The sequence below is a fragment of the Enterococcus sp. AZ167 genome, from assembly GCF_051714025.1.
GTDB classification, from domain to species: domain Bacteria; phylum Bacillota; class Bacilli; order Lactobacillales; family Enterococcaceae; genus Enterococcus_D; species Enterococcus_D casseliflavus.
In genome coordinates this window covers 595,172-652,842 of record NZ_JBIORB010000001.1, presented here as the reverse complement: position 1 = coordinate 652,842, position 57,671 = coordinate 595,172, and the positions used below count along the sequence as shown (strand labels likewise).

At 42.6% G+C, this 57,671-nt stretch carries 59 protein-coding genes, 1 other RNA gene and 1 pseudogene (2 of these 61 running past the window's edge); 11 read left to right on the top strand and 50 right to left on the bottom strand.

What is annotated here, in order from left to right:
• A protein-coding gene (locus IGJ05_RS03050; RefSeq protein ID WP_010748377.1) for a formate--tetrahydrofolate ligase crosses the window boundary here: on the bottom strand, positions 1 to 1,362 show its 5' portion. It extends 309 nt beyond the left edge of the window; 1,362 of the gene's 1,671 nt are visible here — the first part of the coding sequence; it begins with the start codon at positions 1,360 to 1,362; its stop codon lies off the left edge, out of view.
• Between the two features lie 209 nt (positions 1,363 to 1,571).
• Positions 1,572 to 1,982 carry an EbsA family protein gene (locus tag IGJ05_RS03045; protein ID WP_010748378.1) on the bottom strand — a complete coding sequence of 137 codons (411 nt, stop codon included), beginning with the start codon at positions 1,980 to 1,982 and terminating at the stop codon, positions 1,572 to 1,574.
• Positions 1,983 to 2,047: 65 nt separating this feature from the next.
• Here IGJ05_RS03045 and IGJ05_RS03040 point away from each other — a divergent pair, with 65 nt between their 5' ends.
• Complete coding sequence (locus tag IGJ05_RS03040; RefSeq protein WP_005226128.1) at positions 2,048 to 2,464, top strand: ribonuclease HI family protein; 417 nt, start codon at positions 2,048 to 2,050, stop codon at positions 2,462 to 2,464.
• On the opposite strand, the gene cls is transcribed toward IGJ05_RS03040, so the two are convergent.
• The 4 genes from cls to IGJ05_RS03020 form a co-directional block, all read right to left on the bottom strand.
• Positions 2,444 to 3,910, bottom strand: a complete 1,467-nt coding sequence (gene cls, locus IGJ05_RS03035) for a cardiolipin synthase (protein WP_015509734.1) — start codon at positions 3,908 to 3,910, stop codon at positions 2,444 to 2,446. The genes IGJ05_RS03040 and cls overlap by 21 nt on opposite strands.
• 24 nt (positions 3,911 to 3,934) lie before the next feature.
• Positions 3,935 to 5,077 (bottom strand): cation diffusion facilitator family transporter, encoded by a 1,143-nt coding sequence (locus tag IGJ05_RS03030; protein WP_081116312.1) that lies wholly within the window; start codon positions 5,075 to 5,077, stop codon positions 3,935 to 3,937.
• Between the two features lie 276 nt (positions 5,078 to 5,353).
• Complete coding sequence (alaS, locus tag IGJ05_RS03025; RefSeq protein WP_010748381.1) at positions 5,354 to 7,996, bottom strand: alanine--tRNA ligase; 2,643 nt, start codon at positions 7,994 to 7,996, stop codon at positions 5,354 to 5,356.
• Positions 7,997 to 8,347: 351 nt separating this feature from the next.
• The gene (locus IGJ05_RS03020; protein ID WP_005226132.1) at positions 8,348 to 9,400 is read right to left on the bottom strand and encodes a DUF7278 family profilin-like fold-containing protein; all 1,053 of its coding nucleotides are present in this window, start codon (positions 9,398 to 9,400) and stop codon (positions 8,348 to 8,350) included.
• A gap of 70 nt (positions 9,401 to 9,470) precedes the next feature.
• Here IGJ05_RS03020 and IGJ05_RS03015 point away from each other — a divergent pair, with 70 nt between their 5' ends.
• Positions 9,471 to 9,914, top strand: coding sequence for a GNAT family N-acetyltransferase (locus IGJ05_RS03015; RefSeq protein ID WP_317719800.1), 444 nt, complete (start codon positions 9,471 to 9,473; stop codon positions 9,912 to 9,914).
• Between the two features lie 31 nt (positions 9,915 to 9,945).
• On the opposite strand, the gene IGJ05_RS03010 is transcribed toward IGJ05_RS03015, so the two are convergent.
• Positions 9,946 to 11,292, bottom strand: a complete 1,347-nt coding sequence (locus tag IGJ05_RS03010) for a DEAD/DEAH box helicase (RefSeq protein WP_005226134.1) — start codon at positions 11,290 to 11,292, stop codon at positions 9,946 to 9,948.
• A 58-nt stretch (positions 11,293 to 11,350) separates the two neighbouring features.
• The gene (locus IGJ05_RS03005) at positions 11,351 to 12,514 is read right to left on the bottom strand and encodes a VanZ family protein (protein ID WP_225000864.1); all 1,164 of its coding nucleotides are present in this window, start codon (positions 12,512 to 12,514) and stop codon (positions 11,351 to 11,353) included.
• Between the two features lie 93 nt (positions 12,515 to 12,607).
• Between IGJ05_RS03005 and IGJ05_RS03000 the strand changes: the two genes are divergently transcribed.
• On the top strand, positions 12,608 to 12,934 hold the full coding sequence (locus tag IGJ05_RS03000; RefSeq protein WP_010748384.1) for a hypothetical protein: 327 nt from the start codon (positions 12,608 to 12,610) through the stop codon (positions 12,932 to 12,934).
• Positions 12,935 to 13,090: 156 nt separating this feature from the next.
• Here IGJ05_RS03000 and IGJ05_RS02995 read toward each other — a convergent pair whose 3' ends face one another.
• The 8 genes from IGJ05_RS02995 to IGJ05_RS02960 form a co-directional block, all read right to left on the bottom strand.
• Complete coding sequence (locus tag IGJ05_RS02995; protein WP_010748385.1) at positions 13,091 to 13,324, bottom strand: hypothetical protein; 234 nt, start codon at positions 13,322 to 13,324, stop codon at positions 13,091 to 13,093.
• The gene (locus tag IGJ05_RS02990) at positions 13,321 to 13,701 is read right to left on the bottom strand and encodes a hypothetical protein (RefSeq protein ID WP_005226138.1); all 381 of its coding nucleotides are present in this window, start codon (positions 13,699 to 13,701) and stop codon (positions 13,321 to 13,323) included. Before IGJ05_RS02990 ends, IGJ05_RS02995 begins: the two co-directional genes overlap by 4 nt.
• An 83-nt stretch (positions 13,702 to 13,784) precedes the next feature.
• The gene (locus IGJ05_RS02985) at positions 13,785 to 14,444 is read right to left on the bottom strand and encodes an HD domain-containing protein (RefSeq protein ID WP_010748387.1); all 660 of its coding nucleotides are present in this window, start codon (positions 14,442 to 14,444) and stop codon (positions 13,785 to 13,787) included.
• Between the two features lie 146 nt (positions 14,445 to 14,590).
• Positions 14,591 to 16,105: a carboxypeptidase M32 gene (locus IGJ05_RS02980; protein ID WP_010748388.1), complete on the bottom strand. Its 1,515-nt coding sequence runs from the start codon at positions 16,103 to 16,105 to the stop codon at positions 14,591 to 14,593.
• The gene (locus tag IGJ05_RS02975; protein ID WP_010748389.1) at positions 16,102 to 17,265 is read right to left on the bottom strand and encodes a THUMP domain-containing class I SAM-dependent RNA methyltransferase; all 1,164 of its coding nucleotides are present in this window, start codon (positions 17,263 to 17,265) and stop codon (positions 16,102 to 16,104) included. Before IGJ05_RS02975 ends, IGJ05_RS02980 begins: the two co-directional genes overlap by 4 nt.
• Before the next feature lie 66 nt (positions 17,266 to 17,331).
• Positions 17,332 to 17,697: RNase P RNA component class B (rnpB, locus tag IGJ05_RS02970), an RNA gene on the bottom strand.
• A gap of 24 nt (positions 17,698 to 17,721) precedes the next feature.
• Positions 17,722 to 18,132: a cell division regulator GpsB gene (gene gpsB, locus IGJ05_RS02965; protein ID WP_005226142.1), complete on the bottom strand. Its 411-nt coding sequence runs from the start codon at positions 18,130 to 18,132 to the stop codon at positions 17,722 to 17,724.
• A gap of 71 nt (positions 18,133 to 18,203) precedes the next feature.
• Positions 18,204 to 18,749: a DUF1273 domain-containing protein gene (locus IGJ05_RS02960; RefSeq protein ID WP_010748390.1), complete on the bottom strand. Its 546-nt coding sequence runs from the start codon at positions 18,747 to 18,749 to the stop codon at positions 18,204 to 18,206.
• Between the two features lie 70 nt (positions 18,750 to 18,819).
• Here IGJ05_RS02960 and recU point away from each other — a divergent pair, with 70 nt between their 5' ends.
• Together recU and IGJ05_RS02950 are read left to right on the top strand one after the other, a co-directional pair.
• Complete coding sequence (gene recU / locus IGJ05_RS02955; protein WP_010748391.1) at positions 18,820 to 19,446, top strand: Holliday junction resolvase RecU; 627 nt, start codon at positions 18,820 to 18,822, stop codon at positions 19,444 to 19,446.
• Position 19,447: 1 nt separating this feature from the next.
• The gene (locus IGJ05_RS02950; protein ID WP_010748392.1) at positions 19,448 to 21,769 is read left to right on the top strand and encodes a PBP1A family penicillin-binding protein; all 2,322 of its coding nucleotides are present in this window, start codon (positions 19,448 to 19,450) and stop codon (positions 21,767 to 21,769) included.
• A 78-nt stretch (positions 21,770 to 21,847) separates the two neighbouring features.
• On the opposite strand, the gene IGJ05_RS02945 is transcribed toward IGJ05_RS02950, so the two are convergent.
• From IGJ05_RS02945 to IGJ05_RS02870, 16 genes and pseudogenes are all read right to left on the bottom strand, one after another.
• Positions 21,848 to 22,453, bottom strand: a complete 606-nt coding sequence (locus tag IGJ05_RS02945) for a hypothetical protein (RefSeq protein ID WP_225000867.1) — start codon at positions 22,451 to 22,453, stop codon at positions 21,848 to 21,850.
• Positions 22,389 to 22,826: a signal peptidase I gene (lepB, locus tag IGJ05_RS02940; protein ID WP_317719799.1), complete on the bottom strand. Its 438-nt coding sequence runs from the start codon at positions 22,824 to 22,826 to the stop codon at positions 22,389 to 22,391. Before lepB ends, IGJ05_RS02945 begins: the two co-directional genes overlap by 65 nt.
• Positions 22,827 to 22,844: 18 nt before the next feature.
• Positions 22,845 to 23,393, bottom strand: a pseudogene (locus IGJ05_RS02935) (CHAP domain-containing protein); the annotation flags it as partial.
• Complete coding sequence (locus IGJ05_RS02930) at positions 23,387 to 24,202, bottom strand: pectate lyase-like adhesive domain-containing protein (RefSeq protein ID WP_317719930.1); 816 nt, start codon at positions 24,200 to 24,202, stop codon at positions 23,387 to 23,389. The gene IGJ05_RS02930 and the pseudogene IGJ05_RS02935, both read right to left, overlap by 7 nt.
• Before the next feature lie 751 nt (positions 24,203 to 24,953).
• The gene (locus IGJ05_RS02925) at positions 24,954 to 26,081 is read right to left on the bottom strand and encodes a DUF916 and DUF3324 domain-containing protein (RefSeq protein ID WP_324638058.1); all 1,128 of its coding nucleotides are present in this window, start codon (positions 26,079 to 26,081) and stop codon (positions 24,954 to 24,956) included.
• 13 nt (positions 26,082 to 26,094) lie between these two features.
• Positions 26,095 to 26,907, bottom strand: coding sequence for a WxL domain-containing protein (locus IGJ05_RS02920; protein WP_010748398.1), 813 nt, complete (start codon positions 26,905 to 26,907; stop codon positions 26,095 to 26,097).
• Between the two features lie 40 nt (positions 26,908 to 26,947).
• On the bottom strand, positions 26,948 to 27,751 hold the full coding sequence (locus IGJ05_RS02915) for a WxL domain-containing protein (RefSeq protein WP_010748399.1): 804 nt from the start codon (positions 27,749 to 27,751) through the stop codon (positions 26,948 to 26,950).
• Between the two features lie 14 nt (positions 27,752 to 27,765).
• Complete coding sequence (locus tag IGJ05_RS02910; RefSeq protein WP_010748400.1) at positions 27,766 to 28,140, bottom strand: LPXTG cell wall anchor domain-containing protein; 375 nt, start codon at positions 28,138 to 28,140, stop codon at positions 27,766 to 27,768.
• Positions 28,141 to 28,737: 597 nt separating this feature from the next.
• Positions 28,738 to 29,394 (bottom strand): endonuclease III, encoded by a 657-nt coding sequence (gene nth / locus IGJ05_RS02905; RefSeq protein ID WP_005226155.1) that lies wholly within the window; start codon positions 29,392 to 29,394, stop codon positions 28,738 to 28,740.
• 24 nt (positions 29,395 to 29,418) lie between these two features.
• Positions 29,419 to 30,120: a DnaD domain protein gene (locus IGJ05_RS02900; RefSeq protein WP_010748401.1), complete on the bottom strand. Its 702-nt coding sequence runs from the start codon at positions 30,118 to 30,120 to the stop codon at positions 29,419 to 29,421.
• Positions 30,121 to 30,231: 111 nt separating this feature from the next.
• Positions 30,232 to 30,618, bottom strand: a complete 387-nt coding sequence (locus IGJ05_RS02895; protein ID WP_015509753.1) for a RidA family protein — start codon at positions 30,616 to 30,618, stop codon at positions 30,232 to 30,234.
• Complete coding sequence (locus IGJ05_RS02890; RefSeq protein WP_005226158.1) at positions 30,615 to 31,055, bottom strand: Fur family transcriptional regulator; 441 nt, start codon at positions 31,053 to 31,055, stop codon at positions 30,615 to 30,617. Before IGJ05_RS02890 ends, IGJ05_RS02895 begins: the two co-directional genes overlap by 4 nt.
• Positions 31,056 to 31,224: 169 nt before the next feature.
• Positions 31,225 to 32,154 (bottom strand): cysteine synthase A, encoded by a 930-nt coding sequence (gene cysK / locus IGJ05_RS02885; protein ID WP_005226159.1) that lies wholly within the window; start codon positions 32,152 to 32,154, stop codon positions 31,225 to 31,227.
• Positions 32,155 to 32,352: 198 nt separating this feature from the next.
• Positions 32,353 to 33,231, bottom strand: coding sequence for a glucosaminidase domain-containing protein (locus tag IGJ05_RS02880; RefSeq protein ID WP_016609285.1), 879 nt, complete (start codon positions 33,229 to 33,231; stop codon positions 32,353 to 32,355).
• Between the two features lie 375 nt (positions 33,232 to 33,606).
• Positions 33,607 to 35,604, bottom strand: a complete 1,998-nt coding sequence (tkt, locus tag IGJ05_RS02875; protein WP_016609281.1) for a transketolase — start codon at positions 35,602 to 35,604, stop codon at positions 33,607 to 33,609.
• Between the two features lie 100 nt (positions 35,605 to 35,704).
• Complete coding sequence (locus IGJ05_RS02870; RefSeq protein ID WP_005226164.1) at positions 35,705 to 35,944, bottom strand: DUF896 family protein; 240 nt, start codon at positions 35,942 to 35,944, stop codon at positions 35,705 to 35,707.
• Positions 35,945 to 36,080: 136 nt separating this feature from the next.
• Here IGJ05_RS02870 and lexA point away from each other — a divergent pair, with 136 nt between their 5' ends.
• Both lexA and IGJ05_RS02860 read left to right on the top strand, forming a co-directional pair.
• A complete protein-coding gene (gene lexA / locus IGJ05_RS02865) occupies positions 36,081 to 36,701 on the top strand; it encodes a transcriptional repressor LexA (protein ID WP_005226165.1) in 621 nt (206 codons plus the stop codon).
• A gap of 129 nt (positions 36,702 to 36,830) precedes the next feature.
• Positions 36,831 to 37,043 carry a hypothetical protein gene (locus IGJ05_RS02860; RefSeq protein WP_005236082.1) on the top strand — a complete coding sequence of 71 codons (213 nt, stop codon included), beginning with the start codon at positions 36,831 to 36,833 and terminating at the stop codon, positions 37,041 to 37,043.
• Between the two features lie 76 nt (positions 37,044 to 37,119).
• Here IGJ05_RS02860 and IGJ05_RS02855 read toward each other — a convergent pair whose 3' ends face one another.
• The 7 genes from IGJ05_RS02855 to obgE form a co-directional block, all read right to left on the bottom strand.
• Positions 37,120 to 37,632, bottom strand: a complete 513-nt coding sequence (locus IGJ05_RS02855) for an adenine phosphoribosyltransferase (RefSeq protein WP_005226167.1) — start codon at positions 37,630 to 37,632, stop codon at positions 37,120 to 37,122.
• Between the two features lie 11 nt (positions 37,633 to 37,643).
• Positions 37,644 to 39,944 carry a single-stranded-DNA-specific exonuclease RecJ gene (gene recJ, locus IGJ05_RS02850; RefSeq protein ID WP_324638062.1) on the bottom strand — a complete coding sequence of 767 codons (2,301 nt, stop codon included), beginning with the start codon at positions 39,942 to 39,944 and terminating at the stop codon, positions 37,644 to 37,646.
• Positions 39,945 to 40,090: 146 nt separating this feature from the next.
• Positions 40,091 to 40,528, bottom strand: a complete 438-nt coding sequence (locus tag IGJ05_RS02845) for a lipopolysaccharide assembly protein LapA domain-containing protein (protein ID WP_005226169.1) — start codon at positions 40,526 to 40,528, stop codon at positions 40,091 to 40,093.
• Between the two features lie 12 nt (positions 40,529 to 40,540).
• Positions 40,541 to 41,329, bottom strand: coding sequence for an SDR family NAD(P)-dependent oxidoreductase (locus IGJ05_RS02840; protein WP_010748407.1), 789 nt, complete (start codon positions 41,327 to 41,329; stop codon positions 40,541 to 40,543).
• Positions 41,313 to 42,269 carry a ribonuclease Z gene (rnz, locus tag IGJ05_RS02835; RefSeq protein WP_034857404.1) on the bottom strand — a complete coding sequence of 319 codons (957 nt, stop codon included), beginning with the start codon at positions 42,267 to 42,269 and terminating at the stop codon, positions 41,313 to 41,315. Before rnz ends, IGJ05_RS02840 begins: the two co-directional genes overlap by 17 nt.
• Before the next feature lie 72 nt (positions 42,270 to 42,341).
• Positions 42,342 to 42,917: a DUF456 domain-containing protein gene (locus IGJ05_RS02830; RefSeq protein ID WP_010748409.1), complete on the bottom strand. Its 576-nt coding sequence runs from the start codon at positions 42,915 to 42,917 to the stop codon at positions 42,342 to 42,344.
• Between the two features lie 180 nt (positions 42,918 to 43,097).
• A complete protein-coding gene (gene obgE / locus IGJ05_RS02825; RefSeq protein WP_010748410.1) occupies positions 43,098 to 44,411 on the bottom strand; it encodes a GTPase ObgE in 1,314 nt (437 codons plus the stop codon).
• A gap of 248 nt (positions 44,412 to 44,659) precedes the next feature.
• On the opposite strand from obgE, the gene gap reads away from it, so the two are divergent.
• Complete coding sequence (gene gap / locus IGJ05_RS02820; RefSeq protein ID WP_005226174.1) at positions 44,660 to 45,670, top strand: type I glyceraldehyde-3-phosphate dehydrogenase; 1,011 nt, start codon at positions 44,660 to 44,662, stop codon at positions 45,668 to 45,670.
• 50 nt (positions 45,671 to 45,720) lie between these two features.
• On the opposite strand, the gene IGJ05_RS02815 is transcribed toward gap, so the two are convergent.
• Both IGJ05_RS02815 and IGJ05_RS02810 read right to left on the bottom strand, forming a co-directional pair.
• Positions 45,721 to 46,671, bottom strand: a complete 951-nt coding sequence (locus tag IGJ05_RS02815; protein WP_010748411.1) for an alpha/beta hydrolase — start codon at positions 46,669 to 46,671, stop codon at positions 45,721 to 45,723.
• A gap of 178 nt (positions 46,672 to 46,849) precedes the next feature.
• The gene (locus IGJ05_RS02810; RefSeq protein WP_060791964.1) at positions 46,850 to 47,941 is read right to left on the bottom strand and encodes a DUF871 domain-containing protein; all 1,092 of its coding nucleotides are present in this window, start codon (positions 47,939 to 47,941) and stop codon (positions 46,850 to 46,852) included.
• A 182-nt stretch (positions 47,942 to 48,123) separates the two neighbouring features.
• Here IGJ05_RS02810 and IGJ05_RS02805 point away from each other — a divergent pair, with 182 nt between their 5' ends.
• Complete coding sequence (locus IGJ05_RS02805) at positions 48,124 to 48,873, top strand: peptidylprolyl isomerase (RefSeq protein ID WP_010748413.1); 750 nt, start codon at positions 48,124 to 48,126, stop codon at positions 48,871 to 48,873.
• 50 nt (positions 48,874 to 48,923) lie between these two features.
• Here IGJ05_RS02805 and fabZ read toward each other — a convergent pair whose 3' ends face one another.
• Positions 48,924 to 49,364: a 3-hydroxyacyl-ACP dehydratase FabZ gene (fabZ, locus tag IGJ05_RS02800; RefSeq protein ID WP_005226178.1), complete on the bottom strand. Its 441-nt coding sequence runs from the start codon at positions 49,362 to 49,364 to the stop codon at positions 48,924 to 48,926.
• 206 nt (positions 49,365 to 49,570) lie between these two features.
• On the opposite strand from fabZ, the gene fabI reads away from it, so the two are divergent.
• Positions 49,571 to 50,326, top strand: coding sequence for an enoyl-ACP reductase FabI (fabI, locus tag IGJ05_RS02795; RefSeq protein ID WP_005226179.1), 756 nt, complete (start codon positions 49,571 to 49,573; stop codon positions 50,324 to 50,326).
• A 147-nt stretch (positions 50,327 to 50,473) separates the two neighbouring features.
• Positions 50,474 to 51,391 carry a mechanosensitive ion channel family protein gene (locus IGJ05_RS02790; RefSeq protein ID WP_010748414.1) on the top strand — a complete coding sequence of 306 codons (918 nt, stop codon included), beginning with the start codon at positions 50,474 to 50,476 and terminating at the stop codon, positions 51,389 to 51,391.
• 35 nt (positions 51,392 to 51,426) lie between these two features.
• Here IGJ05_RS02790 and cbpB read toward each other — a convergent pair whose 3' ends face one another.
• From cbpB to IGJ05_RS02750, 8 genes are all read right to left on the bottom strand, one after another.
• Positions 51,427 to 51,930, bottom strand: a complete 504-nt coding sequence (cbpB, locus tag IGJ05_RS02785; RefSeq protein WP_010748415.1) for a cyclic-di-AMP-binding protein CbpB — start codon at positions 51,928 to 51,930, stop codon at positions 51,427 to 51,429.
• A gap of 109 nt (positions 51,931 to 52,039) precedes the next feature.
• Positions 52,040 to 52,552, bottom strand: coding sequence for a metallophosphoesterase (locus tag IGJ05_RS02780; RefSeq protein ID WP_005226182.1), 513 nt, complete (start codon positions 52,550 to 52,552; stop codon positions 52,040 to 52,042).
• Positions 52,549 to 53,901 (bottom strand): ribonuclease PH, encoded by a 1,353-nt coding sequence (gene rph, locus IGJ05_RS02775; protein ID WP_010748416.1) that lies wholly within the window; start codon positions 53,899 to 53,901, stop codon positions 52,549 to 52,551. Before rph ends, IGJ05_RS02780 begins: the two co-directional genes overlap by 4 nt.
• Complete coding sequence (gene racE, locus IGJ05_RS02770; RefSeq protein ID WP_010748417.1) at positions 53,902 to 54,717, bottom strand: glutamate racemase; 816 nt, start codon at positions 54,715 to 54,717, stop codon at positions 53,902 to 53,904.
• A gap of 230 nt (positions 54,718 to 54,947) precedes the next feature.
• Positions 54,948 to 55,604: an amino acid ABC transporter permease gene (locus tag IGJ05_RS02765; protein ID WP_005226185.1), complete on the bottom strand. Its 657-nt coding sequence runs from the start codon at positions 55,602 to 55,604 to the stop codon at positions 54,948 to 54,950.
• Positions 55,605 to 55,621: 17 nt separating this feature from the next.
• Entirely contained in the window at positions 55,622 to 56,269 is a 648-nt protein-coding gene (locus IGJ05_RS02760) for an amino acid ABC transporter permease (RefSeq protein WP_005226186.1), read from the bottom strand.
• An 11-nt stretch (positions 56,270 to 56,280) separates the two neighbouring features.
• Positions 56,281 to 57,090, bottom strand: a complete 810-nt coding sequence (locus IGJ05_RS02755) for a transporter substrate-binding domain-containing protein (RefSeq protein ID WP_005226187.1) — start codon at positions 57,088 to 57,090, stop codon at positions 56,281 to 56,283.
• Positions 57,091 to 57,108: 18 nt separating this feature from the next.
• Positions 57,109 to 57,671, bottom strand: the 3' portion of a protein-coding gene (locus tag IGJ05_RS02750) for an amino acid ABC transporter ATP-binding protein (RefSeq protein ID WP_005226188.1). 175 nt of this gene lie beyond the right edge of the window; only the last 563 of its 738 coding nucleotides appear in the window; the start codon falls outside the window, past its right edge; its stop codon occupies positions 57,109 to 57,111.

Sequence of the window (57,671 nt, the reverse complement as noted above, 5' to 3'; positions counted from 1 at the left end):
TTCACGCACGATCAAAGAAGCTTTATCCGCTAAAGGCAAATCGTCGGTATACAAGCGTTGATAGTTGGCAGGTTTTTCCTCGATTACTTGAACCACTGCTTTTGCTAGATCCGTTCCACCTGCACCACCGTCTGCCCAAACGGCTGTCCGTGCGATGGTGACGTCGATTTGCTGGCACATGGTTTCGACTAGTGTTCGCTCCGCTTCGGTGTCTTGTGAGAACTCATTAAGCGCAACGACAACTGGAATCCCGTATTTACGCATGTTTTCAACATGTCGCTTTAAATTACTGAAGCCTAACTCTAATGCTTTTAAGTTTTCTGTCCCTAAATCAGCCACAGCGACCCCACCATGCATCTTCAGTGCTCTGATCGTCGCTACTACTACGATCGCATCTGGTGCCTTTGATAAGTTCGGTGTTTTGATATCAAGAAATTTCTCTGCCCCTAAGTCAGCACCAAACCCAGCTTCGGTCACCGTGTATTCGCCTAAGTGCAAAGCCGTCTCGGTTGCGATGACACTATTACACCCATGGGCGATATTTGCAAAAGGTCCGCCATGGATCAGCGCAGGGGTTCCTTCAATCGTTTGAACAAGATTCGGTTTGAGGGCATCTTTTAAAAGTAAGGCTAAAGCACCTTGGACCGCCAGATCTTTTACGTAAATCGGTTGTTTCTCAAAAGAATAACCAATTAAAATCTTTCCTAATCGCTCTTTTAAATTATCAATGCTTGTTGCCAAGCACAAAATCGCCATGATTTCACTAGCAACGGTGATGTCAAAACCGTCTTCTCGGGGAACGCCTTGTAACGGTCCCCCTAGACCGACAATCACTTGTCGTAACGCTCGATCATTCAAATCGACAACCCGTTTCCATGTGACCCGACGTCCGTCGATCCCCAACTCATTGCCTTGCTGGATATGATTGTCGATCAATGCAGACAAGGCATTGTTTGTTGCTGTGATCGCATGCATATCGCCAGTGAAGTGTAAGTTGATGTCCTCCATCGGCAACACTTGTGCTTTGCCGCCGCCGGTGGCGCCGCCTTTGATGCCCATTACTGGTCCTAAAGATGGCTCACGTAAAGCGATGACGGTTTGCTTGCCGATTTGATTTAACGCATCTGCAAGTCCAATGGTCACGGTTGACTTGCCTTCTCCAGCGGGTGTCGGACTGATCGCTGTGACTAAAATGAGTTTACCCAGCGGATTGTTTGCTTTTTCGGTGATTGCCGACCATTCGATTTTTGCTTTATACTTGCCATAAAGTTCCAGGTCATCGCCTGTTAAACCAAGTGGTTCAGCAATTTCAATAATCGGTTTAGGCATTGATTCTTGTGCAATTTCGATATCTGATTTCATTTTTACCCTCAATTCACGAACTATTTAGCACTTTAAAATGTATTTTGTTTGCTATGCTCTTATTATACTTGATTTTATTCAGAAAGAAAGAGAGATTTTTCACACTTTTACAAGAAGTTTCACGAATCCTTTATGTAAACAAAAAACAACGTCCCTCCTAAGGCTGTAACGCCAAAAGGAGTGATCGCTGCTTTCTAGATTCCAATGAATTACTCGTTGGTTTTGACCTGCACCCTTTTTTCAGGGATTTTTTCTTGAAAAAAAGTTTCTAACCATGCCACATCTTTTTTACGCAACGTGAAGGTATACGTTTTTTGATGATCGGTAATGCTTATTAAACGGTTTATAATTTGCCATTTTTCTATCTCAGGTAAAGAAATAAGGCTTTTCTTCCATAAGCGCGCATAGCGAATCAGGACCAAATCATTCCTGATGAGCATGCTTCGGTGAATCCCTAACCATACAAAAAAGAAAAAGACGGCTAAAACGAGGTTGCTTTTCCAATAAGGTCTGGTATTTTCTAACGAAAGAATCAAACTGATAAATAATATCATCATAGTAAACGACCAATAAATGATCGCTGTAGCAGCTTCCGGTTGCCAATACAATTTACGCTTCATAAAAGTTCCTCACAACATAAAATTTCTAGTATACTATCTTTATCATATCAAAAAAGGGTGAGACAATGTTAAAAGTTTATCTTGATGCTTCCACGAAAGGCAACCCCGGCCCTAGTGGCGGTGGAATCGTCATTGTCGGTACTGATCTGCATGAACAAATTGCGTTTCCGCTACCTGATTCAACCAACCACCAAGCAGAGTTCGCTGTGATGGTCAACGCGTTGCAGCTGCTGATTGACAAAGGTTTACAGGAACAGACAATTATGCTCTATACCGACAGCAAAGTCGTTGCGCAGACCATCGACAAGAATTATACCAAAAACCCTGCTTTTTCTGATTATTTAACAGAAATTCAATACTTGTTGAAACAGTTCGCTTTAGCAATCATCCAATGGGTCCCTGAGAGTCAAAACAAAGGTGCCGACCATTTGGCACGCCAAGGATTAGCAAAAGCGATGAAATTAAAGGATCGGAGACAATAACCGAGAGAAGTTTTGTTTGAAGCGCAACCAGTAAGATTGCTTCGCCAAAATTTCATCCGTCAGTAATGTTGATTGTGCCATATCCTCTTCAAAGAAGCCTTTCAACGTTTGCGTGACATCGTGATCGTAGGCGAAGGCATTGACTTCAAAATTCAAGGCATAACTCCGAATGTCTTGATTCGTCGTCCCAAAGGAACTAATGGTATCATCCATCATGACCGTCTTCGCATGGAGGAAACCATTGTTATAGATGTAGATTTTTGCACCACGGCGATGCAAGTAATTGGCATAATGCTGTGTTGCCCGATAAATGAATGGGTGGTCAGGCATACATGGAATCATGATTCGGACGTCTACACCTGAGTGGATGGCAATTTCCAATGCGTTCATCATACTGTCATCAGGAATCAAATAAGGCGTTTGGATCCAAATCGATTCTTTGGCAGCTAAGATCATTTTTACAAAACCGCCTTTGAGAATTTGGGTCTCACTTTCAGGCCCATCAGCGACGATCTGCAAATCAACATTTCCAGAGCGCTCTTTCGGCGGTAGAATAAAGTAGCGATCCTCGTATTCCAGCTGATCCTCTTCTCTTTTTACAGATGCGTTCCAGTCACGAATAAAAATCTCTTGTAGTGTAAAACTGGCAGTACCTACGATTCTCGCATGGGTGTCTCGCCAATAGCCAAATTTGGCCTTTTTTCCTAAATATTGATCGCCGACATTAAAGCCGCCAGTCCAACCGATTTGACCGTCGATCACAACGATTTTTCGATGTAGATGGTAGTTCAATCGTGTGTTGCGGATCAGGTTCTTCGAAGTGATAAAAGGCACGACTTTTCCACCGGCATCAATCAACGGTTGAAAGAATTTCCGATTGGCCTTCGGTGACCCCCATGGATCATAGACCAAACGCACTTCAACACCTTCACGGGCTTTATCGATCAAGATTGACAAGAATTGGCCACCGATCTCATCATTAAAAAACGAATAATACTCCACATGCAGATTATCTTCTGCTTGCTTCATGTCCTCAAACAATGCGGCAAATTTTTCTTTTCCATCTGTATAAAATTCTACTTTGTTTCCTTTCGTCAAGGGCGATTCATCAAGGTTCTTAAAATAGCGCTCTAATAGATGATTGTCATCTGAGTAAGGATGTTCAGGAAAAGAATAATTGTGCACTTTGATGATTTGATTCAACTCATTGATCCTACTTTGGTGGTGCTCACTAAATTTATAAATAATTTCTCCGTCGATCCCCCGACCACAAAACAAGTACAACAAGAACCCGATGCCGGGGATGAATACCAACGTCATCATCCAAGCAAAGACACTTGCAATCGAGCGTGGTTTCCGAAAAACAGTAATAAAGGCAGCGATCGTATTAATAAACAAAAGTGCCAATAATACCGTGGAAATCATGCTCATATCCATTTTTATCATAGTTTCCTCCTATATCCTGTAACCCTATAATAGGTAACTGTGATCGAAAGCAAGCTTCAATTCATAGTCCCCTAGTGTTTCTTTGATTTTTTGTTTCAGCATTTCTTCGATTTCTTGATCACTATACGCCGGTTTTGCGGGAATCACTAAATCAAAAGCCAACAGATCTCCTTTGACCTGAAAATCATGCATCCGTAACTGTGCGTCAACGAAGCGAATGATCTTTGACACTTCTTTTTTTAGATGCCGATACTGCTGATCTTGAATTGGTACGGGATCAAGATGACAGACCAGGTCGACCTTTAAAGATTGGCGAAAATCTTGTTCAATCGCATCAATCACCTCATGCGCTTCTCGTAAAGACCACGTTTCATCCACTTCGATATGCACACTGGCAAAGCGATTTTTCGGTCCATAATTATGAACCAGTAAATCATGGTAACCGAGAATCGTCGGATAGTGATCCAAGCGTTGCTCCATGGCAGCTACTTCTTCTTGCGTTGGGCGTGCCCCTAATAATTCGTTGATAAAGGAACGAATCATTTTGATTCCGCTAATCAAAATATACAAGGCAATCAGACAGCCGACAAAGCCATCGATACGTAGGCCAGTCAGCCACTCGATCGTCGCTGAAAACAAAACTGCCCCCGTTGTATACACATCGTTGAGACTGTCTTGTCCGCTGGCTTTAAGTGTTTGAGAGCCGATCAGGTTCGCCAGTTTGCGGTACATCGCTCCCTGCCAGATTTTGATCAAAATCGATAAGACCAAAACGATAAACAATAGTGGGGAAAGACGGATACTCGTCGGTTCCATGATGCGTTGCACAGAGCTAATGAGAAATTGGCCGCCAACAAACGTGATGATCAAAGATACTACAAACCCACTGATGGCTTCAAATCGCTCATGACCATATGGATGTTCACTGTCGGCTGGTTTCGCAGAGATCCGAAAACCGATCAATGTTAAAATAGACGAAGCGGTATCTGAAAGACTGTTGATGGCATCTGCCATAATCGAAACAGACTGGGCAGATAAGCCAATGATAAATTTCCCAGCAAATAATAGTAGGTTGGAAAGCAACCCGAGGCTACCTGCTAATTTCCCGATGGCTGTACGTTCGTAGACACCATTTTTTTTGCTACGATCTAAAAAAAAGTTTAGCAAATCATCACCCTCTCAAAAAACCATCTTTCTTATTTTACCCCGAAGGAATTCAATTAAACAACTATTCGTATCGTTTTTTCGAAAAAAAAGCGAATTCCCTTCAATTATCAAACGCATTTTCAGATAACACGTAGGAAAAAAGGAAAAAGATAACGGAAGGGTCTCCCCCTCCGTCATCTTCGTTCAAAAAAGGAATGTGTTAAAGACCTACGCTCCTCTTTCACCTATCTTCTTAAAGGAAAGGAACTCGCGGGTACAGATTCAACCATAGTGTGCTTACTTGGCAGCTAACCACGCTGCTGCTGTCTCAAGTGCTGCTGCGATTCCTTCTGGATTCTTCCCGCCGGCTTGTGCCATATCAGGACGGCCGCCACCGCCGCCGCCAACTTTAGGTGCGATCTCTTTGATCAAATCGCCCGCTTTCAATCCTTTTTCGTTGGATGCTTTGTTCATGGCAGCTAAAAGATTCACTTTGCCATCATTCGCGGTAGCTAACACTAAAATATCAGAATGGTCTTTTTGTTTCCATTGGTCAGCTAGTTGACGTAATTGGTTCATGTCCTTTACAGTCACTTTTGCTGTGATCAGACGCAGACCATTTACTTCTTTGACATCTTTGAAAACATCCCCTGCTTGCTGGTTTGCTAACTTGCTGGCAAGAGCTTCGTTTTCTTTTTGCAATTCACGCAGCTGCGCTTGCAGTTGTTCTGTTTTGGCAACGACTTCTTTTAATTGGGCGGATTTAACGATCCCTGCAATTGCTTTTAATTGCGCTTCTTCTTCATGCAATAACGTATAAGCTTCTTGACTAGTCACTGCTTCGATCCGACGAACACCAGCACCGATCCCTGATTCAGAAACGATTTTGAAAATACCGATATCCTCCGTATTTGCTACATGGGTTCCCCCACATAATTCGATCGACCAATCGGCAACATTGACGACGCGAACGTCATGCCCATATTTTTCACCAAAGAGTGCCATCGCTCCCATGCCTTTTGCGGTATCGATATCCGTTTCGATCGTCACAACAGGAAGAGCTTCCCAAATTTTCTGGTTGACGATTTGTTCCATTTGGCTCAGCTCTTCGCTGGTCACTTGCCCAAAATGACTAAAGTCAAAGCGCAAATGTCCTGGAGCAACTAATGAACCTGCTTGGTTCGCATGGCTGCCTAATACTTCTTTTAAGGCTTTATGCAATAAGTGAGTCGCCGTATGATTTTTAATGATCTTATTGCGACGATGCTGATCCACTTGTAAGAAATAGTTCACGCCTTCTTTTAGTGGCGCTTTGATTGTAGCAGTATGCAAGAACTGACCGTTCGGTGCTTTTTTGACATCCGTCACTTCCGCTACGATCGTACCATCTTCTGCTACGATCGTGCCTGTGTCCGCAACTTGTCCACCCATTTCTGCGTAGAATGGTGTTTCGGCAAAAATCAGTTTTGCTTCACCTGTCGAAACAGAATCATGTAACGCTTCGTCTTGGATGATCACTAATAATTCGCTGTTTGCTTCAAGTGAATCATAGCCAACGAAACGGCTGTCTACTTTGATATCTGTCAATAAAGCGGATTGTACGCCCATCGAAAGCTCTGTTTGTCGAGCCGCACGAGCGCGGGCACGTTGTGCATCCATTTCTTGTTCAAACCCTTGGTGGTCCACTTTCAACCCTTCGTCTTCCGCCACTTCTTCTGTCAATTCAACTGGGAAGCCGTAAGTGTCATACAATTTGAAAATATCTTGACCAGCTAACGTATCTTGACCGTCTGCTTTTACTTGGGCGATCACTTGATTTAAAATATCTAACCCTTCATTGATCGTTTCATGGAAACGTTCTTCCTCGTTGCGGATCACTTTCTCAATAAATTCTTGCTGCTCTAGTACTTCAGGATAGTAGCTTTCCATGATCTCGCCAACGATCGGTACTAATTTGTATAAGAAGGCAGTATCGATCCCTAATTTTTTCCCATGCATGACTGCACGACGTAATAAACGACGTAAAACATAGCCACGGCCTTCATTTGAAGGAAGTGCCCCATCGCCGATCGCAAAAGAAAGCGCGCGGATATGGTCTGCAATCACTTTAAAGGAGATATCTGTCGTTTTGCTGTCGCCGTAGTTCACACGACCGCTTAAATCTGCCACTGCATTGATGATCGGCAGAAACAAGTCTGTTTCAAAATTGGTAGGTGCATTTTGAACGATGGAAACCATTCGTTCCAGCCCCATCCCCGTATCAATGTTTTTATGTGGTAATGGTTCATAGGAGCCATCTGGTTGATGATTGAATTCTGAAAAGACCAGATTCCAGATTTCCAAATAGCGTTCATTTTCGCCACCAGGATAGTTTTCGGGATCATCTTCCGCTACGTCATTAAACTCAGGACCACGGTCATAGAAAATCTCTGAATCCGGTCCACAAGGTCCTGCACCGATGTCCCAAAAGTTGTCTTCAATCTCAACGATATGCTCTGGTGGTAAGCCGACTTCTTCTGCCCAAATCCGTTTTGCTTCTGTGTCTTTTGGATAAACCGTGACATATAATTTGTCTGGATCAAAAGCCATCCATTCTGGTGAGGTCAAAAACTCCCATGCCCAATGGATCGCCTCATTTTTGAAGTAATCGCCGATTGAAAAGTTGCCTAGCATTTCAAACATCGTATGATGTCTTGCTGTTTTCCCAACGTTTTCAATGTCGTTAGTCCGAATCGATTTTTGCGCATTGGTAATTCTTGGGTTTTCAGGAACAACACTGCCATCAAAATATTTTTTTAGCGTTGCTACCCCTGAATTGATCCATAATAGGGTTGGATCGTTGACTGGAACAAGGGACGCACTCGGCTCGATGGAATGACCTTTTGATTGAAAGAAGTCCAAAAACATTTGGCGTACTTCTGCACTGGATAATTGTTTCACGTTATTCTCCTACTTTCTTCTGTGTTCGCTTAAGATACAGGGGCTGACAAAATTGCTGGTAAGGCGCTCTTATGCCTGTAAAGTCATTTTGACGATAAAAAAACACCATTGCAGAGCAAGGACGTCGATACGCGGTACCACCTTGCTTGCAATGATGTGACTCATTACCTCTTAGACTCGTTAACGCGGAGTGGACGGCAACATTTCTGCTGCAGTTGAGCACCAAAGGGAGCAATCCGTCCGAATTCATGTTTTTCTCTCAGCAGTGAAAAACTTTCTGTAATGAATCATCAAACCGACCATATCCTTCGTCATTCAAAGTATAAGGAAATGTTTCGAAAAAGTCAATCCTCAAATCCGTTCTTTGTTGATCAGAATCGCTTTGCGGTAACGATAGCTCTGGGGAGAAAGCTTTTGATCTGGCTGCAGCATTTTCCGTGAACGGTAATAACTGGCATATGGCAAGGCATCGAATAAAGGATGCCCACAAATCTGCCAGTTTTCCATTTTTAAAGACAAGCCATCTGTCAGCTCCCACGCATCCGCAAGCCCATAGGTGCAGCCAAATAAATTCGGTTCAAGCAATTCAGCGGTTGACAAAGAGACACCATCGTCGCAGGACTTTTCATTGCCCCAGCGAAAAAGTCGCCGAGTCGCAGCACCGCAAACGTATTCCCATTGATCCTCTGATAGCAGCTGAAAGCCTTGTTTGTCTAACTGCTGTTTCAATTCTGTTTGACTGACGGATTCGTGGGTAAATAACTGATAGGTTTCCGATAACGGCTCGAGTGCAGCAAAATAGCGATTCTCTTCGTGATAAAAAGCGGGTAATTCCCAACGCAAGCTTTCCTCAAAGGACGCTGGTGCTGTGAATTGTGCCTTTAGCTCTTTTTCGAAAACACTGAATTGATCGACTAACCCGTGAAACTCCCCAGTGATCGTATTTAACTGCCCGATATACCTTGCGCCAGCAGGCAGAGAACTTTTTTGGACTAGCATAGGATCAATCACAGCTTTGCGCAAAGGGCTCGTAGACTCATTGACAAAAATCCCCCAATCCTGGCTGGTTTCTAACTCATAGATTGTTTCCAGCTGGCGAATGATCTCGTTGGGTGGTGACTGCCAATTTTTACTCCAGCAAGTAGCTGGTAATCCTTGCACACCGAGATCCCAACCTAAGATCGCCTCAGAGTTCCCTGGTATAAAGACAAAGTCTTCGCCATCGATCGTTAATTCAAAGGTAGCACATTTCAACCCTGCATACGTCAACTGACTAAAATGGACATCGGTGATCTCCTTTAAAGGACTGACAAAATACATTAAAATTTGCTGGATCAGCTGTTCTTTGATTTCAAAGGACAGTGTCTTCCAATTTGACCATTGTAACGCCTCAAAAAAATCCACGTCATTTCTCCTCTCATCTGCTACAATTACTATATAACGAGTATACCACGAAAAAGGAGGAAAACGACTGATGCTTTATTTTGGACGCAGTCCGTTGATGCTACAAGCGGTTTTCGCCCTGCGGCAAGCCGTTTTTGTGGAAGAACAGCACATTCCTATAGATTGGGAATTTGATGAAAAAGACCAAACTTGCCCATACTATCTTTGGCTAGATGGAAACGCACCGATCGCTACCAGCAGATATCAATTCTCTACGCCAAACACCCTGCAACCTGATCGCTTTTGCGTAGCCAAGGCCTATCGGCACCAAGGATACGGCACCAAATTATTGCATTATCTCGAAATGCGTGGTATCCAAGAGGGTGCCCTCCAATCAGTGTTATCCGCAGAGATCGACGCTTGTGCGTTTTATGAATCCTGTGGGTATCAAAAAACATCTGAACCCTATGCTGAAGATGGCGTATTGTGTGTAGAAATGACCAAACAATTAAAAACAGCAGTCAAGGAAGAGTAGTTCTCTTCCTTGACTGCTGTTTTGGTAAGCATTAGCTATTCGAATTTTTCTTGTTTTTGCGGGCGGTTCGAGTCGTTTGACGACGTTCGATCTTCCGTTTTTCTTTGTTCTTCTTATCAACGGCCCATTGAATTTTTTTCTTGTAGCCAGGCTTGATTTTTTTCTTCTTTTTCTTGACTAAGCCAATCAAGGTTGGGTCTAATTCGTCACGAGATTTTTCCCGCTTTTGCCGACGATTCCGATCGTAAGTCGCAACGATCTCGCCATTTTTGATTTCCTTCGGTTGGAAAACAACCCCTAGATCTTCGATGGCTTGGATTGCCCCTTCATCGCTTGGATCATATAAAGTGATCGCGGTCCCATCCATTTGGTTTCGACCGGTCCGACCAACACGGTGGATAAAGAAGTCTAAATCAGCTGGAATCTCAGCATTGATGACATGAGAAACCCCTTCAATATCAATTCCTCGCGCAGCTAAATCTGTTGCGACAACATATTGGTAGTCCAAATTTTGCACTTGGCGCATGATCCGTTTTCTTTCACGAGGACTGATGTCACCGTGGATCTTCGCTACTTTTAAGCCTTGTTCCTTTAAGTAATCCGTAATTTCATCCACACGGCTCTTCGTGTTGGCAAAAACGATGGCAAGATAGGGATGGCCTGTAGTCAATAATTGGTAGATCAATTTATTGGTATTTTTTCCTTTGGTAGAAATCAACCAATTCTCGATCGTATCAGAGATGACTGCTTTCGATTTGATTTCTTCGATCAATGGATTGGCCATGTATTTTTTCAAGAATGGGCGCAATTTCTCTGGAATCGTTGCGGAGAAAACCAGCATTTGTAGTTTCTCAGGCAAACGCCCCGCAATTTGATCGACTTCTTCTAAAAAGCCCATATCCAAGGTCATGTCTGCTTCATCCACGACAAATACATTGGCAGTGTGAACCCCTAACGCTTGTTCGTTGATCATATCCAAGATACGACCAGGTGTCCCAATCACGACATGGGGCTGTTGGTTTTGCAGACGGCTTAATTGACGTTGCTTATCCGTTCCTCCGACGAAATTTGACACTCGAATTTCAGGATCATGAAATCCGCCGATTTGTTTTGCGGCGTGATAGATTTGCGTGGCTAATTCACGACTCGGTGCAGTGATCACTACTTGCACTTCATCTTTTTCGGCATCGATTTTATCCATCAACGGCAGTAAAAATGTGTGGGTCTTACCACTTCCGGTCTGTGATTGCCCTACAACACTGCGTCCTTTTTGGATAACAGGTATCAGTTTTTCTTGCACTTCTGTTGGTTTAGAGAACTTTTTATCAGCAAGTGCTTCATAAATAAATGGTTGAAATTTAAATGACTCAAAAGACATTCAAACACCTTCTTTCTTTTAGCATCCTTTGGATTATAGCATATGTTGCCTTGTTTTCCTAACTTTCTTTTGTAATCGATTGAGGATCGATCGTACTGATAGTATACGTTGCACTGCGGCGCTCATAGAAAAAGCGACTTTCTTTTTTTATTGCTGCGCACAAGAGATTCAAGTAAAAACCAAACTGGATCAACCCAAAAATAACTACCATCAACAAACTAACGACTAAAAGCAGCATATTATCCGACTCAAGAAACGGAGCGAAGAAGATATTGACCCGACTGATGCTGGCATAAATCAGATAAAACAAGCCATAGCGTTTCAATAACGCCCCCAAGCTGACACGCTCACGGCCTTCTTGCATGATTTTGATTCGTACGAGTTTTTTTCCAATCGTTTGTCCTTTGGCAAGGTAAGCCAACAACACAAAGTACAGCAACACTTCAAGAGCAAAGTACCAATAGTCCCCACTAAAGTCCCGTACCGTCTGTTGAGTGAGCAAACGAACAGCGATCACCACAAGGAAACTGATCACATTCAGTATTCCCCAGTCGATCAACCAAGCAAACACCCTTCGTGTCACAGTCACCCGAGTGCCTTTGGCGTAAGAATCGGCATCCATCTCTTCCCTTGATGGCAATAAGAACGTAAAAAGTGGGGCGATCGTCCAGCCCACAAGCCCTCCAACTGTATTGACAAAGAGATCATTGACATCGAATAAGCGATACGGACGAGGATAAATAAAATATAGGCCCGTCAACTGCGTTAATTCAAAAAACAACGTCAGGCAAAACGTAATAACGAGTGTTTTTAAAAAGGAACATTTGAAGTAATAACGCAAATAGACCCCAAATGGTAAGGTCAACAATAAATTAAAGAGTGGCTCAAGAAAGACCCCCTGCTTCATAGCGGGAAGATAGGTTTGCGGATCGTGAATGTTTAAGACGGTCTGTTGGACAAAATGTTGCCACGATGAACCTAACTGCAATTCCATCTTAGGACCAGTCATCTGTGCTACCTCTTCGATCGAGGGCAATGGTAGGATAACTAAGAAATAGGCGCACAATAAATAGAAGACAAATGAATACAGAACCAGTGCGCGTGACAAGATAAAACGACCGTATTTTCGATATTGGATAACAAAAAAAATCATTGATATCGCCAATGCTAGGAAAGGAAAAACCAGCAAGGCAACCTTTATTGGGGTAATATAAGCGGACATAAAGAACTCCTTCACGTTTTCTTTTTATCTTACACGCTATTTCCCAAAACGTAAATTTTGGAGTATCATAAAAGAAAAGGAGGTTAAAAAACCATGTTAAATCCCTATTTTGCCTTTGGCGTACCGGCATTCCTTTTGGTTTTATATGCAGCTTTTGCTCTTTTTCGCCGGTCTTCCGATATTCCCTATCTAGGCTTCGTCCTTTTCATCATTGCTGGTTTTCTGACAGGATTTAGTTTACAAGTCATTCAACAAGCCATCAATGAAGTGGAGAAAACATCTCTTGAACACGTGCAAGAAACCCACCTTTACTCGCCTTATTTATTAGCGATTCCATTGATTGTGGGCATTCTTTTACTGATTGTCAACTTGATTCGCGGCTATTTAAAAGTCAAAAACGTTCGTCTGCGGACAAAATAAAAACAACTTACCTAGAAATACGAATTGATCCTGCTCCTCTTGACGGGAAATGAGATCGCTTCGTATTTTTTTGGTAAGCTGCCTAGATTGCTAGACCCGTTCTAAAGATCCATCCGCCACTTTCGTAGTAAAACAGTTTATCAACTAAAAAAAGGTTTATTCGTCGGCTAGTTCTTCATCCAGGTCTGTCTCTGAGGTATCAGCAAAAGACTCTTTCACATCATCATTGACTTGCTCCAATAAATATTGCCAGTCACTATTCGACACAACCACCACATCGATATTCTTTTCTTCATCGATCAGCTCGAGATTTGAAACATCCTCTCCTAACTGCTGGAATAGGTCGATCAATGTTTGGTCTTGTAGCGTTACGTATTCAGTCCGTTTCATCCTTCTTCCCCCCATGAGTCAAAAAATTCATAAAACAAGATATCGAAACTAGTAAGATCGGTCATCTTTTGTAAAGTAGATAGATCTAAACGAATAAACGCTTTTTCCACTAATAAATAATGGTTTTCTTCCAGCGCTTCTTCGATAAATGGTAAAATCTCTTCTTCATCCCCTAATGTTTCACTAGAGATTTGGTCGATTTGATCAAACAAGCGATCATCTTGCAACAAAAAGAATTGATCGTCGTAAAGATAGACTGCGATTTGATATTGCCGGATGGGTAGCTCAGCCCGAATGACAAAAAAGCATTCCCCTGAATTGGAAATCGCTGGCAATAGTTCATTCGGTTGTAATGCCTGTTGGTAGTACATTTCCATCCCTCCTTTGTACTTATTATTATAAAGAACAATGGAGGAAAAAGGAAATAATCGAATTTCAGTTTAAAAAACTCTAAACAAAGTTAAACATCCCATTCTGCATAGAATTCTTCTAAAAAATCCTTCATGAAAGCCACACGTCGTTGGGCTTCTTTTTTGCCATACGCCGTGGTCATCTTTTCAGGAAGTAAAAATAGTTTCTCATAAAAATGATTGATCACCGTCGTCCCTTTTCGGTAATCTTCATGATTTTGAAACGTCTTTGGGGCTAAGTCACTGACATGGATCGGGTGTTGATGACTGCCACCAAAATAACTCGTCCGTAAAATACCGATCGCACCTAAAGCATCGAGACGATCTGCATCACGAACGACGCGGCCTTCTACTGAGACAACTTGCGCGCCTTGCAAAAGTTCTTTTGAAAAAGACAGATTCTCGATAATAGAAAAAATTTCTTTCGTTTGTGCTTCACTGGCTCCCGCTGTGGTCAAACAAGCTCGCACTTCATTAGACGCCGCTGTGACATCCGCCACAACTTTGTCATCCACCGTATCATGGAGATAGGCTGCCGCCTGTACGACAAAGCAATCAACTGCCAATTCGTCGGCATCAATGATGGCTTGACTTAACCCAGCCACTCGTTTGACATGATCAAACCCATGTCCTGTGTAATCATTCCCCAGAATACTTTCGGCATAAGCAATTACTTTGCTAAGATCGGCAACATTGTTTTCTTCCTTCATTTTTTTCCTTCTTTCGATATGAAAGCAGCTAGCCTTCTTTTTTCGATGGTGATTGATACAAAAGGAAAAGAAGTTCAACAAGACGAGCACCCCATGAAATAATTGGGGCGGTAACGTCTTGCGAAGCTTCTTTCCACTCGTTACTTTTAAGCGAAATCTTGCGTCTCGCTGATTTTATAGACACTAAAATAGATCTTGCGTAAATAGTCTAATAGATATTGAGGATTCAATAATTCATCCGTTGCATCTAAAATCAATTCATTTGGTTTCTTGGATGCGCCATATTGATGAATATTTTCAGTCAGCCATTTACGAATCGGTGAATAATCATCCGAAGCCAACACTTCATCGACATTGATTTCTTTTTCCATAGCGTGGAGTAATTGCGCTGCATACATATATCCTAGAGCATAGGATGGGAAATACCCGAAGCTTGAACCAGACCAATGAACGTCTTGTAAGATCCCTTCCAGGTCATTTTCTGGACGAATCCCTAAATATTCCTCGTATTTGTCATTCCAGATTTTTGGCAGTTCATCGATCGATACGGTTTCGTTAAAGATCATTTTTTCGATCTCGTAACGAATAATGATATGGATGACATATGTCAGACTATCGGCTTCAATACGGATCAAGCTAGCTTTTGAATGCTTCAAGGAGTCATAGAAAGTGTCAAAAGACACATCATCGAACGTGCCTTCCGCACATTCTTGGAAAAATGGGTATTGCTTTGCCCAGAAATTGCGGTTGCTGCCGATAATGATTTCATTAAACAGCGATTGGGATTCGTGGATTCCCATGGACGCCCCTTCATGAACAGGCGTGCCTTCGTATTTCTCATCGATGTTTTGCTCGTACATCCCGTGACCAGCTTCATGAATCACACCGAACAGTCCCATCGAAAAGTCAGTTTCGCTCCAGCGTGTGGTCAACCGTACATCATTGTGGTTGATCCCCGTAGCAAATGGGTGGACCGTATTATCCAAACGGCCGCGAGAAAAGTCATAGCCTAAGTCGGCGATCACTTTTGAGATAAATTTACGTTGTTGCGCTTCGGTCATCTTACGTGAAAGGATCGAAGTATCTGGCGCTGTTCCTTTTTCAGCCAATTGACGACGAATATCCATGATACCGTCTCTCACTTGTGAGAATACGTTATCCAAGATCTCAACCGTCATATTCGGCTCGTATTGGTTTAACAAGACGTCATAGTTCGTCAGCTCATTTTTCTTCCAATAAGGAATCAATTCTTTCGTCAAGCGAATGTTTTCAGAAAGAGCGTCTTTAAATAAAGAAAAATCTTTTTCTTTACGGGCTTTGAGCCAAGCAGTATGTGCTTTTGACGTAGCTGCGGAAGCCGCCATCGCCAACTCATTGGGTACATCTTTTTGCAATTCATATTCTTCTTTGACTAATTGATACGCAGCTTTCCCTACTTCTGATAATTCATCTGGGTGTTTCCTGAAATAGCTGATCGCTTCTTGGATTGGTTCCCCCACTTTTTTATCAAAGTATAGACCATATAAATAGCTGTCAACTTCCGCACGGTAATCACTGGCTTTTTCTGGCATCCCTGTTTGATTATCCCAGCCTAAGATCCCCATTGCTTGTTGTAATAGATCGATTTCTTTTAATTCTTTCAGAAATTCTTGTTCTTTCATTCAGCAGACTCCTTTTTGCGTGGCGGACGTTGTCCCCAGTATTGGAAGAGATCGGTACGAATCGCACCGTTGTATAATTTGCGTTTTTTTGTCGCTTTTTCGCCGTAATGGGTCTCAAAAGTCAAGTCACTGGTCAAAAAGTACTTGCTCCAGGTTTTAAGCGGCCGAAACACTTGGCCCATTTCCTGATACAGTCGCTGAACGGACGCTTCTTCTCCTAAGCGTTCGCCATAAGGAGGGTTAGCCACAACGACACCATACTCTTTTTCTGTTTTAAAGTCTTTAACGGCTTGTTGTTTGAAGGTGATCGAGTCTCCTAGACCGATTTCTTCCGCATTTCTGCGGGCGATCTCAATCATTCGACCATTGATATCCGAACCGGTAATATCTAATTCGACATCATAATCTGCTGCTTCATCTGCTTCTTTCCGTACTTTTTCAAATACTTCTGCTGGGAACCAATCCCACGTTTCGCAAACAAATTCCCGATTAAAGCCAGGGGCGATATTGTGACCGATCAACGCTGCTTCAATACACAACGTGCCTGATCCACAAACAGGATCGACAAACGGCTTGTCTTTGTACCAATTTGTCAGCATCACTAAAGCCGCAGCCATGTTTTCTTTCAGCGGCGCGCCTCCTTTTTCTAAACGATAGCCACGTTTAAACAAACTAGGGCCAGTCGTATCCAATGTGATCATCGCATGGTCTTTCAATAAAGCGACTTCTAATTGGAAAAAAGCGCCCGTTTCAGTCAGCGGCACACTTGCTGGACGATGGTATACTTCTCTTAAACGATTGACGATTGCTTTTTTGGTAATTGCTTGACAATCAGGTACACTATACAATTTTGATTTGATTGATTTTCCAGCTACTGGAAATTCAGCGTCTAAAGGTAAAAAGTCTTCCCACGGTAACGCTTTAACTTCTTCAAACAGCTGATCGAAAGTCAATACGTCAAATTCCCCGACGACGATTTTGATACGGTCCGCTGTACGGAGCCACAAGTTCGCGGTAGCAATGGTCTCCATCGTCCCTTTAAAACGCGCTCGGCCGTTTTCAACCTCACACTCGATCCCTAAATCCCGTAATTCTTTGCCCACTAGTGCTTCTAAACCGCTCGCAGCGGTGGCAATACAATTAAATGTTTTTTCAGTCATAACGCTCTCCTTCTTGGTATAAAAAAACCTTCCGTTGCTGGAAGGATTCCCTGATAGGTTGTGATTTTCTATAAGCCATGTTTTGTCCGTATTTTCCTCAGGGAGAAGAAAACACTGGGTAATTATCTATCTGCAATTACTTGCCTTCTTGCTCCGTTCATTTCCGTGCAAAAAGTGCCCCTACCATTGTTTGGGTTGCTCGCTCGAGGGGTTTACCGCGTTCCACCAAGACGGTTTCCCGCCTTGCTTCGTCACTGTGGCACTTTCAAGGATACTTTGGCATAGCTTACACCTTAGCCATTTTTCCTGCCGTTACTTTCTCAAGTACCCTAGCTTATGGTTTCGCTAGGCACGAACACTACAAGCATCTCAGCTTGTGCGAGCATGGACTTTCCTCAGCATAATCGAGTTATGCCGCAATTACCCGAAAACCACAACTATCTTTTCTACATTAGATTAGAATTGACGGGTTTTTTCGTTGTCATCTTCAAAATCAGCATTTGTATAGTTGCTGTTGTAGGAAGAAGAACGAGTGACAGGTTCTGATTCACGATCAAGCTTTTTGCCAAACACTTCTTTTTCAAGATTAGACAAACGTTTCAAAATATCAAAGTTTGTAACGGTTTGGCTTTTCGGCGCTTCTTGTTGAACACGAGATGCGATCGCTTGGTTTTTCGACAATTGATCGATTTTCGCTGTCAGACGGTCATTTTCTTCTTGCAGGGCTAAGATCTCTTTATTGTAGCTTTCGTAGTCTTTAATGATATTATCTAAAAACTCGTCCACTTCAACTGGATCATACCCGCGCATTTTTGTTTTGAATTCTTGTTGCAGAATATCTTTTGGACTATAAATTAAATTTGCCATTATTTACACCTCATTGTTTATTCCAAATGGTTTTCACTTTCTAGACCATTCTATCAAAAAATATACGAAAATCAAAGTAAATTACTATCAAATATTGCGTTTTGTAGGTCATCCATTGTTATTTGATGAATAAAGTAGGGATTTTGCTCACTATAAGCTTTGGCATCTCTTAAGAAATAATTAGGTTTTCCTGGAAATTCGTCATCATATAACACAAGTGCGCCTTCGGTATGCTCCAGTAAAAATGCCGTGTGATTTCTTAATTGACTGGGGTCTTGGTAAGGCTTATGGCTGGTGGAATTGACATAATCGGCAAATGACTTCGCTGTTTGCAGTGCCTGCTGATTTGTTTCGTTCCAATTTTCACCAAACCCTTCAAAAGGAAAAATAATTCCTAGTTTCAGTTCTGGGTATGTTTGTTTTAATTGTTCAACGGCTTCGGCACACCACAGCTCCGCGCCAAGATTCCCGCTGATCAAGAGCCATTCTAACCCTTCTTCGACATAATTGGTCAAAGTCGACATTATTACTTTCTTAATAACTGCAATCTTGGGATCTTTTGCTTGAAATACACCTAATTCATAATTACGATAGCCAGTAAAGTATAAGGTTTTCATTGTTTCTCTGGTCATCTCTTTTCTTTCCAAACGACTTTTTGGTATAATGTTGCCTAGGAGTGTGAACAACATGGTTATTCGTTACCCGAATGGACAATCTACTACCTATGATGACGGCAAAAAACAAAAAATGCAAGAGAAACTAATAAAGCCAAAAACGTATGCCAATCGTGGGATGCGTTTTGAAGAAGCGATCAATGAAAGCAACCTTTATTATTTGAATCGGAAACTTGCTGTCATTCATAAGAAACCGACACCAATTCAAATCGTGAAAGTAGATTATCCAAGAAGAAGCGCCGCCGTAATCAAAGAAGCCTATTTCCGTGAGGCATCCACCACTGATTACAATGGGGTTTATCAAGGGCAATATATCGACTTTGAAGCGAAAGAGACTCAAAACAAAACGTCATTTCCCTTTAAAAATTTTCATCCACACCAAATCAAGCATATGGAAGACTGTTTGGAACAAGCGGGTTTATGTTTCGTTCTTTTATGGTTTTCTAGTCTACAACGCTGCTTTTTTCTCGATAGCAAGTGCTTAATTTCTCAATGGCACCTGCAAAAAGAAACGGGGAAAAAATCAATGACACTGGCCTATATTGAAACGAATGGGATTGAAATCATCCCTTCAATTGCGCCGCGTATTCCCTATTTAAAAGCAGTTGATCAATTTTTAACGATGAAGGAGAATGATTAGTATGGCAAATGGATCACAATCGAGGACCTCTCGGCATGATTCTAAAAAAGGTACAGCTAAAAAAGCACCAAAGCCTCCTAAGGCAAAAGGCAAACGAAGCATTGGGAGTATTCTTTTAAAAGTATTTATGGGGCTGTTTTTCTTGGGCTGTATCGGGATTCTATCCGGGATGGGGCTATTCTGGTGGTATGCCAAAGATGCGCCTGCACTTGATGAAACACGTTTGGATTCAACGGTTTCTTCTCGTTTCTATGCGTCAAATGGCGAATTGATCACTGAATTCGGTAGTGAAACCAGAGAAAAAATTACAGCAAGTGAGATTCCTCAACTGCTGGAAGACGCGATCGTCTCTGTCGAAGATCGCCGCTTCTACCAGCATATCGGAGTCGATCCGATTCGGATCGTCGGTTCCGCATTATCCAATGCCACAACCGGCGGTATGCAAGGCGGAAGTACGTTGACACAGCAATTGATCAAGCTGTCCTTCTTTTCTACCAGCGCTGAAGACCAAACACTACGTCGAAAAGCACAAGAAGCATGGATGGCGGTTCGTCTTGAACAAATGAAATCAAAACAAGAGATCCTCACTTACTACATCAATAAAGTATATATGTCCAATGGTGTATATGGGATGCAAACGGCCGCAATGAAGTTTTACGGCAAGCCGTTAGCTGAACTAGACCTTGCGCAAACCGCTTTGATTGCCGGTTTACCAAATGCCCCTTCAGCTTTTGACCCATTTGCGCATCCTGATAATGCGAAAAGTCGGCGAGATGTTGTTTTAGGTGCGATGCTGGAAAATGAAAAAATCACGCAAGCGGAATATGATGCGGCCGTTGCCGAGGATATTCAAGAAGGCTTGCAAGACAATCCCCGTGAAAACCAAGAGTGGAAATACTTTGACAACTACTTTAACGAAGTGATCGCTGAAGTCAAAGAAAAAACTGGGAAAGATGTGTATACTGACGGCTTAGATATTTATACTAATGTCGATATCGATGCACAAAAACGATTATATGACATCGTCAACAGTGACGACTACGTTGATTACCCAGATGACAAGATGCAAGTTGCCGCTACCTTAGTTGATGTTAACACAGGCAAGGTGACCGCTCAGATCGGTGCCCGTAATGTTGATGATGTTCTAGCAAATAACCTGGCTGTCAATGTCGCACGAGACTTTGGTTCGACCGTCAAACCAATCACAGACTACGGCCCTGCCTTTCAATTTCTACAAGATTCCACGGGTAGAATGATTTTAGATGAACCTTACACATATAAAGGGACGAATATTCCTGTTTACAACTGGGATCGCCAATATATGGGCAATATCACCTTGCGGACCGCTCTAGCAGAGTCTAGAAATGTGCCGGCAGTGAAGCTGTTTGATGAAGTCGGCGCGGACAATATCGCAGACTTTCTCAGTGGTTTAGGAATCGAATATGATACGATCACCCAATCCAATGCGATTTCCAGCAATACGGATAAATTGGATGGCACAAAGTATGGGATCTCCAGTCTGAAAATGGCCGCTGCTTACGCTGCGTTTTCAAATGGTGGCACCTATTATGAACCACAGTACGTCAATAAAATCGTCATGCAAGATGGCACAGAAGACGAAGAATCCTTTAAAGTTTCTGGTCAAGAAGCAATGGATGATACGACAGCTTACATGGTGACCGATATCTTGAAAGATGTTATTTCTGTCGGAACTGGAACCAACGCGCAAATCGATGGTTTGTACCAAGCAGGGAAAACGGGAACGTCCAACTACACCGATGACCAGTTAGCACAACTGGATACATCGAATGGCGCCTACCCTGATATTACCTTTGCCGGCTATACTCCCTCCTACTCATTGGCGGTTTGGACAGGCTACAACGACAAAATGACACCGATCACTGATAGTAGTACCCATGTGGCTTCAGATGTCTATCGTGAATTGATGCGCTATGTTTCTGCTTCTGTAGAAAACACGGACTGGACAATGCCTGACGGATTGACACGGATCGGAAGAGAGCTTTATCTTGAAGGGACGTACACCCAACCAAGCTATTCAGCACCAAGTTCGTCCAGCAGCAGTTCCTACGTTGAACCAACGACACCTTCTACAGAAAGTAGCGAATCAACACCATCAAGTACAACAGAATCATCAAGCGAAGTAACACCACCAGTGACAACACCTGATGAGGATGATTCATCATCGGTCGTTACGCCTCCTACTTCTAGTCAGGATCCCGGTTCAACAACACCTTCCAGCAGTGAGGATAATCCTTCCTCACCACCGGACCCGCCGGAACCAAACGATGGTAGTGTCGAATAATGGAGAATCGCAAAAAAACAGTAGATCAAAATCTGATCTACTGTTTTTTTGCGATTCCTGCCATATAAATGTAGAAGCTTACTTTTCAAGCTCTTCAAACAGCAATTTTTTATCGGAAAGCTGATGAACTTGATTATGCAGATCGTCAAACAAGTGAATCACATTTTCTTTCGTCTCGTTCACTTCAAAAAGAATCTCTTTGGCACGATCATGAATCCCATCGATCCGCATTTCTGTTGTACGGATCATTCGTTCAGATTCGATTTTCGCTTCCTGAATTGTGCGATTCGCTTTTCTTCTAGCAAAGACTAAGACCTCACTGATTTCTGTTTGGAACTGCTCGTTTTCGATTTGTAGGGCTGCATTTTCTTCCCTTAATGCTTCGATTGTCGCCTGAAGCTCTGCGACTTCTTCATTTGATTCGCTAGCTGATACATTTGCAGCAAGCTCTTCTTTTTCTGCCAATTGCTGTTTCAAATCAGCAATTACCTCTTGCAGCTGCTGGATTTCTTGCCGCTTCAAGGTCCATTCAGCGCGTTCCTTTTCGTAAGTTTGTTTCTCTTGTTGCTCTTTTTCTTGCTGAACAGCTAACTTGGATTCTAATTGCTGGATTTTTACTTCAAGTTTTTCTGTATCTACTTTCACTTGAAGTGAGCAGTGCATCGCCAACGACAAAGTACTCATCTTCTTTGAGGTACCCCCGAATCGGCAACGCCTCAACGGCTTCATCCTTCACAGTGATCATAAATGAAAAATCAAAGTCAGTATCCTCCACCCCAATCAACAACCGCTCCTGTGTACGAACGAAGGAATCCCCCGGCACACCAATCACTCTCTTGATCAAAAATTTTCCTTCCTGTTCGAAAGCGATCAGCTGATAGCGATTTGGCTGGTGCTTTTTATGAATCAGCACAACTTGTCGATCCTCGATCGTCGGCAGCATGGACGTTCCTCTGACTAACGCCAGTCGATACGGCTGAAGAAACGCAATAAGCAAAAGGACCATCAAAAAGATACCGCTGATAGGAAGACCTATTTGTCTATGCCTTTTACTCATATTGCCAGCCCTCCATCCTTATTTTGGCATAATATATGAAACACTTGATGAGTGCGCCAATTCATTGCTGATCACGCGATAAGAGATTGTGGTTCCACCATAGACATTTCCTTCTGAAACCAAAATACCATTTGGACCAACGGCTTCAACAAAAGCGACATGACCATAACGAGGATCAGATCCAGCTGTTCCAGGTGCAAAAGAGATCATACTACCTGCTTTAGGCGTTTGACTGACGTTGTAACCTAAACGTCGTCCAGTATTGCCCCATTGACCACCATTTCCCATGTAGTCATCTACTTGACCGCCTAATTGACTCACGCGATTGAACACATACCAAGTACATTGTCCAACAGGATACGAACCAGAAAGATTGTAGTCACGACCGTTGTATTCTGGAAATGTCATGAGGGAGCGATACTCTTCTGGAATTTGTTCTTTTCCTTGGATAAACAAGCCTGTTTCTGTTGCGATCACTTGGTCATATTGCGTCAATCCATAGACCGCAATCAGTGAATTGATTTTTTTACTATAATTAACAACGGTCGCATAAGTGCCCGTCAAAGCATGCTATCCTCAGACATTTCAAAGTGGGCGCCGCTAGCGTACATACTGATTGCGGGGGAGTTGGCTCGAGCATTCAAATGAAGCTCTGATCGATTACCGATATCGATCCGACCATTTTGAATGTAAATATTTGCCCCATAGGCTTCTCCTCCTGTGCCAGCTGTTCGCAAGGTCATTTTCACATCATCGCCAATAATCATTCGACCCGTTGCATAGTACAAATAAATATTTCCCGCATTAATCGTTGACATGTCAACTACTGCGTTATCGAGAACTTCTAATTGGGTTATTTCCATATTTACCTGATTCGTTGCGTTGATCGTTTGTACTCGTCCTGATCGGGACGTATACGTCGGTGATTGATGCGATGTTACCTCGCCAGACATAACGACAGGTGTTGCGTGCGAGTGAATCAATTGATTTCCCGCATTGGTCAAATTATGGTAGCGCATTCTGGATAGATTCTGTTGTGGAATGCTCATATTCGTAAAATTCATGAAGCCATAATAGTTGCCATGAACGATATCGATATTTTGGTACGTGATGTCCCACGGCGTTGCACTATTGACGGTACTATCATAAAATCCGACAGCAACAGCTCTAAAGTCGATTTGATACCCATTGCCTTCGATCACAAGCGTTCTTGAAATTCCAGAAGCATTGGTCCAAATATAGGCTAATCCATTTGTAGGGTTGGAAGTTGCACTTCCCGCAGCCACTCCAGAAACTCCTTGAGTAGGATTATCCGAAGATACAAAGTCATTTACGATATTGATATAATTTACATCTTTGTTCACGATTGCCGCCATAAATTCTTGCCAGTTGGAAACATCCCGGTGACTGATTTCGTTTAACGGTGTGACCGGTTCTGTCAATTGGGCAATCGCTTCTGCTTGATCAGCTTCTGTGTCTTGCTGATTCTCGTTTAGGTTCGCGTCATTGGAAGGTTGCGTGGTTCGTTCCCCTTCCTGCGGCGTCTCTGATGGTGAGACTTCTGTCTCGATCGTTTCATTATCTGCATCATCATCCGAGTCCTCTTCCTCGTCATCTTCTGCCTGTACTTCGATCGTTAGTTCCGCTTCACCTATAACCAGTTGATAATCGCCTATTTTATTAAAGACGATAGGAATCTCGAACTCCATTAGCTCTTCATCAAAGGTAAGCGTCCATTCCTGTTCTTCTTCAGACAGCTTTTTACTCTTCACTTCTGCAGCAAATTCTTCTTCCGCGATCGCTGCTTCTTTCGCTACAACCAGCGTAATCTCATCTAACGGTTGGCTTGATACGACGAAAACATCGATCGGTTGATCCACGACACCTTCAATCACACTAACTGGAAACTGAAAAAAAGGGGTATGGATGTCAAATTCTTTTGTTTGGATCGGTTGTGTTGCTTTATCAAGCAAGGACATGTTATGCGTTTCGTCCAATGGTTCAATCGTGTGATCGATGGCGTGGATTTCTGGCAATAGTAAACTGCTCAGACTTGGAAAAAAAGTTTGCACACTTAGCAATCCAATAATGATCGCAATTATTACCTTGTGTGGGGTATTCTTCATTTCAACTTTTCCCACCTTCCTTTGCATTTTTTTTCTGACGAACAATTAGGATGATCGCAAGCAATAGAAACAAGCTGATTAGACCAGCCGTGGCGATCATCCACCAATTGAGTGACGTATCTACAGTGACATCGAGTTCATTTAAGCGGCGAGCATCTTCTGCCTCTACGCTAAATGTCTGTTCCCAAGACCACTCTTCCTCTCCTGACCGCGCAGTAAGATTCAATACATACTCCCCATTACGAAAACGATCGCCATTCAAGGGAATTGGGAAATGCATATGTGAATTAGGAGCCATTTGCATCGCTGATTGACTTGTTTCATATAAAATTGTCTCACTGCCAACAGATCGAATTTCAGCTGTTACTTCCAATTGATTGACAAATGTTGAAGTATAATTTTGGATAACAGCACTAAATACGTTTCGGTAGTTTACTTGATCGGCAAAAACATCAAGCAGTTCCAATCCCGGATCCGTTGCGGACCGATTGTTGCTTACTACCACACCAATGACATAGGAAAATGCATTCCGAATACCTAATCCTTGTTCAGCAGATTGTGTTTGCTCCTCTTCCGAAATAACCTCTTTGATTCGAATGCCACCTGCCAAAACCCCTTTAAATTCCTCTTCTGGCATCGTAATCGGTAAAGAAATGATTCGTTTTTCTAATGGATCGAACGATACGGTTTCAGGCACCTCTACCAGTTCATCAATTGATGCAGGTAAAGTCGGATCAGGGGATTCTGCATCCCTACCATATTCCACAACACCATTCACATTCGTAAATGCCGTATGGACAGAAATTTCTATTTCGATCGCTTGATCAGAACCATTTCCGATCTCTAAAGCCAATTCATCACGTTCTCCTGCCCCAAGATTTAAATCGAAATACCCCAATGCCCCTCCTTCCAGCTGACTTTCCGGTAAGATAGGCGTCACATAGAAGTTTAATTCTGATTCTGTCTGAGCATAGCTCAATCTTGGTGAAAAAAAGAATGATAATAGGATGACCGCACAGGTAACCGTTTTTATCCATTTCATTCTCATACGTTGTTCAGTCAAAAGTGGTTCTCCTTCCAAAAAAGGCAGGAATAATTTACTATTCCCGCCAGTTGTTTCTTGTTGCAAGCTATGATCCTTCTTACGGATTTACTGTTTCGCCGCCACTATCAACAGAAGCAGTTAGCGTCCATGTCATTTCCGCAGTATAGTTAGTTGCTAGCTGCGTGGTAGAACCTGGTACAAATAGTTGAATATCATCATTTCTGATAATTTCGCCTTCTTGTTTATTAAGATTTTGTTCCGTCAATTTTTCTTGATCTCCCCAGTAAATCGATGAAGCGCCCGCGCCTTGACCGACCGAAGCACGCATGACAGGAATGTCTTGATCGTTGACATCTAGGATCAACGCATTTTGTTCTTCATTATTGATAACGGCACTTGGCTGTAAGTCTGGATCACCCTCGCCTTTGTTGAACACGATCTCAGGGTTTGCCAACTTGATTTTTGCCCCAGTCAAGACATCCCCTGATTCAGAAGTAAAATCAGTTAGACTAACATTTAATGTCCAACCAGCATGCGTTCCTCGGGTATCTTGCACTTGGGCAAACGATACATACGGTGTCGTACCTGATTGATCAGCCAAATTACGCTCATCAGCAACGATTGAATACCAACGATCACTGGTAGAAATAGCATTCTGACCAAAATCGAATGTTTGTGGTGCATAAGCAATGGTAAATGGACCCGTTTGTCCTGGCGGTGTTGGTTCGATCGTTTCTACTTCTGGGTGCACGACTGGCGGTTGTACCACTGTTAGATCGCTTCCGTCTGAGGTAAACCCTACAACGTTATCGGTAGTCGTTTCTAATGAAGATTGGGCAAAGGCTTGAACGCCTCCTGCTAGTAAAGTGGTGGATAATACAGCGACCGTAGCTAAACGAATCTTTTTCATTTCTAGTTCCTTCTTTCTTTTTATTCAGTACAAAACCAAGTTATTGAACCGTTTCTCCGTCCGGTCCAGCTGTTGCAGCCAATGTCCAAGTAAGGGTTGCTTCATAAAGAGCAGCGTCTTTCGCTGTTGATCCAGGAACAAGTAACTCGATTCCAGCATTTTCAACAACCTCTGCGCCTGCTTCCACTTGTCGATTGATTTCTTCCTGATCGCCCCAAACGACTGACGATACACCAGCACCTTTTGTTTGAGCAGCGGTCAGAACCGAACGCTCACTATTTGTAGCATCTAAAATCAATCCATCCGCATGAATTTGTGGTTCATTTTCTTGGTTGCTTCCGTTATATTCCAATTTTGGCGAATTAAAACGAATTCTTGCTCCAGTCAGTTCATTATTTTGTGTTCCTGATTCAAAAGCACTTAAGGAAACTTTTAAATCCCACCCAGCATTTGTCCCACGCGTATCTTGGACTTGGGCAAAAGAAACATAAGGAACTCTTTCTTCACTATCTTCCGCATCTTTTAGCTTGTGTAATTCAGCCACTAGCTTATATTCTTGATCGGTATTAGAAATCACTTGCTCACCGAAATTAAGCGTAGGTGCGTAAGCAATCGTCAATGGTCCCGTTTGTCCTTCCGGGCCGACTGGATCGATCTCTACATCTGGACCATTAGGACCAGGATTTGGTGGTTGAACCACTGTCGCTTCGCTATCGTTTGGTACAAAGAGAACTTTCCCTTCTGTATCATGGTTTGTTACACTTTCAGTAGCCAAGGCTTGCGCGCTAATAGTAAATAAAGTTGCAGCTAAAACAGCTGCCGATGCAAATTTTACGAATTTCAAATTCATCCCTGCTTTCAAATTATTTGTCTTTTCTTTTTAACCATCATAAATTTTGATCGATGTTTGGTATATTGCACATACAATACAACCAGTACGAGCAGTAATCCAAGTAAGATTACGCCGTAAGTTCTTGTCTCGTTGGTCTTTGGTAAAATACCACCTGGTTTTGCTACCTCGTTTGGTGGCGAGATATTCTCTGTAGGGCCTGCTGGCGGTGCTGGTTCGGGTTGCCCAATAGGCTCATAAACACCGGTAAAAAGCACAGAGCTTTCTGTTTCAACCGACTGCACTTCCTGAGCATTCACCGCTGCCGTAGAAATAGTTATCCCATAAAAAAGAGTGCAAAACAGAACCATACGAACTAATTTCCATACCTTTTCTCCTTTCATTCTCCCTCCTCCTCTATACTTGCCACATCTTATAAGTGATCTTTTCAAAACTGCGTTTGTCTAAGACCCGTTAACAAAAAATGATTTTGAGATCGTTACAGAATCATTTGAACTGTGCAACGCTTTTTCTGTCATTCGTAAAATAGCAGAGAAAGACTTATAACCTTTGACAAAGTTCACTATACTGATGATTTTCACAGATTTGAAATACTATTTTTCACCAATAGGTGAATTTTCTTATAAATTTTACGTTTTATTGACTAAATATAAGCAGTTTTATAAAAAGAAAGGATGAAAATTGTGCGAAAAAAACCCATCATACTAAGCTTACAAATAGTTTCAAAAAAAAGGCGTATCGGAAGGTTCATTTCGCATCGAGCATCACCCCTCACACGATCTCTTTGTGAAAAAACACCTGATTTTGAGTGGTGTAATCAAAAAAATTCGGTAAGCTTCTGTTTTTCCAGTTGCTTGAAAGGGCTTTAATAAAGGGTATTACGTTAATTACCTGTTTTTTTTATCAATTTGTGCAAAAAAAAACGCTAAGCGATTTCGCTTAGCGTCTTGATCCTAGTTACTTTTGGTTTATGTTCACCATTAAATGGTTTTCTTCCCCTTCATCCGAAGTTTTCCTTCTTGGCACATTGTCAACAATGGACAAACCTCACACTTAGGTGCCCGTGCTGTGCAATGATAACGACCAAAGAAAATTAACGTGTGATGCGTTTTGACCCACAACGTATCTGGAATCTTTTTCATCAATGTTTGTTCGACTTCTAATACGTTGGCATCTAGTTTACAGATGCGCAGCCTTTTTGATACCCGTTCGACATGCGTATCGACAGCGATTGCTGGAATGCCAAATGCATCGCCAAGAACGACGTTCGCTGTTTTTCTGCCGACACCTGGCAAAGAAATTAAGTCTTCTCTGGTTTGAGGCACTTCGCCTCCAAAACGCAGCAACAATTCAGAGGCACAAGCTTTGATATTTTTCGCTTTGTTTCGATAGAGGCCAATCGATTTGATTTTTTCAATAATGTCTTCTAACGGCGCCTCGCTGAGAGCCTGCGGCGTTGGATATGCTTCAAAAAGTGCCGGTGTCACTTTATTAACTGACACGTCTGTTGCCTGTGCGCTTAGAATGACAGCAATCAGCAATTCAAAGGCATTTTTTGACACTAGTTCTCCATGTGCTTCAGGAAACATCTCATACATTATTTCTATCGCAGTCATTGTTTTTTCTTTACTGATCATTGGACGAATTAAACTCCTTGTATCTTACTCTCCTTCTAACCAATTATGCATAGGGATTTTGGGCATTGGGCCATCTTCTTGTGGCGTGGTTTCATTTTGAAGAAACTGTTTTTTTCTTCTTTTTTGCTCTTCTTCTACTTGCGCTTTTGAGGTAATATTCTTGCGTTCCCACGAAAGCAAAATACGATCGATATAGTTTAAACTATACGCTTGATTCAAGACCGCTTCTCGCAAAGCAAACTGGACCAGCTCGGGATCATAGTGGTCCTCATCCAACCACTGCCCGATCCGTTGGTATTCGATCGCCGATAAGGGGCGACCAAATTCTCCTTCAAATAAGCGATACAACTCGCGTATCTTCTCTTCATTTGTTTCAGCGACTTCTTTTTTGGATTGCTGCTGCAAAAGAAACTCGAGCCGTTCATAAATGCCAGTGAAATCATAATAATCAACCATTTTTCCTGCGTCGTCTTTTTTAGAACCCATTCGCAGCACATCTTTTTTCAGCAATTGATTCAACCAATGATAGATCTCTTTTTGGTCGCTGCCCATCACCGAGGCGATCTCACGTAAATCTGGAAAATCATTGCCTTGCTCATGGCTGCGATACAGTTGCAGCCATAACAAAAATTCATCATTCGTCAAACCAAGATGATGGTAATTCTCTAAAAGCAAATTTGAAATCGTCGTTTGCCCTTTTGCCAAATATTCCTTTAACGAAACCATACTACATCCTCTTCTCCTTGGCTCACTTGAAACATTAAGATTCTTCCTATCAGGATCGAATCAATAAAAAGGGGACGACGCAAATGCGGACGTCCCACGATTCTTTGTTGGTTACGCTTTTTCTTTGACTGCTGCGATGATCTCAACTTCAACCAAAACATCTTTTGGTAAGCGAGCAACTTCGACAGCAGAACGTGCAGGTAACGCTTCATTGAACAATGTGCTATACGTATTATTGAAAGGAACGAAATCATTCATATTTTTTAAAAAACATGTCGTCTTAACGATGTCATCTGGCGTAAGTTCCGCCGCTTCAAGAATCGCGTTGATATTTTTCAATACTTGCTGAGTCTGTACTTCAATCGTCGTACCGACAACTTCCCCCGAAACAGGATCTAATGGCACTTGACCAGAAGCAAACAAAAAGCCGTTTGCGATTTTTGCTTGAACATAAGGACCGATTGCTTGTGGTGCTTGATCTGTAGAAATTATCTTCATTTTGTTTCCTCCTCTTTCACTTGGCATTCAGGACATAGACCATAAACTTCTAGTCGATGGTTATTTATTTGATACCCAGTTAATTTCGAAGCCGCCATTTCGACATCTTCCAATCCTGGATAGTAAAAATCAGCGATCTTTCCACACTTTTGGCAGATAGCATGATAATGAGGCTCCGTTGTAAAATCAAAACGACTGGAGGCATCTCCATAATTCATTTCTTTTACAAAGCCAATTTCTGTGAACAAACGTAAGTTATTGTATACCGTTGCGACACTTATACCAGGAAAATGAACTTCGATCGCCCGATAAATCTCTTCAGCGGTCGGATGGGCATCATGACTGGCTAAAAATTCTAATATCGCTACTCGCTGCGGTGTAATACGAATATTTTCATGTTTTAATCGTTTGATCGCTTCATCGTAGATCGTACTCACAGGAGTTCCTCCATTTCTCTTATCTTACCTATCATACTATGTAAAACCTAAAAATTCAAACAGCTTTCCTTGTTTTTTTCAAAGGAATAGCGCATTTTCCCAGCCCGTCTTCCCTCAGTTTTTCGAGAAAGAAAAGCAGACAAACGAATGCCTGCTTTCTCCCTCTTTGCTAGTCTTCAAACTGATACAGTGCCGTAGACAAATAGCGTTCACCATTATCTGGTACGATCGCTAAGACTTTTTTGCCTTTTCCTAAGTCCTTAGCAACCTCTAATGCCGCTTTGATCGCTGCACCAGAAGAAATCCCTACTAAGATTCCTTCTTTCATCCCAACTTGACGCGCAGTTTCCATGGCATCTTCACTAGCGATGGCAATCACCTGATCATAAATCTCAGTGTCTAGTACTTTAGGAACAAATCCCGTGCCGATCCCTTGGATCTTATGGGGACCAGGTTTGCCACCTCCTAAAATAGCTGATTCTGCAGGCTCAACGCCCACGATCTTCAAATTAGGATAGACGCGTTTCAACTCCTTCCCCGCACCAGTGATCGTGCCACCTGTGCCGATCCCAGCAACAAAAGCGTCTAACCCTTTAGATTCAAACGCATCCTCAATTTCTTTCCCTGTCGTTTTTTCATGGACTTCTGGATTGGCTGGGTTTTCAAATTGTAATGGCATATAATAGCCGTCTTGTTCTGCTAATTCTTTTGCTTTATTGATAGAACCAGTGATTCCTTCAGACCCAGGGGTCAAAATCAACTCTGCGCCATAAGCTTGAACAATTTTACGTCTTTCAATACTCATGGTTTCTGGCATAACCAGCACGACACGATAGCCTTTTGCCGTACCGATCATGGCTAAGCCGATCCCAGTATTCCCAGAAGTTGGTTCGATGATGGTATCACCAGCTTTTAACAAGCCATTTTTTTCTGCTTTTTCAATCATGGCTAAAGCAATTCTGTCCTTGACACTTCCCCCAGGATTGAAGAACTCTAATTTCAGATACACATCCGCAGAACCTTCTTCTACGATGTGATTTAATTTGACGATTGGCGTATGCCCAACTAACTCATTGACCGATTGATAGATTTTTGTCATTGAAAATCCCTCCCGTTCTTATTCTTCCATTCTACCTAAAATAACCCCGAGTTGCGAATAAAAAGTAAGCAATTTCAATTTTTTTCTTATTTTTTTATATTTGTTTGTATTCACTTTCTTGATTTTGTTTTTCCATTACAAAAAAACCTTAAGAATGATGCCATTTAGAGCAATCATTCTTAAGGCGGTATCAGATAATTAAACGATTAATTCTTGGCCAACAACAATGACCTCACTAGATAACCCATTTGTTGCCATTAGAGCGTCGACCGTTGTGCCAAATTTATTGGCGATATCCCAAAGTGTATCGCCTGAAGCAACGTGATAGCTCTGCGCTGTAGATCCGCTGTTTACCTGAGTCGTCGTTGTAGTTTGCGTAGTACTCGTGCTAGTCGTGCTCGTTGTACTTGTCCATGCGGTACTTTGCGTTGTCCCAGTATCAAAGCGTGTGAGCTGATACGTTTCAATTAACCAGTTCAGTTTTTGTGCATACCCTGGATCGGTAGCATAGCGCCCCGTCAAGTAATTCGTTGCATCATAAAATGAGGTTGTTTGGCTTTTCCAAACACCACTGTAATGAGCAGTTCCTGTCGCGAAACTCGTGCTGCGCAAGACATTCGCATGATCCTGAAACGATTCCCAGTAAGAGTTATATTGACGAAACGGTTCATTCATCTCTACCCACTGACCATTCAAATACTCTTGTGTAGGCATATAGACACTTTGTCCGTTGTAACTGCCTTTGACCCCAAACAAATTGTAATAGGGTGCATTGGATAACGCGGAAGAACCATAGCCGCTTTCCAAAATCGCTTGAGCAATCATCACAGAAGCATAGAGATCATTGTTGGCAGCAACATCTTGTGCTGACCAGCCAATTTGCTCGATAAAACCTGAAATGTCCTGCGTCGCATATTGATTCTCAGCAGCTTGTACCTGTTGAGGAACGAAAGTGACCGTCATTGGCGCTAACATCATTCCTGCCCCCATCAAAGAGACCACCGCCTTTTTAGTAGGTCTTTTTATCGTCTTCTTTGGTTGATGATGTCTTTCACTTCTTGTTTGATAACTTCCCATTTTTTTCCTCCAGTAACTGTACGTTTTTTCAAATAAATCAATACAGCTATTATACGGAAAAACATCTAACAGTGCAAACAATGATCACTTCGCAAACAACAAAAGACTTTTAAAAAAACTGTATGGGTATCCCGCTTGGTTTGCTAACTACTGATAAGTTTTTTTAAAAACTGTTAGATTGCTATTTTATCGATTCCCTCTTACTATTCACAAGTGCTTGTGCCTTGCGGTACAACCATTTTTGGGAAATCTTAGCCACTATTACTTTAAATAAGTCACTCTAACACGTTTAAAGTGGCAAGAATCCAGACAAAAAACACGCTCGAAAATCGAAAAGATTCTCGAACGTGCTATTTTTGATTGATTGTCGATCAATTAATCGATTGATTTGAAAGTATTCACGACATTCTCAACACTGAAGCCGAATTCCGCTAAGACTTTGTCACCAGGTGCCGATGCACCGAAATGATCGATCGCGATCACTTTTCCATGGCAACCGGTGTAACGTTCCCAACCAAATGGGGAAGCCGCTTCGATCGCTACCCGTTTCTTCACTGCTTTTGGCAAGACGCTTTCTTTGTATTCTGAGCTTTGTGCTTCAAACAAATCAAAGCTTGGTAAGGAGACCACCGATACATCGATGCCTTCTTCTGCCAATTTAGCTTGTGCTTGAACCGCAAGATTCACTTCAGAACCTGTGGCGATCAAAATCCCCGCTGGTGTTTCACCAGCTTGTTTTGAAATCACGTAGCCACCTTTTGCGACATTTTCATCCGCACCGGTTTGCGTGCCTTCGATCACTGGTAGATTTTGTCGGCTTAAGACTAAGACCGTTGGTTTATCCGTTGTTGTCATAGCCAATTTCCAGGCAGCACGGGTTTCATTGCCGTCTGCTGGACGAATCACTTGGACATTTGGCATGCAACGGACGCTAGCTAATTGCTCGATTGGCTCATGCGTCGGTCCATCTTCTCCCACCGCCACGGAGTCATGCGTCAAGACATAGATTACAGGTGCATGCTGGATTGCAGACAAACGCACCGCTGGACGCAAGTAATCAACGAAGACGAAGAAGGTTCCGCCATAGATTCGCGTACCGCCATGCAATTGGATTCCGTTCATCGCTGCCGCCATCGCAAATTCTCGGACGCCAAACCAAATGTTGCGGCCTTCGTATTGGCCAGGTTCAAAGTCTTTTTCTGCTGCCACCATCGTATTGTTGGATCCAGAAAGGTCAGCCGATCCACCCCAGAGACTAGGGACGGCTTGGGATAAGGCTTGGATCATCTCTTTGCTGGATACTCGACTAGCTTGTGAGCTGCCAACTTCGTAGCTTGGTAATGCTGCATCCCAATCTGCTGGCAATTCACCCGCAAAGGCTTGTTTGAATTGCGCAGCAAGTTCTGGGTAGGCTGCTTCATAGGCACGGAAGGTTTCGTTCCAAGCTGCTTCAGCTTTTTGCCCTTCATCGATCATGGTTTCTTTGAAGCGCGCGGCAACTTCTTCAGGTACTGTAAATTCTGGGTATTCCCAACCATAAATCGCTTTGGCTGCAGAAATGCCTTCGGCACCGATCGGCGCACCATGAACGGCAGAGGTGCCTTGATTTGGCGCACCGTATCCGATCACAGTCTTGATTTCGATCAAAGTTGGTTTGTCGCTTTCAGCTTTTGCTTCGTCGATCGCTTTCGAGATCGCTTCTAAATCATTGCCGTCTTCAACGAGAATGTGTTGCCAGCCATACGCTTCAAAACGCGCACCGACATTTTCTGTAAAGGCTTTTGAAGTTGGGCCATCTAGGGAGATGTCATTTGAATCGTACAAGACGATCAGTTTGTCTAATTTCATGTGACCAGCCATGGATGCAGCTTCTTGCGAAACACCTTCCATCAAGTCGCCATCGCCACATAAAGCGTAGGTATAGTGATCAATTACTTGATACTTGTCGCGATTGTAGGTTGCAGCCAAGTGGGCTTCGGCCATCGCCATACCGACTGCCATGGCGATCCCTTGTCCTAAAGGTCCAGTGGTTGCTTCCACGCCGTCTGTGTGATCGACTTCTGGATGTCCTGGCGTGCGGCTATCCCATTGACGGAAGTTTTTTAGATCCTCAATGGTCACATCGTAACCAGACACGTGCAACAAGCTGTACAATAACGCCGAACCGTGCCCAGCAGACAAAACAAAGCGGTCACGATCCACCCAGTTGCGAGAAGTCGTTGGATTGACTTTCAAGTGTTTCGTCCACAAGGCATAGGCCATGGGTGCTGCCCCCATCGGTAATCCTGGATGTCCTGAATTGGCTTTTTGTACGGCTTCGATACTTAATGTACGAAGGGTGTTCACTCCTAATTGATCGATTTTATCAAACAATGGTAGTTCCTCCTAATTTAGGTTTTTTTTACCTTTATTACATCTTTCATTATACGTGATTCAGAAGCTTATTTCAATAGCAATGAAAAGGAATTCACAATTATCTGCCGTGGAGACCTTTTTTCTTTTGAATCTCTTTTAACTTCTCTGGTGTTACATCAGCACCTTCAGGGTCAACGATTTTCATTCCTTCGATATGGTGTCGCATCCCTCCACGAAAGGCGGTTAAATACTCTTCACGCAGAACTTTTTGTTCGTGGGTCTCAGCCTCAGTCAATCCTTCTGTTTTTTTCTTGTTGGCAAGTTCATTGATTCGAGCTAATTTTTCTTGAGATAGCATAGTTGTTCCTCCTTTTCCCTCTTGATTTTACTACAAACTAGCGAGCAAAAACAATAGCACAAAAAGCGAACATTTGTTTGAATAATCGATATAGCTATGGTACACTAAGGTTATCAAATGAAAGAAGGTGTCAGTTTTGGCAAAACGAACAGAAAATCGACAAATCGAAATTCTTAAGTTCATTCATACACGTGTCACTGAAAAAGGCTATCCGCCGACTGTTCGCGAAATTGGCGAAGCCGTTCAGTTATCTTCTACCTCAACTGTTCATGGCCATTTGTCCCGACTTGAAAAAAAAGGGCTGATCTTACGAGATCCTACAAAACCCAGAGCCATTGAATTAACTGCTTCCGGTCTTGAAAAAATCGATGTTCAACCAGCATCCATTCCGATGCTTGGTGTCGTAACTGCTGGAGAACCGATTTTAGCCGTGGAAGATGCATCCGATTTCTTTCCGATTCCGCCAGATTTAGCGAATAGCACAGGAAGTTTATTCATGTTGACGATCCGAGGAGAAAGTATGATCAATGCTGGCATTCTCGACGGTGATCAAGTAATCGTTCGTAAACAACAAAGTGCTCAAAATGGCGATATCGTGATTGCTATGACAGATGAAGACGAAGCTACGTGCAAACGATTCTATAAAGAAAAGAATTACATTCGTTTACAACCAGAAAATGATTATTTAGAACCAATCATTTTGCCTGACGTAACGATTTTAGGATTGGTTGTTGGATTGTATCGCCATCTGCTTTGATGCTCAACGAGCTGACTAGGAAATCTTCGTTTTTACGAAGATTTTTTTTCTTTCCTCTTTACAAAGCGAACAAACATTCGTATAATAAGTATACAAACATAAGTTCGTATTATTTAAGGAGTGAATGAGATGAAAGCAGTTCGTCGATTTGGTTTTATGTTGTGGGTATTATTGATGGGAATTGTTATTGGCTATTTTGGCGTTTTAAGTGCTGTTCTGATTTTTTGCCCTCTAATGATGCTTTGGTTCATGCTTTGGGATGAAAAGAAATTCCGCCAAGCAGAGCGCAAACGTAACCGCCATTATTATCACGATCATGATTTTTATCGTTATGAACCATGATCCTTCCCCTACATACGCCCATAAGGCAGCAGAAACAAAAAAGGACTCCAGCGAGTCCTTTTTTGTTTCTGCTTTTTTAGTATTCCATTAACGTCTTGATTTCGACACCTTGGATCTTGTCTCTTCCATGTAGATCCATCAGTTCGATCAAGAAGGCACAGCCAACAACGATGCCACCTAGTTTTTCTACGAGTTCGATCGTTGCTTTGATCGTTCCGCCAGTTGCTAGTAGATCATCACAGATCAAGACACGTTGACCTGGTTTGATGGCATCGGCGTGCAGCGTCAAGACATCCACACCGTACTCTTTTTCATATTCTGCTTCAATCGTTTCCCGTGGCAATTTGCCTTTTTTACGCACTGGGGCAAAGCCGACACCTAATTGATAGGCAACTGGACAACCAACGATAAAGCCGCGGGCTTCAGGTCCTACCACCATATCGATGCCTTTTTCTTGTGCATACTCAACGATTTGTTGTGTCGCATACCGATACGCTTCTCCATCTGCCATCAATGGCGAGATGTCCCGAAAAATAATTCCCTCTTGGGGATAATCAGGAATACTAGCAATATACTCTTTTAAATCCATTTTCTTTCCTCCTAGACTGTCAACCACTGACGAAGGGTTGATAAATCACTCATTAATAAAAATTCTTCTGTTTTGATCAGTTTTTGTCGTTGCTGATACAAATGACTCTCCGTCAATGGACGGGAAACAGGATCAGCAGTTTTATTCAAAACACCATCTTGTATTGTAACAAATTCCAGCTCAGAAAACACCTGAATCATGAAAATAAGTAATTTTTGTGGAATTTTTAGATAGTCAGCGACCATCTTTAGTTTGTAACGAATGTCCAAACGAGGCTGCTGTTTGATCAGTTGAAAGAGACGACTGTATTGCTCTCTTGTCCCTACCCCATCTAAATAAGCATCTTCTGTCGAGTAGAAAACAAAAGCAACTCTTGACGCCTGGAGCGCTTGAACGATCTCTTTGATCAATGCAGGGTCAGCAGGACAATCTAAAAATGCAATCTCTTGGAACTGACCAGCACGAAAAGTATCTTCCAAGGCTGTAACTGAGTCAAATATGGTGGTTTGCCCACAAAAGCCTTGCAATTCCCGAGGAAGTTTCTGCTTGAAAAGAACGCCTAGTGTTTGACTGCCCAGAGAGACACCTTGACGGCTTCTTTTCGAACGATAATCAAATAGCTGAATCCCTTCCACTGCAAAATCATCCAACATGAGCTGCGGTTTTTTGTTGCCATTCCATTCATTGATGGAAAGCTGACCAACGATCGATAAGCGGTCGTTTTCAAACGCTACTAAATCTTTTCCAAAACCAAACCCAATGACATCCAGCTGCGTGTTAGACTCATCGCTCATCACTAACTTCAAATGCTGATTTTCTGAACCAATCTGGCGAGCATTTTGAGTCATCAGATTAGAAAATAAAAATTTCGGTAAGGGGTTGTCCGTTCCAAAAGGCGCTAAGACTTTTAATGATTCAATAAAACTGATCGAAACTTCTGTTAACGGTAGCTCCTCATCGATCGCTAATGGGATGCCCTGACTGAGGTCAATGGCATTTTCTTCAACGTAACGATTCATTTGGGCTTGCAGCATATCTAAATGATCGATGGGGATACTTAATCCAACTGCTGCATGATGGCCGCCAAAGCTAGTAAACATGTCTTTCATCGTCGACAGCATTTCAAACAGATTCAACGCAGCAATGCTTCTTCCCGACCCTTTGGCTAAGCCATTTTCTTTTTTGGTCAAAACGATCACTGGTTGTCGTGTACTTTGCATGATTCGCCCTGCCACGATCCCTAAAACGCCTTCGTGCCAATGATCTCCCACCACCAAATGAACATGGTTCGCAGGATCGATTTTTTCTTGTGCTTCTTTCATGATTTCTTCAACAAAGGTTTTTCGCTGCTGATTGATTGTATCTAAGGTTTTGGCTAAGCTGACTGCCTCTTCTTCATCGAAGGTAGTCAACAAGCGAACAGCCGGATTGGGGTCCTCCAAACGACCGATCGCATTTAACCGTGGTCCAACGGCGAAGCCAATGTCTGTTTCGTTGACTGTTTGTTTTTTTAAACCGCTGACTGACAGCAACTCATTCAGTCCGATGCGATCCGATTGCTGAATCATTTTCAACCCGTTGCTGACTAATAGCCGATTCTCATCGGTTAAAGAAACCATATCAGCGATCGTCCCAATCGCAACAAGATCAAGCAATTCCACTGGCACTTCTTCTAACAAAGCGCAAGCCACTTTAAATGCGACGCCGACTCCAGCCAAATCACCAAAAGGATAGTTTCCTTGAGGGTGACGGGGATGGACAATAGCAAACGCCTCCGGTAGTTCTGCAGGTAGTTCATGGTGATCTGTGACGATCACGTCAACTCCTTGTCCTTGAGCATAAGCAATCGCCTCATGACCAGACACCCCATTGTCGACGGTGATGATCAATTGCGTCCCTGCTGCAATTTTATCTTGATAGACAGTTAGATTGGGCCCATATCCATCTGTAAAACGATTAGGCAAATAATACTCAGCTTCCGCCCCTAGCAATTCCAACGTTTCCTTTAACACGGTAGTGCTCGTAATCCCATCCGCATCGTAATCACCATAAATCAAGATTCGTTCGCCATTTAAAATCGCTTCATGGATTCGTTCCACGGCTTTAGCCATATCATGAAATAAAAACGGATCATGAAGATATTGCAGGTCCGTTGATAAAAAAGCATCGAGCGCCTCTGCTGTTCGAATATTTCGCTGCCATAGCAAAGCGCCGATCCGCTCAGGGATCTTTCTTTCTTGGATCAGCTCTTTAAATACTGGGGTCGTTTCGCTTTCTTGCGGACGCACCCAATGAAAATTTGCACGTTTCACCAAATCACTCCTAACTAGGATATTATAGCAAAGTTTATGCAAAAAAGAAAAACAACGAGAGAAACAGCACTCGTTTTACAACACAAAAAAAGAGCTTGCAGCAAATCTTGCACTAGCAAACTCTTTTTTTGTGAAATGTCGCTCTTTTAGGCTTGCGATTCAAAAGACTTCATTTCCTCATCGATCGTTGGCGGCGTGGATGCGCCCGCAGCACGTGAGGAAAGCTGGGCTTCTTGATCATCGAGCTGCTGCTGTCTTGCCGCTAACTCCGCCTGCTTGTTCGTGTATTCCCGTTCCAAAGCTTCTCGTTGTTCTTGGAGAACCTTCTCGTTATTCGAACGATAATCTGAGAGCTCTTTTCTCAATTGCTTTAGTTCTTTTTTTTGGCGGAACATTGCGCTTGTGGAAACCAGCAGCAAAATCAATGCGCCTAACAAAGCAGAACCAATAATGACTAAGATCAGTGGCGATTGAATCGTTGTGAAGCCAAAGTTGATCGGGACAGTCATATTGTTTGCAACGGCAAATAAAACGATCACTAAAATCAGTAAAATACCAACGATAACACGCCATTGATTTTTCATGGGCTTCAACTCCTATTTTTTGTTGAACATCGTTCCCGCCATATAATCGCCGATTGAAGGAAACAGGGTATATAGTTTCGCAGCAGCGCCTAAAATATGTGGGCGATTGATTTCTCGTTTTGGATGGATCATCGCTTTGACGATCGTTTGCGCTAATTTGTTCGGTTCGAGCACTAGGCTGCCCACCGACGATAAGTAACTACCGCTTGGGTCTGCTTGGTCAAAGAATGCCGTTTCGATCGGTCCAAGATTGACCGTTGTTACGTTGATCCCTAATGGTTTTAGTTCTAAACGTAATGCGTTAGAAAAACCGAGCACAGCAAATTTTGTTGCAGAGTAGACGGCCGTTTTTGGCGTAGCGATCTTACCTGCGATCGAAGCAACATTTATGATATGACCATGCTTTTGTTCAGCCATTTGGATCGCTACTTGCTGGGTCAAAACCATCATGCCAAGCACATTGACTTCGAACATATTGCGGATGACCGCCGGGTCCATCTCTGTAAATTCTTGAAAGATCCCGTAGCCAGCATTATTGACGAAGACATCGATCTTACCAACTTTTTCATTGATTTTTTCTAGTAAGCGCTCCACACTTTCAGGATTTGCTACATCCAATTGAAACGCATACGCTTCTTTGCCGCTTAATTCCATACATTGTTCTTTGACTTTTCCAATCAGATTCGTTCTTCGGGCACAAGTCACGACGATCGCACCACGTTTTGCGGCTTCATAACAGATTTGTTCGCCAAGTCCAGCAGAGCCACCTGTTACAACGACAACTTTATTCTCTAAATTCATCTGTTTCTTCCTCTCCGGCAAAAGGGATCTCGACAATATCAAAATCTTTGACGATCAACGTATTCGGAAATACTTCTTTTGCTTCATTTACTAAATTTGTAATATCTTTGCCAACGTAACGCGCACTGATATGGGTCAACAGCAAACGCTTAGCTTGAGCTTCTTGTGCCACTTCGGCAGCTTGCCGCGTCGTCGAGTGAAAATAAGCGCGAGCCAACTTGGCTTCTTCTTTGTTAAAGGTACTTTCATGCACCAATACATCCGCATCTTCTGCTAGCAGTACGGCGTTTTGACATTTACGCGTATCACCTAATATCGCCACGATCCGACCTTTTTTCGCTTGGCCCAAGAAATCAGCCCCATTGATTTGACGTCCATCGTCAAGGGTAACTACTTCACCTTTTTTCAAACGACCGAAGAGCGGCCCAGGTTTCAACCCAAGTTCCAGTAAAGCCTGCACTTGCAATTCCCCTTGATGGCTTGCTTCAACAATCCGATAACCAAAACTGTCAATGCCATGATCAAGACGCAGACACGATACTTCAAATTGCTGATCTTTAAAAAGAATCCCTTCTTCTTCAATCTCGAAAAAATGTAAGGGGTAGCTGACTTTGGTCTGAGAAATCCGCAAAACGGTTTGAACGTATGCTTTGATCCCCTTGGGTCCATAAATCTCTAGAGGCGTGTCGCCTCCTTGAAAGGAGCGGCTGCTGATCAATCCTGGCAACCCATAGATATGGTCACCATGAAGATGAGTGATAAAGATTTTTTCAATCTTTCGTGGACGAATCGTAGAATGCAAAATCTGCATTTGCGTCCCTTCGCCACAATCAAAAAGCCAAACGGCATTCCGTTCATCTAAAAGTCGTAACGCAATGCTGGTCACGTTTCGATGTTTCGCAGGCACACCCGCGCCTGTTCCTAAAAATTCTAATTCCATAAGCTTCTTTCCTTTCATCTCTTTCCAATTTTAGCGGAAAAGAAATCAAGTTGCAATTGAAGCTTGTGGATTTTATTTCTCAGATTGGCGATCTTCTGCGTCGTTATGAGAGTTTTTCCAGTCTTCTTGAACGCGTGCTTTGGTGGATTCTTCGACTTTCTTAGCCGTTTCAATCTCTGCTTCCACTTCATCGTAGTCAAAGCGCGTGATGTCACCGCCTAATTCATTCATGATCAATTGATTCAAAGGACGATTGTCTTCTTCATCTGCGATCAATAATAACCCCGTATCACCAACACCAATTTGGTTTCCGACATGTTCAAAAAGCATTTGCGCATTTTGGATCTCTTTTGCATCACGAGTAGCACCGATCATACTGCCACCAAACCAGCCCAGCATGATTCCTAAAGGTCCGCCTAGCACACCAACGAGCATCCCAATCAATCCACCAGTTGATGTCTTATTGTTCCCAGTAAAATCGAGAAAGTCCTCGACTTTAAATTGATGCACGCCTTCATTGGTGTGGGTAAGAACTGCCATTTGTTCCCCTTTGATCTTCCGTTCCATATGCATCCGTTTCACTTCCGAAAAGGCTTGGTACGCTTTGGCACTGGCATCAAAATTCATTACAATGACACGTTTTGACATAAAAATCGCTCCCTTTGGTTTATTTGTTCTCTTCTTTATTTTAACAATAAATCATTTAAATGAAAAAAGAAACCAAAAAGACTACCAATCATTGATTTCTTAGTGAAAATCAATGATCAGTAGTCAAATACACTGCAGCTAAAAAGGTATTTTTTAGGCAAATGATGTTCTTTTAAACGATTATTCGACAAACTCGAACTCGAAGTTGCCGATCCGAACGATATCGCCGTCTTTGGCACCGCGCGTCCGTAACGCTTCATCGACACCTAAACCACGCAGCTGACGAGCAAAACGCATCACGGTCTCATCATGATCAAAATTCGTCATCTGGAATAGTTTCTCGATTTTTTCACCGCTCAAGATCCAAGTTGCATCAGGATCGCGATCAATTGAGAACTCTGGTTCATCCGATTGGAAGCCATAATGAACTACATCTTCTTCCATTTCTTCATCGTATAAAAGAAACTCAGGGGTGACTTCCAATAGATCCGCTGTCGCATTCAACAAGGCATCGATTCCCTTACGAGTGACACCAGAGATTGGGAAAATCAATGGTTCATCCGCGAACTCATCCGTTTTTTCTTTTGCCAGCTGCTCTTTGAAAAAGGCTAGGTTTTCTTCAGCATCCGGCATATCCATCTTATTGGCAACGATGATTTGTGGTCGCTCTAGTAAGCGCAAGTTATGGGTCGACAATTCATTGTTGATGGACAAATAGTCCTCGTATGGATCGCGTCCTTCCATGCCACTCATATCGATCACATGTAAAATGACGCGGGTCCGTTCGATATGGCGTAAAAACTGAGTCCCTAAACCAACCCCTTGTGAGGCTCCTTCGATCAGACCAGGCAGATCAGCGACCGCAAAACTACGGCCATCAGTAGTTGTTACCATACCTAAATTTGGTACCAGCGTGGTAAAATGATATGCACCAATTTTTGGTCGAGCAGAGGAAATCACAGAGAGTAATGTAGACTTCCCAACTGAAGGGAAACCAACTAGACCAACATCTGCTAAAACTTTTAATTCGAGCTCGATTTTTCTTTCTTGACCAGGTTCTCCATTCTCAGCTAATTCTGGGGCTGGGTTTTTCGGAGAGGCAAACCGAATGTTGCCACGGCCGCCACGGCCACCTTTAGCAATCACTAATGTTTGGCCTTGCTCAATCAAATCACCTAATAAGGCACCTGTTTCAGCGTCACGAACGGTCGTTCCCTGTGGTACTTTGATGTAGGTATCATCTGAGCCACGACCGTGCATTCCTTTACTCATGCCGTTTTCCCCGGGTTGCGCTTTAAAATGACGATTAAAACGGAAATCCATTAATGTACGCAGACCCTCGTCTACGACTAAAATGACATCACCACCACGTCCACCGTCACCACCTGCGGGTCCGCCGTCTGGGACATATTTCTCTCGGCGAAAAGCAACCATTCCGTCGCCGCCTTTTCCTGCTTTGACATCGATTGTCACTTGATCTAAAAACATGGACATTATTTGTCCTCCATTCTTTTTTTACTACCTTCTATACTTTTTGATTATCAGTTATCTCACCTTAAGTGGTTACTATTTCTCTAATAAGAAAGTCTATTTTATTGTAACGACCGAAACGTCTTTTGTCTATCTTTTCTCATGGGTTTCCGTAAGAAATCGCGAATTCTTAAGGGTTATTCTTTGACAGTCACTTGAAATCGTAGCAAACTTTTAAGTGTACCAGACACAATCAAAGGAGGAGACAAGAAATGACAGTAAAAGTTGGAATCAATGGTTTTGGACGAATTGGACGTTTGGCTTTTCGTAGGATCAAAGAAGTTTCTGCCGATATTGAAGTTGTGGCAATCAATGATTTAACGAGTCCAGTCATGTTAGCACACTTATTGCAATTTGACTCGACCCACGGCACGTACCCTGGAACTGTTACTGCAACGGATAATGCTATCGTTGTCGATGGCAAAGAGACCCGTGTGTACGCTGAACCAGACGCAAGCAAAATCCCTTGGGCAAAAGAAAATGGCGTCGATATCGTTTTAGAATGCACGGGTTTTTACACTTCCGCAGAAAAAGCACAAGCCCATCTTGATGCGGGTGTCAAACGAGTCGTTATCTCCGCACCAGCTGGTAATATGAAAACGATCGTTTACAATGTCAACTCCGACACGTTAACACCAGAGGATACTATCATATCCGCAGGTTCTTGTACGACCAACTGCTTAGCTCCGATGGCCTACTTCTTAAATGAGGAATTCGGGATCGAAGTTGGTACGATGACGACGGTACATGCCTATACTTCTACACAAATGCTATTGGATGGTCCGGTAAAAGGCGGAAACTTAAGAGCCGCTCGGTCCGCTGCAGATAACACGATCCCTCACTCGACGGGTGCTGCTAAAGCGATCGGTCTAGTTATCCCAGAATTAAATGGCAAATTACAAGGACACGCCCAACGGGTTCCTGTCGTCGATGGTTCTTTAACAGAATTAGTCTCAATTTTGAAAACCAAAGTAACCGCCGATGAAGTCAATGAAGCGATCAGAAAACACACCGTCGATAATCCGTCATTCGGTTACGATGACCGTGAGATCGTCTCTGGAGATGTGATTGGTACCACTCAAGGTTCTATCTTTGATCCGACACAAACAGAAGTAACCACGGCTGGCGATTTCCAACTGGTGAAAACCGTCGCTTGGTATGATAATGAATATGGCTTTACTTGCCAAATGATTCGTTTGCTAGAAGAATTTGCTCGTTTATAAGCCAAGGGTCAAGCAAAAAGTGCCGGTTCTTTTTTTGAACCGGCACTTTTTTATTCACTTGCTGGGTGATCGTATTTGTCCAAAAAAGCTGCAATTTTTTCTTTATAAAGGTCTGGATCTGTTTTGTAGCTTTTCGCATGCTCGGCACCTGAAACAACCCACTTTTCTTTTGGTGCATCGGTCGCGTTATACAAAATTTCCAGCATCGAATAAGGAACAAACGTATCCGCATCGCCATGGATAAAAAAGATTGGACGCGTATTCTTTTGCAGTTGTTTGACTGCATCTGCTTCACCAAAGAAATACCCCGCTCGGATTTTTGTGACAAGGCTAGTGACATTCATCAATGGAAAGGCAGGTAGACCAAACAATTGATCGAGTTGATAACCCAATTCTTCATTGACGTTGGTATACCCACAATCTTCAATGATAGAAGTGACATTTTTCGGCAAGTCTTCCCCACTGGTCATCATTACCGTGGCAGCCCCCATACTGATGCCATACAAAGTGATCGTTTCTTCAGGACCATTTTTTGCGAGTACTTCATCGATCCATTGCAGATAATCCTTACGTTCGTGCCACCCAAAACCAATATAATCTCCTTCGCTTTGACCATGCCCTCGAGCGTCTGGAACCAAGACATTATAGCCTAAATCATGATACATCTTAGCATAGTCCGCCATCGTTTCTGCATTCCCCATGTAGCCATGCGCGATGATCGCCGTTTTTCCTCGATTCTTCTCCTCCGCCGGTAGATAAATGGCGGATAATTTTAAATCATCTTCAGATGTCAGCTGCCACATCTCACGATTTGCGGGATCTGTAAACCAATTTTGCGATTCATTTCCTGTCTGATTTTCATCCGTACCAGGGGTATCTCCTTCCAAAAAATCTTTTTCTGAAGGAACCACCGCATAATCGTAAAAATAGTTTCCTGCATACCCTAATCCTGCAATTGCTAATACAGCCACTCCGATGGCAATCTTCCAGCGCAATTTCACACTTGTCACGTCCTCTTGTTATATAGTTTACATAATATTATTATGGTTTCATCGTTCTTCATGGAAAGAACCCACTACATAAATTACCGTTTTTTGCTCGTGTTTGTCAATTGCAAGCGCCCAAAAAGAAAACCATTGCCAACACGCTTTGTTGGCAATGGTTGATTTTTCGTGATAATTAGTTATTTTCGACCAATTTAAAACTTGACCAAGGTTTCAAAAATTCTAATAAGAATAGTTCCTCATCAGCGATCTTACCAACTACATTGACACGACCGTCATTTTTCATTGCTTTCAAGGCGATTTGCGTCTCACCTTTGTATTGTCCATAGCCAGCATTATCGATCAAGACATCCCCTCTTACCATATCACGGGTATCATGAGGTGGAAATTCCTTGTCTTTATAATAGATCCGCGTCATCGTTGAACGCAAGATGTACTCTGAGCGATCTCCTCGATAGCTGTGCAGATTATCGAAGAGACAAATTCGTTCATCTTCAGTGATTCCGTCAACGACATCGACTCTTAATGTCGGATAATCAGCATGAAACGCTTCAGCCATTGCTGCCAATTCTGCTTCTGAAGCATAGGCATTGCCAATAGAGATATCATCGATCAAACCAGTCAACACTAAATGTTTGACTTGTGTAGCTAGTGGCAGATCACGATGGTCTTCCAAAGAGCATAAACCATCTTGTGTTGGCCATGGACCGAAATCAGCTTCGTGAGAATTCACGAAAGCCATCGTGTTTAAATTGTATTTGCGGAATTTTTCCGAACAAAAAACAAAATGGTCATAGCCTAACCCTGAATAGCGATGAGGATAGAAGTTATGCGAACCGAGTAAATTTTCAGTATTAGGTGAATAACTCATGATGTTATCCACGTAGCTCGTGCCGCTGCTCATATTGATTTCGATTTTGATCCCGTAAGGATTACGGGTCATTTTGGCTTCTTCTGAACCAGTGAAACCAATATCTAACCGAACACCGTAAGCCCCCATCTCATCAAAGAAGGATAAATCATCATAAGAAATACCTAACTGTTCGAATAAACCAGGATTGATATCTACCATGACTTCCATTCCTAACTGATTGGCATAATCCACGACTTGCTTAAAGTCTGCCAAGACTTTTTCTTTGTCATCGTTGATTTGCAGCAAACTGGTAAATACCCGTTTAAAGCCGTATTTGTGTGCCAAGTCTAGATACGCTTTGTCCTTTTCAAACGTTGAGCGCTCTGGATAAATCGATATCCCTAATTTTCCCATCAAAAAAACCTCCTGTAAATTCTATCCGTTTATTATAATGAATCCTCTTTCATTATAGCAAACATCTAAAAAGTGGTCTACACCTTTCCGTCTGTTTCTTTCTCATTCCACAAAATCTGCGCTTTCTTCTATGTCTCTTTTTTGTTATGATTATCATTAAGAAAACTGGAAGGAATGAAAGAATGAAAAAAATCCTATTCACACTGACAGCAGCTGCTAGCCTTTTATTATTAGCTGCTTGTACAGGTTCAAGTACCACCGATCCCTCATCAAGCAATTCGGCAGAAAGCACGTCAACCTCAGAATCTGTTGACTTGAATGCCCTGGAATTGCCGCAATTATCAACGGATGTGCAAGAGAATGAAGCTTTAGTTGAAATGGTAACGGAAGAAGGCTCGATCAAAATCAAACTTTTCCCAGAGATCGCGCCCAAAGCAGTCGAAAACTTTTTGACCCATGCCAAAGATGGGTATTATGACGGCTTGACTTTCCATCGTGTCGTAGAAGAGTTTATGATCCAAGGGGGCGACCCTAATGGTGATGGCACTGGCGGAGAAAGCATTTGGGGCGAAGGATTCGGCGAAGAATACTCCAACCAGCTTTATCACTTGCGAGGCGCATTAGCAATGGCAAAATCAAGTGCGCCAAACAGCCAAGGCAGTCAATTCTACATCGTTCAAAATGATCAGGATGTATCTGACGGTCTAGCGATCCAACACTATCCTGAAAAAATCATCGAAGCCTACAAAAATGGTGGAACACCACGATTGGACGGTAGCTATACCGTATTTGGTCAAGTGATCGAAGGCATGGATGTCGTAGATAAAATTGCGCAAGCAGAAACCCAAGACTCTGGCAATGGTGAGAATTCTCAACCGGTTGAGCCAGTGAAGATCGAAACGATCAAGGTCTTGCAAGAAGCCAAAGAATAAATAAAAAACCGCTGAAGTCTCCGTTAATCGGGAATTTCAGCGGTTTTCTTTTATTTTTGGTCGCCAACGATAAAGGTGAATTCGCATTCCGCAGCTTTTTTGCCGTCCACTGTAGCGACCGCATCAGCAGTTCCTACAGAGCCTTTGATTTTAGTGATCTCGAAAACAAGTTTCATGGTATCTCCCGGAACAACTTTTTGACGGAATTTGGCTTTGTTGATGCCGCCGATATACGCCGTTCTACCTTGGAATTCCTCGGATTTCAAGATCAGGATCGATCCTGCTTGTGCCAATGTTTCTAAAATCAAGGCACCTGGCATTACTGGATTTCCTGGGAAATGTCCTTGGAAAAAGTCTTCGTTGATGGTGACATTTTTCGTTGCGATAATCTTTTTGCCAGACTCGATTTCATCGACGTAATCAATATATATAATTGGGTAGCGATTTGGAATCAAATCCATGACTTCTGTTTCAGTCAATAGTTTTTTCATGGTTTCCCTTCCTTGCTTAAGAATTTATTATAGTTTGATTATCAAAGTATCATAGTTCAGCGAAATTCGCAACTAAATATTTATTAAGAAAAAAATAGTTTGACAATCAAACAATTATGCTTAATAATTAGAAATCAAGATAGTTTGATTTACTATTTGTCATTATACGTATTTTATTATTGTTGAATTTATTAAGGAGTGGAATTATGAGTTTTTTAACCGGTAAAAAAGTTGTCGTCATGGGCGTTGCTAACAAACGCAGTATCGCTTGGGGCTGTGCACAAGCATTAAAAGCACAAGGAGCCGAAGTGATCTACACGTATCAAAACGACCGCATGAAAAAGCCTTTAGAGCGCTTATTGGAATCTGATGAATTTGTAGTGGAATGTGACGTCGCCAATGACGAAAGCATTGCTTCCGCCTTTGAAACGATCAAAGAATATGCAGGTGAGATCCACGGTGTTGTCCATGCCGTTGCTTATGCCAATAAAGAAGATCTATCTGGCGATATTTTAAATATTTCTCGTGACGGTTATGCTTTGGCGCAAGACATCAGCAGTTATTCATTGATTGCCGTCACCAAATATGCCAAACCAATCTTAGCTGAAAATGCTGGAATCGTTACCCTTTCCTACTTAGGTGCCGAACGGGCAGTACCGAACTACAATATGATGGGGATTGCAAAAGCCGCTTTAGAATCAAGCGTTCGCTATTTAGCTGCCGAACTTTCACCGCAAAAAATCCGCGTCAATGCGATTTCAGCTGGTGCCATCAAGACGCTGGCAGTAACTGGTGTAAAAGACTATCAAAAACTGATCCAATTGTCAGAGGATCGAACACCTGATCATATTGGTGTGACGATTGAAGAAGTGGGCAATACTTGTGCCTTCTTGATCAGTCCATTATCAAGCGGGATTATCGGCGAAGTGATTTTCGTTGATAAAGGCGTTCATTTATCTTAATCAATGATTGTCATAGAAAAGTCTGCTATTTGCCTCTCCGTTGGCTAAGCAGGCTTTTTCTGAAAAAAACAGATATTTCAGAAAACCTCCTTTGCATTTCTATTTTATCTTCGTTAAAATAGATGCAGTAAGACTTGGAGGGATTTTATGAAACAACTGCTAATTGCAGCTAGCACGACCGATTCAAGTGGTTCCAGCATTACCGAACCAGCAGCTGCTCAGCTCAATGCATTACAAAAATGGTGGGCATCGATCGACTGGGAATCGATCATTGGCCTACTGATCCAAAAAGCACTGATGCTGCTTTTTTTGTGTATCTTATTCGGAATTTTATTAAAAATAAGCAACATGATCATTGACCGGATCTATCGGTCCTATGAAAAAAAAGCCACCTTCAATGTGAGTCGAATCAACACGATCCATACCCTGATCCGCAATACGGTTCATTACACATTAGGCTTCTTTTTTGTCTATGCACTCCTTTCAACCATCGGCGTACCTGTAGGCTCGCTACTAGCCGGTGCCGGAGTCGTCGGTGTCGCCCTCGGTCTCGGTGCCCAAGGCTTTATGAATGACTTGATTACTGGCTTCTTTATTATTACCGAACAACAAATCAACGTTGGTGATTACGTCCGCTTGACCAATCTGACGCTTGAGGGTACGGTGACGGCCGTCGGTATTCGGACTGTTCAATTAAAATCCGTTGATGGAACCGTTCATTATATCCCAAATCGTAACATCACAACCATCAGTAATACATCAAGAGCCAATATGCAAGTCGTGGTAGACGTACGTATCCTACCATCTGAAGGCTTAGATGAAATACGTGCCATCATTGAAGAAGTCAATGAACAGATTGCTCAGCAGCACGAAGAAGAGATTCAAACGGCCCCTACGGTCTTCGGTCTGGTGGATCTAGGAAACAACAACTTTGCAATTCGCACGACCATGTATGTGACCAACGGTACGCAATGGAAAATCAAAGAGGAATTTTTGGCCGCATCGATTGATGCATTAACTGCCAAAGGCTATACGATCCCCAATGCGCCGATCGTCGGTATTTAAAAAAAGGTTATCCCGAAACTGGGATAACCTTTTTTCTATACCACATGCAGTTCATCTGTCATCTTTGGGGCATCTTCTTTCGAAATCAGCAAATAGCGTCTTTCGATTTCATGCGCCAAATGATTGACGGATTTTAAAATCTCTTTGCGGGTGATAATCCCAACAAAGACATTGTCATCATCAACGATCGGCAAGAATGCTTGATCCACTAACAGATGCAGCATACTTTCCAACTCATCGTTTTCTTTGATGCAATTCACATTGACTTCCATGACATCTGCCACAGCCAGCCCTTCAATATTTTCCATACTGAAGCCAGTGAGATCCATCATTCGTTCTACGATGTTTGAGAGGCTGATTAAGCCGACTAAATGGTCCTCACTATCTAGTACTGGGATCTTTGAATAGCCCACTTTTGATAAAACAAGCAATGCGTGACTCAAAGGGTGGTTATAAAATACCGATGCCACATTCTCTGCCGGCACCAAGAAATTTTCTTGATTCTCGAGTAATATTTTTTCTACGGTCTGTCCTATCAATCTAATTGCCTCCATTTCACAGCTACTCTTCTATTTTACTTGAAAATGAGAATAGAAAGTAGAAACCTGCAAAATTATAATGAAATTTTTACTTTTTGATTCCGCTTACTTAACGTGTGAAAACGAAAGCTAGCTCTGGGACTTTATGAAAGGAACGATCATAGTATTGGATTGCCCATTGTTCTGGTGTACTTTCAATAATCGCAAAACTTTTGATTTGGATTTGCCCTCGCGGTTGAGAAATACTGCCAGGATTCAAGAAAAGTCGATTCCCGACTTTCTCACAAGCAATTTGATGCGTATGACCAAACAAAGCGATCGAAGCATCTGCTTGTTGCGCTTTTAAGCCTAATTTGGTTACGCCAAAACGAACATCCGCCAAATGGCCATGGGTCATATAGATGGTATCCAGTGGCGTTTTAACGATACGTTCATTCGGAAAACCACCACCGTAATCGCAATTGCCACAAACGACTTGGAATGTTTCCCATAAAGGATCCGTTTCAGGAAGTTCTGAATCCCCACAGTGAAGGAACAAATCGACTTGATTTTCGAATTCATTTTTAAGATCAACAAGAATCTCACGATCTGAATGATTGTCACTGACAACTAAGTATTTCATACATTTTCTCCTTCTAACCACTCCCGCCACTGTTCCTGCAGTTTTTTGATTGCTAGACCACGGTGGCTCACTCGGTTCTTCTCTTCTTGACTCATTTGGGCTGCACTTTGCTCTGAACCATCAGGAATAAACAATGGATCGTAGCCGAACCCATTTTCTCCACGAGGGATGCGGCCGATTCTCCCCGGCCATTGAGCTTCAACCACCAAACTCTCTTTTCCTGGTGCTGCGAAAACTAACGTACAGTGAAATTGGGCACTGCGTTTGTCATCTTCGACATCCGTCAATTCATAGAGCAATTTTGCATTATTGGCAGCGTCACTTTTTTGCTCACCAGCAAATCGAGCAGAGTACACCCCTGGTCGTCCCCCTAGTGCATCGACTTTCAGTCCTGAGTCATCAGCTAACACCGGTCTTCCCAAAATTCTGGCGATGGTTTCCGCTTTAAGGCGGGCATTTTCTTCAAAGGTGGTGCCGGTTTCTTCAACATCTGGTAAGGAAGGATAGTCTTTTAAGGTACGGACATCGTAACCTGCTGCGCCAAATACGGCTTTAAATTCCTTGGCTTTTCCTGGATTGCCTGTAGCAATGACGATCGTTTTTTCGGGAATCTCATAAGGGGGTTCATCTGGTAAAAACAGTGCCTCTTTTTGATAGGCGATCAATTCTTCGATAGCTGTTTTTCCGTAGATCAGCATCTCATTCAACTGCTGACCATCAAAGGTCGCTTCTTCCCCAGTTCCTTGCAATTCGACAAATCGACCAGATTCCGTCATCACCAAATTCATGTCAACAGCAGCTGAAGAATCTTCTTGATAATCGAGATCGGTCACACAGGTGCCATCTGGTAAGATCCCGACACTAATTGCTGCCAAATGCTCCTTGATTGGATCTTCCGTCAACGCTTTGTCACGCAACAAGGTATCGATAGCTAAACGCAACGCGACAAATGCGCCGGTAATACTAGCTGTTCGGGTACCGCCATCTGCTTGAACGACATCACAATCGACCACGATACTGCGCTCCCCTAATTTTTCTAAATCGACTACTGCCCGCAAGGAACGAGCGATCAGCCGTTGGATCTCCATCGTCCGACCAGAAAGCTTGCCTTTGGCACTTTCTCGACGATTACGAGTGTTGGTCGCTCGTGGGAGCATACTGTATTCGGCTGTGACCCAGCCTTTTCCCGTATCTCGTAAAAACGGAGGGACCCGCTCTTCAATCGTTGCCGAACAGATCACGGTTGTGTCACCAAAAGAGATCACAACCGATCCTTCGGGGTGTTTGTAGACGTTGGTTTGAATTTTAACTGGTCTTAACATTGTTTCTTTTCTGCCATCATGTCGCATTTAAAAGCCTCCTAAATCAGTGTGAATCGATGAGATCGTGTCTAAATCAAGCCAATCATTGGCAATCTCATCAAACATTTTCGGTGAACCAGTAGTAAAAAATGCATGTTGCGGATGCGGATCGTCCTGACTCGTTGCAGCAATGGAAAAATAGTCCAACAAGGTACTGACTTCCCCCACCGTTTCTGCCCCTGAATCAATCAGCTGGATATGAGCGCCCAATTCATTTTGGATCAAAGGACGCAATAAAGGATAATGGGTACAACCCAAAATCACTGTATCTAGCCGTTTGTTTTTCAATGGACGCAACGTTTCTGCCACGATTTTCTTGGCGACCGAGCTATGGTATTGTTTGCTTTCTACGATCGGCACAAACTTCGGGCAAGCCAAACTGACGACGGACGCATGGGGCGCTTTGCCATGAAGCGCGCGCTTGTAAGAGTCACTTTTGATCGTTCCGTTTGTCCCGATGACACCGATTCGTTGGTTTTTGCTTGCTTTGACTGCTGCTCGACTGCCAGGCAGGATCACGCCGATCACTGGGATCGTTAGTTGTTCTTTGATTTCTTCAAGGGCGACCGCTGTCGCTGTATTACAAGCGATCACCAACATTTTAATATTTTTTTCTAATAAAAAACGGGTCATTTGCCACGTATACTCGATGACTTGCTCAGCAGGTCTCGGACCATACGGGCATCTGGCTGTATCTCCCAGATAAAGAATCGATTCGTTGGGTAATTGCTTGATTGCTTCTTTGACGACCGTCAACCCACCAACACCAGAATCGATAAAACCAATTGGTCTGTTGTTTGTCATAGTTTCCATCCTTTACATGAAAGAAAGAGTTTGGTGCATTTTTCTCTCTTATTCATTTTGGACTTTTTTTGACTATTTTTCAAGTATTCCTTTCGTTTGCTAAAAAAGCATTCCCAAAAAGCACGAAACGGTCAAAAAGAAAAAAGCCCCCACGATTGGCTTACACCCCACAAGTTGCACTTGCATGGGTAAAAGACCGATCGTGGGGATGTTTTTGTTGATTATTCTTTTTAGTAATCGTACTGACGTTTTTCCAAAAAGCCAGAAAGCAATGACAAGGCATAACAAACCAAAAAGTATAAAACAGTCATTGCCAAAAACATAGGCAAAACATAGTTTGTATTTTGGCCATAAATGATTCGAGCATGATGAGTCAGCTCTGGTAAAGAAATAATCACAGCTAATGACGTATCTTTGATCAAAGAGATCAACTGACTGACGATCGCTGGCAGCATCGCTTTAAATGCCTGCGGCACGACGATGCTCCGCAATACTTCGACATAGCTTAGCCCTGTAGATAAACCAGCCTCCATCTGTCCTTTTGGCACAGAATTCAAACCAGCACGAAAGATTTCAGAAAGCATCGCTGATTCAAAAATCGTCAACGCTACAACCGCTGACCAAAAAATATTAAAGCGGATACCGATCTGCGGCAATGCAAAGTAAGTGAAAAAGATGATCAAGAGCAAAGGCAAGTTACGAATAACATCGATCACGACACCTAATACTTTAGAAAAGACTGGGATCGAGCTGAAGCGCAAAATGCCGGCGATCCCTCCGATAATAAAGCTAAATAAAATCGATAGGATCGACACTTCAACTGTTACCCGCAAGCCATCGATCAAGAAGCGAATGTTAATCGCTGAAAAAGCTTCAAAAAAGTCCATAGTTCGTTAGCTCCTTTCTATGAGCGGACAGCCCAACGCCGTTCCAAGTAAACCATCAAATAAGACAATGGTAGGGTAATGATCAAATAGAAAAGACCAACAATGATATACGTATCAAATGTATTGAAGGTCTCACTTGCGATCAAATCGCCTTGATACATAATATCTAATCCTGCAACCATCGCCAAAATTGATGAATTTTTGACAAGATTGATAAATTGATTGCCTAACGGCGGTACGACGATCTTAAATGCTTGAGGCAAAATAATGTAGCGCATCGCTTGGCTGTAAGTAAAACCAGAAGACAAGGAAGCTTCCATCTGGCCTTTAGGGACCGTTTGAATTCCTGAACGGATCGTCTCAGCGATAAATGCCGAAGTATAGATCGTTAAGCCGATCGTTCCTGCTTGAAAGCCGTCAAAAGAAACCCAATACATTGGCACAACGACATAAAAGAACATCACGATGATCAATAAGGGAATATTTCTAAAAAACTCAACATACGCTTTGGCAATCCCTTTGATGAGGCGATTGTCTGACAACTGAAAAATTGCCATTAAGGTTCCGATCAAAAGACTAAAAAACAGTGCGATCAAACTCGCCATGACTGTGTATTTAAAGCCTTCAATAAACTGACCGGTATACGTTTGAAATAATTCAACCATTCAGTTTCCTCCTACTCTACTTTTCCTGATTCGTCTTCAGGGAACCACTTGTTGTAAATCTCATCATAGGTTCCATCTTCACGCATTTCCCGCAACGCTTGATTCACTGCATCAAGAAACGGCTTTTGTCCTTTATTGATAGCAATACCATAAGGTTCTTCTGTAAAAGTTTCGCCAACTAAATGGTAATTGGGATTTTCACTCGCCATCCCTAATAAGATCGCATTATCCGTGGTCATAGCATCCCCTTGACCAGATTGTAAAGCGGTAAAGGCTTCCGCATAATTCTCAAGTTCCAAAATTTGCGCTTCTGGTGCTGCTTCACGAATGTTCACAGCGGAAGTAGAGCCTTTCACGACCAATACAGTGGTATCTGCGGTCAAATCTTCAATCCCTTGAATAGGGCTGTCTTTGGCAACTAATAACGATTGGCCTGCATCAAAGTAGACATCGGAAAAATCGACCTGTTTTTTACGTTCTTCCGTGATAGTCATCGTGGCGATGATTGCATCGATGTTGCCGTTTTTCAAAAGAGGAATCCGAGTTTTTGAGGTTACTTCAACAAAGATGGCATTGCCATCACGACCTAAAATTTTCTCAGTGATTGCACGAGCGATATCAATATCGAATCCTCGTACTTCTCTGGTTGCGATATCCATTAATCCAAAAAGACGGGTATCGTTTTTTACGCCCCAAACGATCTGATTCGTCTCTTTGCTGTTTTCTAAAATATCGATCTCTGCGGCACTTTGTCCTTTACAACCTGAGAAAGTCACAAGGGCAAAGGCTAAGACTAGAAAGGAAAATATTTTCTTTCTCATAAGGGTTCCTCCTATTGCTTAATGATTGCTGACTTTGCTCAAGAATTGTTTTGCACGTTCGTCTCTTGGTGCATCAAAGAATCCATCGACATCGCGCCGATCCTCTAGGACTTGTCCTTCCGCCATAAAAACGATTCGATCTGCTACTTCACGGGCAAAGCTCATTTCATGGGTAACAACGATCATGGACATGCCTTCACTGGCAATTTTTTTCATGACATCCAAGACATCACCAATCATTTCTGGATCCAATGCTGACGTTGGCTCATCAAAAAGCAGCATTTCTGGTTTCATCGCAAGCCCTCTGGCAATTGCGACCCGCTGCTGTTGTCCGCCAGATAACATGGAAGGATAGGAATCCTTTTTATCTAACATCCCTACCCGATCAAGAAGCTTTTCCGCCAAATTGATGGCTTCTTGCTCATTTTGTTTTAATACTTTGATCGGTGCCAACGTAATGTTTTCTAACACGGTTTTATTTGGATACAAATTGAAATGTTGAAACACCATGCCGATGTTTTTTCTAATTTCTGTCATTTTGACATCTTTGTCAAACAAGTTCTTGCCATTGACCAATAATT

Coding starts and splice junctions, on each gene's coding strand:
- IGJ05_RS03045 (WP_010748378.1), bottom strand. CDS start 1,982: ATGAAGCGTAAATTGTATTGGCAACCGGAAGCTGCTACAGCGATCATT.
- IGJ05_RS03040 (WP_005226128.1), top strand. CDS start 2,048: ATGTTAAAAGTTTATCTTGATGCTTCCACGAAAGGCAACCCCGGCCCT.
- cls (WP_015509734.1), bottom strand. CDS start 3,910: ATGATAAAAATGGATATGAGCATGATTTCCACGGTATTATTGGCACTT.
- IGJ05_RS03015 (WP_317719800.1), top strand. CDS start 9,471: ATGCTTTATTTTGGACGCAGTCCGTTGATGCTACAAGCGGTTTTCGCC.
- IGJ05_RS03010 (WP_005226134.1), bottom strand. CDS start 11,292: ATGTCTTTTGAGTCATTTAAATTTCAACCATTTATTTATGAAGCACTT.
- IGJ05_RS03005 (WP_225000864.1), bottom strand. CDS start 12,514: ATGTCCGCTTATATTACCCCAATAAAGGTTGCCTTGCTGGTTTTTCCT.
- IGJ05_RS03000 (WP_010748384.1), top strand. CDS start 12,608: ATGTTAAATCCCTATTTTGCCTTTGGCGTACCGGCATTCCTTTTGGTT.
- IGJ05_RS02995 (WP_010748385.1), bottom strand. CDS start 13,324: ATGAAACGGACTGAATACGTAACGCTACAAGACCAAACATTGATCGAC.
- IGJ05_RS02990 (WP_005226138.1), bottom strand. CDS start 13,701: ATGGAAATGTACTACCAACAGGCATTACAACCGAATGAACTATTGCCA.
- IGJ05_RS02985 (WP_010748387.1), bottom strand. CDS start 14,444: ATGAAGGAAGAAAACAATGTTGCCGATCTTAGCAAAGTAATTGCTTAT.
- IGJ05_RS02980 (WP_010748388.1), bottom strand. CDS start 16,105: ATGAAAGAACAAGAATTTCTGAAAGAATTAAAAGAAATCGATCTATTA.
- IGJ05_RS02975 (WP_010748389.1), bottom strand. CDS start 17,265: ATGACTGAAAAAACATTTAATTGTATTGCCACCGCTGCGAGCGGTTTA.
- gpsB (WP_005226142.1), bottom strand. CDS start 18,132: ATGGCAAATTTAATTTATAGTCCAAAAGATATTCTGCAACAAGAATTC.
- IGJ05_RS02960 (WP_010748390.1), bottom strand. CDS start 18,749: ATGAAAACCTTATACTTTACTGGCTATCGTAATTATGAATTAGGTGTA.
- recU (WP_010748391.1), top strand. CDS start 18,820: ATGGTTATTCGTTACCCGAATGGACAATCTACTACCTATGATGACGGC.
- IGJ05_RS02950 (WP_010748392.1), top strand. CDS start 19,448: ATGGCAAATGGATCACAATCGAGGACCTCTCGGCATGATTCTAAAAAA.
- IGJ05_RS02945 (WP_225000867.1), bottom strand. CDS start 22,453: ATGAGTACTTTGTCGTTGGCGATGCACTGCTCACTTCAAGTGAAAGTA.
- lepB (WP_317719799.1), bottom strand. CDS start 22,826: ATGAGTAAAAGGCATAGACAAATAGGTCTTCCTATCAGCGGTATCTTT.
- IGJ05_RS02930 (WP_317719930.1), bottom strand. CDS start 24,202: ATGGCGGCAATCGTGAACAAAGATGTAAATTATATCAATATCGTAAAT.
- IGJ05_RS02920 (WP_010748398.1), bottom strand. CDS start 26,907: ATGAAAAAGATTCGTTTAGCTACGGTCGCTGTATTATCCACCACTTTA.
- IGJ05_RS02910 (WP_010748400.1), bottom strand. CDS start 28,140: ATGAAAGGAGAAAAGGTATGGAAATTAGTTCGTATGGTTCTGTTTTGC.
- nth (WP_005226155.1), bottom strand. CDS start 29,394: ATGATCAGTAAAGAAAAAACAATGACTGCGATAGAAATAATGTATGAG.
- IGJ05_RS02900 (WP_010748401.1), bottom strand. CDS start 30,120: ATGGTTTCGTTAAAGGAATATTTGGCAAAAGGGCAAACGACGATTTCA.
- IGJ05_RS02895 (WP_015509753.1), bottom strand. CDS start 30,618: ATGAAGATAATTTCTACAGATCAAGCACCACAAGCAATCGGTCCTTAT.
- cysK (WP_005226159.1), bottom strand. CDS start 32,154: ATGACAAAAATCTATCAATCGGTCAATGAGTTAGTTGGGCATACGCCA.
- IGJ05_RS02880 (WP_016609285.1), bottom strand. CDS start 33,231: ATGGGAAGTTATCAAACAAGAAGTGAAAGACATCATCAACCAAAGAAG.
- IGJ05_RS02870 (WP_005226164.1), bottom strand. CDS start 35,944: ATGCTATCTCAAGAAAAATTAGCTCGAATCAATGAACTTGCCAACAAG.
- IGJ05_RS02860 (WP_005236082.1), top strand. CDS start 36,831: ATGAAAGCAGTTCGTCGATTTGGTTTTATGTTGTGGGTATTATTGATG.
- IGJ05_RS02855 (WP_005226167.1), bottom strand. CDS start 37,632: ATGGATTTAAAAGAGTATATTGCTAGTATTCCTGATTATCCCCAAGAG.
- IGJ05_RS02845 (WP_005226169.1), bottom strand. CDS start 40,528: ATGAAAAATCAATGGCGTGTTATCGTTGGTATTTTACTGATTTTAGTG.
- IGJ05_RS02840 (WP_010748407.1), bottom strand. CDS start 41,329: ATGAATTTAGAGAATAAAGTTGTCGTTGTAACAGGTGGCTCTGCTGGA.
- rnz (WP_034857404.1), bottom strand. CDS start 42,269: ATGGAATTAGAATTTTTAGGAACAGGCGCGGGTGTGCCTGCGAAACAT.
- IGJ05_RS02830 (WP_010748409.1), bottom strand. CDS start 42,917: ATGTCAAAACGTGTCATTGTAATGAATTTTGATGCCAGTGCCAAAGCG.
- obgE (WP_010748410.1), bottom strand. CDS start 44,411: ATGTCCATGTTTTTAGATCAAGTGACAATCGATGTCAAAGCAGGAAAA.
- gap (WP_005226174.1), top strand. CDS start 44,660: ATGACAGTAAAAGTTGGAATCAATGGTTTTGGACGAATTGGACGTTTG.
- IGJ05_RS02810 (WP_060791964.1), bottom strand. CDS start 47,941: ATGGGAAAATTAGGGATATCGATTTATCCAGAGCGCTCAACGTTTGAA.
- IGJ05_RS02805 (WP_010748413.1), top strand. CDS start 48,124: ATGAAAAAAATCCTATTCACACTGACAGCAGCTGCTAGCCTTTTATTA.
- fabZ (WP_005226178.1), bottom strand. CDS start 49,364: ATGAAAAAACTATTGACTGAAACAGAAGTCATGGATTTGATTCCAAAT.
- fabI (WP_005226179.1), top strand. CDS start 49,571: ATGAGTTTTTTAACCGGTAAAAAAGTTGTCGTCATGGGCGTTGCTAAC.
- IGJ05_RS02790 (WP_010748414.1), top strand. CDS start 50,474: ATGAAACAACTGCTAATTGCAGCTAGCACGACCGATTCAAGTGGTTCC.
- IGJ05_RS02780 (WP_005226182.1), bottom strand. CDS start 52,552: ATGAAATACTTAGTTGTCAGTGACAATCATTCAGATCGTGAGATTCTT.
- rph (WP_010748416.1), bottom strand. CDS start 53,901: ATGCGACATGATGGCAGAAAAGAAACAATGTTAAGACCAGTTAAAATT.
- racE (WP_010748417.1), bottom strand. CDS start 54,717: ATGACAAACAACAGACCAATTGGTTTTATCGATTCTGGTGTTGGTGGG.
- IGJ05_RS02765 (WP_005226185.1), bottom strand. CDS start 55,604: ATGGACTTTTTTGAAGCTTTTTCAGCGATTAACATTCGCTTCTTGATC.
- IGJ05_RS02760 (WP_005226186.1), bottom strand. CDS start 56,269: ATGGTTGAATTATTTCAAACGTATACCGGTCAGTTTATTGAAGGCTTT.
- IGJ05_RS02755 (WP_005226187.1), bottom strand. CDS start 57,090: ATGAGAAAGAAAATATTTTCCTTTCTAGTCTTAGCCTTTGCCCTTGTG.